This window comes from Streptomyces sp. NPDC057694 (assembly GCF_042799415.1).
Classification (GTDB): domain Bacteria; phylum Actinomycetota; class Actinomycetes; order Streptomycetales; family Streptomycetaceae; genus Streptomyces.
Genome location: NZ_JBHVIX010000001.1, coordinates 781,674 through 838,072, shown reverse-complemented (window position 1 = coordinate 838,072; position 56,399 = coordinate 781,674). Strand labels below are relative to the sequence as shown.

General features: G+C 71.6%; 52 protein-coding genes (2 of these 52 cut by a window edge). 28 read left to right on the top strand and 24 right to left on the bottom strand.

Features of this window, described 5'->3' with window-relative positions; genetic code table 11:
• The 3 genes from ACFVDP_RS03915 to ACFVDP_RS03905 all read right to left on the bottom strand — a co-directional run.
• A protein-coding gene (locus tag ACFVDP_RS03915; protein ID WP_383482731.1) for a chitinase crosses the window boundary here: on the bottom strand, nt 1-667 show its 5' portion. Its footprint begins 83 nt before the window's first position; the window shows 667 of its 750 coding nt (coding positions 1-667); it begins with the start codon at nt 665-667; its stop codon lies beyond the left edge, outside the window.
• 168 nt (nt 668-835) lie between these two features.
• Entirely contained in the window at nt 836-1,354 is a 519-nt protein-coding gene (locus ACFVDP_RS03910; protein ID WP_383482728.1) for a lytic polysaccharide monooxygenase auxiliary activity family 9 protein, read from the bottom strand.
• Between the two features lie 326 nt (nt 1,355-1,680).
• Nucleotides 1,681-2,109: a response regulator gene (locus ACFVDP_RS03905; RefSeq protein WP_383482725.1), complete on the bottom strand. Its 429-nt coding sequence runs from the start codon at nt 2,107-2,109 to the stop codon at nt 1,681-1,683.
• Nucleotides 2,110-2,219: 110 nt separating this feature from the next.
• Here ACFVDP_RS03905 and ACFVDP_RS03900 point away from each other — a divergent pair, with 110 nt between their 5' ends.
• The 9 genes from ACFVDP_RS03900 to ACFVDP_RS03860 all read left to right on the top strand — a co-directional run bounded on the left by ACFVDP_RS03900 (nt 2,220) and on the right by ACFVDP_RS03860 (nt 12,095).
• Entirely contained in the window at nt 2,220-2,453 is a 234-nt protein-coding gene (locus tag ACFVDP_RS03900) for a hypothetical protein (RefSeq protein ID WP_383482722.1), read from the top strand.
• Nucleotides 2,454-2,588: 135 nt separating this feature from the next.
• On the top strand, nt 2,589-4,166 hold the full coding sequence (locus ACFVDP_RS03895) for an ATP-binding protein (RefSeq protein ID WP_383482719.1): 1,578 nt from the start codon (nt 2,589-2,591) through the stop codon (nt 4,164-4,166).
• Nucleotides 4,163-5,374 (top strand): PP2C family protein-serine/threonine phosphatase, encoded by a 1,212-nt coding sequence (locus tag ACFVDP_RS03890; RefSeq protein WP_383482716.1) that lies wholly within the window; start codon nt 4,163-4,165, stop codon nt 5,372-5,374. Before ACFVDP_RS03895 ends, ACFVDP_RS03890 begins: the two co-directional genes overlap by 4 nt.
• A 154-nt stretch (nt 5,375-5,528) precedes the next feature.
• A complete protein-coding gene (locus ACFVDP_RS03885; protein WP_383482713.1) occupies nt 5,529-7,712 on the top strand; it encodes a PI-PLC domain-containing protein in 2,184 nt (727 codons plus the stop codon).
• A 112-nt stretch (nt 7,713-7,824) separates the two neighbouring features.
• Nucleotides 7,825-8,415, top strand: coding sequence for a hypothetical protein (locus ACFVDP_RS03880; protein WP_383482710.1), 591 nt, complete (start codon nt 7,825-7,827; stop codon nt 8,413-8,415).
• Nucleotides 8,416-8,485: 70 nt separating this feature from the next.
• Nucleotides 8,486-9,340 (top strand): PP2C family protein-serine/threonine phosphatase, encoded by an 855-nt coding sequence (locus ACFVDP_RS03875; RefSeq protein WP_383482707.1) that lies wholly within the window; start codon nt 8,486-8,488, stop codon nt 9,338-9,340.
• Nucleotides 9,341-9,421: 81 nt separating this feature from the next.
• On the top strand, nt 9,422-10,378 hold the full coding sequence (locus ACFVDP_RS03870; RefSeq protein WP_383482705.1) for an MASE1 domain-containing protein: 957 nt from the start codon (nt 9,422-9,424) through the stop codon (nt 10,376-10,378).
• 35 nt (nt 10,379-10,413) lie between these two features.
• A complete protein-coding gene (locus ACFVDP_RS03865) occupies nt 10,414-10,632 on the top strand; it encodes a hypothetical protein (protein ID WP_383482702.1) in 219 nt (72 codons plus the stop codon).
• Nucleotides 10,633-10,784: 152 nt separating this feature from the next.
• Complete coding sequence (locus tag ACFVDP_RS03860) at nt 10,785-12,095, top strand: glycoside hydrolase family 18 protein (RefSeq protein ID WP_383484314.1); 1,311 nt, start codon at nt 10,785-10,787, stop codon at nt 12,093-12,095.
• Between the two features lie 55 nt (nt 12,096-12,150).
• Here ACFVDP_RS03860 and ACFVDP_RS03855 read toward each other — a convergent pair whose 3' ends face one another.
• The gene (locus ACFVDP_RS03855) at nt 12,151-14,226 is read right to left on the bottom strand and encodes an ATP-binding protein (protein ID WP_383482699.1); all 2,076 of its coding nucleotides are present in this window, start codon (nt 14,224-14,226) and stop codon (nt 12,151-12,153) included.
• 160 nt (nt 14,227-14,386) lie between these two features.
• Between ACFVDP_RS03855 and ACFVDP_RS03850 the strand changes: the two genes are divergently transcribed.
• Nucleotides 14,387-14,743, top strand: a complete 357-nt coding sequence (locus ACFVDP_RS03850; protein ID WP_383482697.1) for an ANTAR domain-containing protein — start codon at nt 14,387-14,389, stop codon at nt 14,741-14,743.
• A 7-nt stretch (nt 14,744-14,750) separates the two neighbouring features.
• On the opposite strand, the gene ACFVDP_RS03845 is transcribed toward ACFVDP_RS03850, so the two are convergent.
• Together ACFVDP_RS03845 and ACFVDP_RS03840 are read right to left on the bottom strand one after the other, a co-directional pair.
• Nucleotides 14,751-15,140 (bottom strand): VOC family protein, encoded by a 390-nt coding sequence (locus tag ACFVDP_RS03845; RefSeq protein WP_383482695.1) that lies wholly within the window; start codon nt 15,138-15,140, stop codon nt 14,751-14,753.
• A gap of 34 nt (nt 15,141-15,174) precedes the next feature.
• On the bottom strand, nt 15,175-16,470 hold the full coding sequence (locus ACFVDP_RS03840) for a sulfite oxidase (protein ID WP_383484311.1): 1,296 nt from the start codon (nt 16,468-16,470) through the stop codon (nt 15,175-15,177).
• 141 nt (nt 16,471-16,611) lie between these two features.
• Between ACFVDP_RS03840 and ACFVDP_RS03835 the strand changes: the two genes are divergently transcribed.
• The 6 genes from ACFVDP_RS03835 to ACFVDP_RS03810 all read left to right on the top strand — a co-directional run bounded on the left by ACFVDP_RS03835 (nt 16,612) and on the right by ACFVDP_RS03810 (nt 22,840).
• The gene (locus ACFVDP_RS03835; RefSeq protein ID WP_383482692.1) at nt 16,612-17,337 is read left to right on the top strand and encodes a GNAT family N-acetyltransferase; all 726 of its coding nucleotides are present in this window, start codon (nt 16,612-16,614) and stop codon (nt 17,335-17,337) included.
• Between the two features lie 47 nt (nt 17,338-17,384).
• Nucleotides 17,385-17,531: a putative leader peptide gene (locus ACFVDP_RS03830; protein WP_383482689.1), complete on the top strand. Its 147-nt coding sequence runs from the start codon at nt 17,385-17,387 to the stop codon at nt 17,529-17,531.
• Between the two features lie 123 nt (nt 17,532-17,654).
• Nucleotides 17,655-18,872, top strand: a complete 1,218-nt coding sequence (locus ACFVDP_RS03825) for an LLM class flavin-dependent oxidoreductase (RefSeq protein ID WP_383482687.1) — start codon at nt 17,655-17,657, stop codon at nt 18,870-18,872.
• A 19-nt stretch (nt 18,873-18,891) separates the two neighbouring features.
• On the top strand, nt 18,892-20,298 hold the full coding sequence (locus tag ACFVDP_RS03820; protein ID WP_383482684.1) for an NtaA/DmoA family FMN-dependent monooxygenase: 1,407 nt from the start codon (nt 18,892-18,894) through the stop codon (nt 20,296-20,298).
• Nucleotides 20,291-21,418: an LLM class flavin-dependent oxidoreductase gene (locus ACFVDP_RS03815; protein ID WP_383482682.1), complete on the top strand. Its 1,128-nt coding sequence runs from the start codon at nt 20,291-20,293 to the stop codon at nt 21,416-21,418. Before ACFVDP_RS03820 ends, ACFVDP_RS03815 begins: the two co-directional genes overlap by 8 nt.
• 564 nt (nt 21,419-21,982) lie before the next feature.
• Nucleotides 21,983-22,840, top strand: a complete 858-nt coding sequence (locus ACFVDP_RS03810) for a glutathione S-transferase C-terminal domain-containing protein (RefSeq protein ID WP_383482679.1) — start codon at nt 21,983-21,985, stop codon at nt 22,838-22,840.
• Here ACFVDP_RS03810 and ACFVDP_RS03805 read toward each other — a convergent pair.
• From ACFVDP_RS03805 to ACFVDP_RS03790, 4 genes are read right to left on the bottom strand one after another with little or no spacing between them, the layout of a single operon-like run.
• Nucleotides 22,837-25,191 (bottom strand): TIM-barrel domain-containing protein, encoded by a 2,355-nt coding sequence (locus ACFVDP_RS03805; protein ID WP_383482677.1) that lies wholly within the window; start codon nt 25,189-25,191, stop codon nt 22,837-22,839. The genes ACFVDP_RS03810 and ACFVDP_RS03805 overlap by 4 nt on opposite strands.
• Nucleotides 25,188-26,090, bottom strand: coding sequence for a carbohydrate ABC transporter permease (locus tag ACFVDP_RS03800; RefSeq protein ID WP_383482674.1), 903 nt, complete (start codon nt 26,088-26,090; stop codon nt 25,188-25,190). Before ACFVDP_RS03800 ends, ACFVDP_RS03805 begins: the two co-directional genes overlap by 4 nt.
• A complete protein-coding gene (locus ACFVDP_RS03795; protein WP_383482671.1) occupies nt 26,087-27,007 on the bottom strand; it encodes a carbohydrate ABC transporter permease in 921 nt (306 codons plus the stop codon). The genes ACFVDP_RS03800 and ACFVDP_RS03795 overlap by 4 nt, the downstream gene beginning before the upstream one ends.
• A gap of 37 nt (nt 27,008-27,044) precedes the next feature.
• The gene (locus ACFVDP_RS03790) at nt 27,045-28,355 is read right to left on the bottom strand and encodes an ABC transporter substrate-binding protein (protein WP_383482668.1); all 1,311 of its coding nucleotides are present in this window, start codon (nt 28,353-28,355) and stop codon (nt 27,045-27,047) included.
• Between the two features lie 223 nt (nt 28,356-28,578).
• On the opposite strand from ACFVDP_RS03790, the gene ACFVDP_RS03785 reads away from it, so the two are divergent.
• On the top strand, nt 28,579-29,595 hold the full coding sequence (locus tag ACFVDP_RS03785) for a LacI family DNA-binding transcriptional regulator (RefSeq protein WP_383482665.1): 1,017 nt from the start codon (nt 28,579-28,581) through the stop codon (nt 29,593-29,595).
• Between the two features lie 130 nt (nt 29,596-29,725).
• The gene (locus ACFVDP_RS03780) at nt 29,726-31,558 is read left to right on the top strand and encodes a glycoside hydrolase family 2 protein (protein WP_383482662.1); all 1,833 of its coding nucleotides are present in this window, start codon (nt 29,726-29,728) and stop codon (nt 31,556-31,558) included.
• 90 nt (nt 31,559-31,648) lie between these two features.
• On the opposite strand, the gene ACFVDP_RS03775 is transcribed toward ACFVDP_RS03780, so the two are convergent.
• The 4 genes from ACFVDP_RS03775 to ACFVDP_RS03760 are packed head-to-tail and all read right to left on the bottom strand — an operon-like array spanning nt 31,649 to nt 37,960.
• Nucleotides 31,649-34,711, bottom strand: coding sequence for an alpha-mannosidase (locus tag ACFVDP_RS03775; RefSeq protein ID WP_383482659.1), 3,063 nt, complete (start codon nt 34,709-34,711; stop codon nt 31,649-31,651).
• 50 nt (nt 34,712-34,761) lie between these two features.
• On the bottom strand, nt 34,762-35,670 hold the full coding sequence (locus ACFVDP_RS03770) for a carbohydrate ABC transporter permease (protein WP_383482656.1): 909 nt from the start codon (nt 35,668-35,670) through the stop codon (nt 34,762-34,764).
• Nucleotides 35,670-36,587: a carbohydrate ABC transporter permease gene (locus ACFVDP_RS03765; RefSeq protein ID WP_383482653.1), complete on the bottom strand. Its 918-nt coding sequence runs from the start codon at nt 36,585-36,587 to the stop codon at nt 35,670-35,672. Before ACFVDP_RS03765 ends, ACFVDP_RS03770 begins: the two co-directional genes overlap by 1 nt.
• On the bottom strand, nt 36,587-37,960 hold the full coding sequence (locus tag ACFVDP_RS03760) for an extracellular solute-binding protein (RefSeq protein WP_383482650.1): 1,374 nt from the start codon (nt 37,958-37,960) through the stop codon (nt 36,587-36,589). The genes ACFVDP_RS03765 and ACFVDP_RS03760 overlap by 1 nt, the downstream gene beginning before the upstream one ends.
• A gap of 285 nt (nt 37,961-38,245) precedes the next feature.
• On the opposite strand from ACFVDP_RS03760, the gene ACFVDP_RS03755 reads away from it, so the two are divergent.
• On the top strand, nt 38,246-39,484 hold the full coding sequence (locus tag ACFVDP_RS03755; protein ID WP_383482648.1) for an ROK family protein: 1,239 nt from the start codon (nt 38,246-38,248) through the stop codon (nt 39,482-39,484).
• An 11-nt stretch (nt 39,485-39,495) separates the two neighbouring features.
• Here the strand turns inward: ACFVDP_RS03755 and ACFVDP_RS03750 are convergent, their stop codons facing one another.
• A complete protein-coding gene (locus ACFVDP_RS03750) occupies nt 39,496-40,380 on the bottom strand; it encodes a LysR family transcriptional regulator (RefSeq protein WP_383482645.1) in 885 nt (294 codons plus the stop codon).
• Nucleotides 40,381-40,496: 116 nt separating this feature from the next.
• Here ACFVDP_RS03750 and ACFVDP_RS03745 point away from each other — a divergent pair, with 116 nt between their 5' ends.
• Nucleotides 40,497-40,859, top strand: coding sequence for a DoxX family protein (locus tag ACFVDP_RS03745; RefSeq protein WP_383482642.1), 363 nt, complete (start codon nt 40,497-40,499; stop codon nt 40,857-40,859).
• Between the two features lie 30 nt (nt 40,860-40,889).
• On the opposite strand, the gene ACFVDP_RS03740 is transcribed toward ACFVDP_RS03745, so the two are convergent.
• From ACFVDP_RS03740 to ACFVDP_RS03715, 6 genes are all read right to left on the bottom strand, one after another.
• Nucleotides 40,890-42,212 (bottom strand): MFS transporter, encoded by a 1,323-nt coding sequence (locus ACFVDP_RS03740; protein WP_383482639.1) that lies wholly within the window; start codon nt 42,210-42,212, stop codon nt 40,890-40,892.
• Complete coding sequence (locus ACFVDP_RS03735; protein ID WP_383482635.1) at nt 42,209-42,919, bottom strand: ArsR/SmtB family transcription factor; 711 nt, start codon at nt 42,917-42,919, stop codon at nt 42,209-42,211. Before ACFVDP_RS03735 ends, ACFVDP_RS03740 begins: the two co-directional genes overlap by 4 nt.
• 67 nt (nt 42,920-42,986) lie before the next feature.
• A complete protein-coding gene (locus ACFVDP_RS03730; protein WP_383482633.1) occupies nt 42,987-43,814 on the bottom strand; it encodes a siderophore-interacting protein in 828 nt (275 codons plus the stop codon).
• 59 nt (nt 43,815-43,873) lie between these two features.
• Nucleotides 43,874-44,656, bottom strand: coding sequence for an IclR family transcriptional regulator (locus ACFVDP_RS03725; protein ID WP_383482630.1), 783 nt, complete (start codon nt 44,654-44,656; stop codon nt 43,874-43,876).
• A gap of 41 nt (nt 44,657-44,697) precedes the next feature.
• Nucleotides 44,698-45,633, bottom strand: coding sequence for a dihydrodipicolinate synthase family protein (locus ACFVDP_RS03720; protein ID WP_383482627.1), 936 nt, complete (start codon nt 45,631-45,633; stop codon nt 44,698-44,700).
• Nucleotides 45,634-45,636: 3 nt separating this feature from the next.
• On the bottom strand, nt 45,637-46,806 hold the full coding sequence (locus ACFVDP_RS03715; protein WP_383482625.1) for a mandelate racemase/muconate lactonizing enzyme family protein: 1,170 nt from the start codon (nt 46,804-46,806) through the stop codon (nt 45,637-45,639).
• Between the two features lie 215 nt (nt 46,807-47,021).
• Here ACFVDP_RS03715 and ACFVDP_RS03710 point away from each other — a divergent pair, with 215 nt between their 5' ends.
• Nucleotides 47,022-48,353, top strand: a complete 1,332-nt coding sequence (locus ACFVDP_RS03710) for an MFS transporter (RefSeq protein ID WP_383482623.1) — start codon at nt 47,022-47,024, stop codon at nt 48,351-48,353.
• 22 nt (nt 48,354-48,375) lie between these two features.
• Here the strand turns inward: ACFVDP_RS03710 and ACFVDP_RS03705 are convergent, their stop codons facing one another.
• The gene (locus ACFVDP_RS03705; RefSeq protein ID WP_383482621.1) at nt 48,376-49,284 is read right to left on the bottom strand and encodes a LysR family transcriptional regulator; all 909 of its coding nucleotides are present in this window, start codon (nt 49,282-49,284) and stop codon (nt 48,376-48,378) included.
• Nucleotides 49,285-49,388: 104 nt separating this feature from the next.
• On the opposite strand from ACFVDP_RS03705, the gene ACFVDP_RS03700 reads away from it, so the two are divergent.
• Nucleotides 49,389-50,138: an SDR family oxidoreductase gene (locus ACFVDP_RS03700; protein ID WP_383482618.1), complete on the top strand. Its 750-nt coding sequence runs from the start codon at nt 49,389-49,391 to the stop codon at nt 50,136-50,138.
• Between the two features lie 95 nt (nt 50,139-50,233).
• Here the strand turns inward: ACFVDP_RS03700 and ACFVDP_RS03695 are convergent, their stop codons facing one another.
• Nucleotides 50,234-50,917: a helix-turn-helix domain-containing protein gene (locus ACFVDP_RS03695; RefSeq protein ID WP_383482615.1), complete on the bottom strand. Its 684-nt coding sequence runs from the start codon at nt 50,915-50,917 to the stop codon at nt 50,234-50,236.
• Between the two features lie 213 nt (nt 50,918-51,130).
• Here ACFVDP_RS03695 and ACFVDP_RS03690 point away from each other — a divergent pair, with 213 nt between their 5' ends.
• The gene (locus tag ACFVDP_RS03690; protein WP_383482612.1) at nt 51,131-51,586 is read left to right on the top strand and encodes a DUF5707 domain-containing protein; all 456 of its coding nucleotides are present in this window, start codon (nt 51,131-51,133) and stop codon (nt 51,584-51,586) included.
• Between the two features lie 20 nt (nt 51,587-51,606).
• On the opposite strand, the gene ACFVDP_RS03685 is transcribed toward ACFVDP_RS03690, so the two are convergent.
• Nucleotides 51,607-52,491 (bottom strand): LysR family transcriptional regulator, encoded by an 885-nt coding sequence (locus ACFVDP_RS03685; RefSeq protein ID WP_383482610.1) that lies wholly within the window; start codon nt 52,489-52,491, stop codon nt 51,607-51,609.
• A 94-nt stretch (nt 52,492-52,585) separates the two neighbouring features.
• Between ACFVDP_RS03685 and ACFVDP_RS03680 the strand changes: the two genes are divergently transcribed.
• The 5 genes from ACFVDP_RS03680 to ACFVDP_RS03660 all read left to right on the top strand — a co-directional run.
• Nucleotides 52,586-53,791, top strand: a complete 1,206-nt coding sequence (locus ACFVDP_RS03680) for a thiolase family protein (protein ID WP_383482607.1) — start codon at nt 52,586-52,588, stop codon at nt 53,789-53,791.
• The gene (locus tag ACFVDP_RS03675; RefSeq protein ID WP_383482605.1) at nt 53,788-54,459 is read left to right on the top strand and encodes a 3-oxoacid CoA-transferase subunit A; all 672 of its coding nucleotides are present in this window, start codon (nt 53,788-53,790) and stop codon (nt 54,457-54,459) included. Before ACFVDP_RS03680 ends, ACFVDP_RS03675 begins: the two co-directional genes overlap by 4 nt.
• Entirely contained in the window at nt 54,456-55,142 is a 687-nt protein-coding gene (locus ACFVDP_RS03670) for a 3-oxoacid CoA-transferase subunit B (protein WP_383482603.1), read from the top strand. Before ACFVDP_RS03675 ends, ACFVDP_RS03670 begins: the two co-directional genes overlap by 4 nt.
• 150 nt (nt 55,143-55,292) lie before the next feature.
• Nucleotides 55,293-56,333 (top strand): iron-siderophore ABC transporter substrate-binding protein, encoded by a 1,041-nt coding sequence (locus ACFVDP_RS03665; protein ID WP_383482601.1) that lies wholly within the window; start codon nt 55,293-55,295, stop codon nt 56,331-56,333.
• A gap of 25 nt (nt 56,334-56,358) precedes the next feature.
• On the top strand, nt 56,359-56,399 hold the 5' end (the start) of the coding sequence (locus ACFVDP_RS03660) for a FecCD family ABC transporter permease (protein WP_383484308.1). It continues 997 nt past the right edge of the window; 41 of the gene's 1,038 nt are visible here — the first part of the coding sequence; the start codon lies at nt 56,359-56,361; its stop codon lies beyond the right edge, outside the window.

Sequence of the window (56,399 nt, the reverse complement as noted above, 5' to 3'; positions counted from 1 at the left end):
CGGGGTTGCCGCCGTCGCACTCGATGCTGCCGTTGATGCTGCGGATGGTCTCGCCGAATCCCGCGCCGTTCACGATGGCGTTGTGCGGGGTCATCGTCCCCGGGCCGGTCTGCGTGTTCCAGTACCAGAGTCCGGTCTTCCAGGCGACGGCCGCGTCGTTCTGGACCAGGTCGGGGTTGTTCAGCAGATCGATGCCGAGGGCGTCGCCCGCCGCCTTGTAGTTGAAGTTCCAGCTGAGCTGGATCGGACCCCGGCCGTAGTACTTGTCGGTGCCCGCCGGGCAGCCGTAGGACTGCGAAGTGTCGCAGTAGTGCGGGTAGTTGGCGGTGTTCTGCTCGACGACGTAGACCAGCCCGCCGGTCTCGTGGCTGACATTGGCGAGGAAGGCGGCGGCCTCCTGCTTGCGGACCGTGTCGCTGCCGGTCCCGCTGAACCCGGGGTACGCGTCGAGCGCGGCGGTCAGTCCGGAGTACGTGTAGAAGGAGTTGCGGCCCGGGAACATCTGGTCGAACTGGGCCTCGCTGACGACGAACTCCGCCTGTGTGGAGACCTCTTGGGCGGGCTTGCCGGCCGGCTTCTCGGCGAAGGCCGGGGCGGTCAGGGTCAGCGCGGTGAGGGTCGCGGCCGAACCGGCCGCGGTCAGCAGGGCGAGGATGCGATGGCGCATGCGTGCGCTCCTAAAGACGAGAGGTGTGGGGGGTGTGCCGCGCTGCGCCGCTCGCGGGGCAGCGCGGCAGGGGACGTGCGAAGCCGTGGTGCCGGGGGCCGTGACGTGCCGGTCGGGGCCACGCCGTGGGGGAAGGGCCCGCGGCACCACGGAGGCGGGGGAGAGGTGTCAGCCGCCGACGTTCACGTCGATGCAGGAGTAGAACGCGTTGGTGGTGTCGGCGATGTTCCAGACGGCCAGCACCTTCTGATGCCCCGTCAGCGAACCGAAGTCGACCTGGTGGGTGACGGTCGCGCCGGGCTTGGCACCGTTGTCATTGAACTCGGCGATCTCCTGGCCGCCGACGAAGTACTGCCAGGTGCTCGTGGCGTGCTGAGCGGTGAGCTTCCACTCGAACGTCGCGCTGCTCTGCACCGGGGTGGCGACCCAGCCCTTGGAGTCGTCGTCGAGCTCCGCGAAGCGGCTGTTGCCGCCGCTGCAGCTGGTCAGGCCCTTGGGCCCCTCCACGCTCTGCGGCTCGTAGGTGATGTCACCGCAGGACACCGTGCCGGCCGCGCACTGCGCCTGGCGACTGGGCGGCGAGTTGATGTAGCCGTGGGCGCTCGCCGAACCGGCGGGAAGGCTGATGGCCAGGACCGGGGCGAGAGCCGCGCCGATGAGGGCGGCCGTCTTCTTTCGGGCGTGCATGCCTACTCCTTCACTTCAGGTCTCCCGGGGCGTGCGTGATGTGGGGACGCACGTCCGGGACGGCCTCTCGAGGGTGGGGCCAAGAGGCGCGAAGGGACAGGGGAATCAACCCTGTGGGGCAGGGTCGACTCCCGTAAGCGGAACGGCCGTTGACGCTTGGCCTAGACCATACAAGTGGCTGTGTTCCTGTCAAGGTCGAGTCGGCCCCGAGGGCGCCCGTGGGCCCTCGACGCACAGTGCCCCCACGCGCCGGAGGGCGCCGTGGGGGCACTGAAGGAAAGGCGATGTGAGCTGGGAGAACCGGGTGGGGCCGGCGGGCGGGGTGCTCAGGTCCGCGGGAGCTTGGCGGCCGTGTCCAGGTAGAACGCGTCGATGCTGCGGACGGCTGCCTCGAAATCCTCCAGATTGACCGGCTTTGTAACGTACGCGTTGGCGTGCTGGTGGTAGGCGTCGCTGACGTCGTCGGGGGCGGCGGACGTGGTCAGCACGACCACCGGGACGGCGCGCAGAGCGGCATCGTCCTTGAGGATCCGCAGCAGCTCCCGCCCGTTCATGCGCGGCATGTTCAGGTCAAGCACGATCAGGTCGGGGAGCGACGTCTCCGGGTCGCGCAGATACTCCAGTGCTTCGATCCCGTCGGCGACCTGGGTGAGATTGCGGGTGCTGTGCTGGGCGAGAGCGTCCTGGATCAGCAGGGCGTCGGCCAGATCGTCCTCGACGAGCAGCACGTCGTAGGAACGAGGAGTCGCGATCATGGTGTGGTACTCCGGGGGACGAGTGGGGGGCACGGGCGGGCGTCATGGGTGATGAGCCCGGGCCAGCGGCGGCGCGCCCCCTGACGGCTGAGGTGTGTCGCTTCGCCGATTTGAGGGTAACCGGCGCCTGCGGCGGCGGCGTCGCGGGCCGCCTCGCCCTCCAGCTCGCTGACGGCGTGCTGGAGATGCGTCAGGACGCGGAGCCGCCGCAGCGCACTGTGGGGGGCTTCGTCGTGGGGGTCGCGATCGGGGGGATATCCGACTTGTGGAACGAGGTCGGCGACGAGGTCCTGGACGGCCTGGACGGCCAGTTCCTCGAAGGTTCGGCTTCCAGGGAGAAGTGACGGATCATTTCCTGGCATGCCCGAACCGTACCCTCAGGGAATACCGACGACAACAAGTGTTGTCGAGTGCCGTATCGTATCGACGCCGAGACTGTCGGCGGCAGGCCTGGTGAGGTTCGAAGGAGCGCACGGAGCATGGACGTTGGCAGAGGCCCGCGCGACCCGGTGGGCATAGCCCGTTGGACGACCCGGCGCTGGATGTCGCTGGGGGTCGCCACCAGCGCTGTCCTGCTGCTGGCCCTCGGGTCGCTGGGCGCCTGGTCGCTGGGCACCACCTCCCGCCTGACCGACGAAGTGGTCCTCTACCGCTCCCCGGCGCTGATCAACGCGGTACGCCTGGAGGCGGCCCTGGTGAACCAGGAGACCGGTGTCCGGGGGTACGGGCTCACCGGCCGCCGCGACTTCCTCACGCCGTACACGCAGGGCAGAACGGACGAGAAGACCGCGCTGAAGACGCTGGACCGGCTCGTCTCCGGGTCGAGCGAGGCCGAGGACGACCTGCAAGCCGTCCGCTCCGACGTCGAGACCTGGCAGCGGCAGGTGGCACGGCCGGTCGCCGCCGCGTCGAGCGGTGACGCGGTCCGGACCGCCTCCGCCCGGGCCGGGGACGGCAAGCGGCTCTTCGACTCCGTCCGCGACTCGCTGTCCCGGCAGCAGGACCACCTGCGGGCCGCCCGGGTGCGCGCGGGCGACGACCTCGACGCGGCGCAGCGCCTGCGCAACTGGGTGTTCGCCGCCATCGCCGTGGTCATCGCCCTGCTGATGTGCGCCATCGTCTACGGGCTGCGGCGCGGGGTGACCGGCCCGCTTGCCCGCCTCGGCGCCGCCGCCCGGGAGGTGGGCCGCGGCCAGTTCCACCGGAAGGTCCCCGCGACCGGCCCGGCCGATGTGCAGCAGCTGGCCCAGGACGTCGAGTCGATGCGCGAGCGCCTGGTGGCCGAACTGGCACGCAGTGAAGAAGCGCGCACCCTCCTCGACCAGCAGGCCGAGGACCTCAAGCGCTCGAACGCGGAGCTTGAGCAGTTCGCGTACGTCGCCTCGCACGACCTCCAGGAACCGCTGCGGAAGATCTCCAGCTTCACGCAGCTGCTCCAGCGGCGCTACGGCGACAAGCTGGACGAGCGGGCGGACCAGTACATCGCCTTCGCCGTCGACGGCGCCAACCGCATGCAGGTCCTCATCAACGACCTGCTGATGTTCTCCCGGGTGGGACGCGTCCACGACGAGCGCCCCGTGGCGCTGGAGGACACCCTGAACAGCACGGTCGACGCGCTCAGCGTGGCCGTGGAGGAGTCGGGCGCGCGCATCGAGCACGACGAACTGCCCACCGTGCACGGCGACGCCGGGCAGCTGGGCCTGCTGTGGCAGAACCTGCTGTCCAACGCCATCAAGTTCCGCGCCCCCGACCGCCCCCCGCACATCCGCGTGAGCGTGCGCGAGGAGGCGGACATGTGGCGCTTCACCGTGCGGGACAACGGCATCGGCATCGCCCCCGAGTTCCGCGACAAGGTCTTCGTGATCTTCCAGCGGCTGCACACCCGTGAGGCCTATCCGGGCACCGGCATCGGCCTCGCGATGTGCAAGAAGACCGTCGAGTTCCACGGAGGCACCATCACCGTCGACCCGGTCGACGGCGACGGCACCTCGATCAGCTTCACGCTCCCCCTCCAACCGTCCGCCGAGGCGGCCGACAGTGAAGGATCGCTGCGATGACAGCGCTCGATGGGACGTCCGCACCCTGCCGGATCCTGTTGGTGGAGGACGACGCCGGAGACGCCCTCCTGGTCGAGGAACTGCTGCTCGACACCGACCTCGACCACGTCCTCGTCCACTGCCGCACCCTGGGTGAGGCCCGCGAGGCGCTGGCCGCCCGGCGCAGCGACTGCGTCCTGCTCGACCTGCATCTGCCCGATGCCTCCGGGGTCGGCGCCGTCGCCGACCTGCTCGACGTGGCCGGGGACGCGGCCGTCATCGTGCTGACCGGCCTCGCCGAGTCCCAGGCCGGTGTCGAGGCGCTCGCCGCCGGCGCCCAGGACTACCTGGTCAAGGGCAAGGTGGAAGCCGACCTGCTGCAGCGGGCCGTGCGCTACGCCCTGCACCGCAAGCAGGCCGAGAGGGCCAACGCCAATCTGCAGGCGGGCAAGCTGCGCGCCGAGGAGAACGCCCGCCTGGAGCGCGGCCTGCTGCCGGAGCCCATGCTGTCGTCCGGTGACGTCGTCGCCACCAGCCGCTATTTCCCCGGCCGCCAGCAGGCACTGCTCGGCGGCGACTTCCTCGACGTGGTCGAGACCGCCGACGGGCAGGTGCACGCCGTCATAGGCGACGTCAGCGGACACGGCCCGGACGCCGCCGCCCTCGGCGTGTGCCTGCGGATCGCCTGGCGCTCGCTGACGCTGGGCGGCCACCGCGGCGGAGCGCTCCTCGCCCTCCTGGAGCAGATGCACATCGCCGAGCGCAGCAGCAGTGACCTGTTCACGACCTGCACCCTGGTGACCGTGGACCGGACCGCGGGCACCGCGGCCCTGCACCTGGCCGGTCACCACGCGCCGCTGCTGACCTCGCACGGACGCTCCCGGGAACTCGGCATCGAGCACGGAGTGGCCCTGGGGCTGGCCCCGGGCCTGAACAAGTGGCCGGTCACGACCGTGCGGCTGCCGCCCTCCGGCTCGCTGCTGCTCTACACGGACGGTCTGGTCGAGGGGCACGTGGACGAGAGCGCCGAACGGCTCGGCGTCGACCGGCTGCTCGCCATCATCGACGCGTGCGCCGACTCCGACACGGGCGCGCACCTGGACCGCATCCTCGACGAGGTCCGGGTCCGCAACGCGGGCCGGCACACGGACGACCTCGCGGTCCTGCGGCTCGACTGGGCCGGGCTGCCCGCCCTGCCGCCCCAGCGCCCCCGCGCCGGAGTGCGCTGACCCGGCCTCCTTCCGCTCCTCGGCTCCTTCGCTCCTCCGTCCGGAAACCGCCCGCCCGGGACGCGGGCCGGGCCCGCAGGCCGCATCATCGGGGGAGCGGGGACGACGAGCCTCCGCATGCCACCGCGTGCTCCGGGCGGAGGGAGTGAGCCCCATGGAGAAGGCCGCGACCCTGGGGACCGTGCCGAGCCGTGCGCTGCGCGTGGCCGCCTTCGTGGGGGCCGTGCTCGCCACCGTCTGCGTCATCCTGGCGGCCGCCCTGCGGGGCACCGTGCTCGCCCCGGACTTCTACGCCTCGGCCCTCGACCGGGAGCACGCCTACGACCGGCTCTACGACCAGGTCCTCGTCGATCCGCGGACGGCACCGGCGACCCGGCAACTGCTCGCCCAGCTGCCGGTCCCCGAGGCGCAGGTGACGTCCAACATCAAACTGGTGCTGCCGCCCGACACGGTCCGCGCGCTGGTCCGCCAGCAGATCGACGCCACGGTCGGCTACCTCAACGGCAGCCGGTCCACCCTGGACCTCACCGTCGACCTGCGGCCGGTCCTGACGAACCTCGACGACCTCGCCCAGGTCTACCTGGGCGACCTCGTCGCCGGCGTGCAGAACCGGTCGGAACCGGACTTCCAGCGGTTCTCCGCCGACCTCTCGGACGCGCTGCGCGAACTCGCGGCGGGCCGCGCGCCCCAAGGCGTGCCCCGGCTGTCGCTGACCGAGAGCCAGACGACGGCGGCGACCACCGCGCTCCTGGCCGCCGCCCCCGCGGACCAGCGGCAGGCCCTGCGGCCCGAGGTGGAGACCGCGCTCGCCGACGGGGACGTGGCCACCGCGCTGGCGGCCGTCGCCGCGTCCGCGCACACCGACCGCGCCGGTGCCGCCGTCCGGCAACTCCAGGAGACCCTGGACGGGGGCACCTGGGACCCCGCCACGGTGCTCGCCGCGTCCGGCAACGATCTGCGGGCCGTCCACGACATCCGCCCCTACACATCCGTGGGCCTCGGTCTGGTGGAGGCGGTGGCTGCGGTGGTGCTCGCGCTGTGCCTGCTCGCCCTGTGGTTCACCGGCCCACCCCGCCCGGGCCGCCGGCTCATGGGCCTGGCCGGGCCGCTGCTCGGGGGCGCCGCCCTGGTCGCCGTGGCCGTCGGCGTCTGGGAACTCCTCGGCGACGGACGGCTCGTCAGCCCGTCCGCCACCTGGCCGCCGTCCCTGAACCACCTGATCGACGACGTGCAGGACCGCGCCCACGGCATGCTGCTGCGCACCGTCCTGCTGACGGCTCTGGTCGCCGTGGTCGCCGCCGCGCTGCTCGTCGTCGCCGGACGCCTGCTCGACCGGCGGCAGGCGCACGCCGCCGCGTCCTGGCGGGCTCCCGCGATCGGGCTCGGCGCGGCCGGTCTCGCCGTGGCGGGCATCGTCGTGACCCCGCTGCTCACCGCCGCGTCCGCGCCGCGCCTGTGCCAGGGCAGTGCCGCGCTGTGCGACCGCCCCTACGACGAAGTGGCCGAGCTGACGGCCCACAACGCGATGGCGACGACCGTCGACCGCTTCATCGGGCCGCTCCAGGACCCGGACATCACCACTCAGCTGAACGACGGCGTACGGGCCCTGCAGCTCGACACCTACCGGTGGGAACGCCCCGAGGAGATCACCGCGCGCCTCGACGAGTCCGACTTCACGGCCGAGCAGAAGCAGCTCGTCCAGCGGGCCGTCAACACGGTCAACCCGCCCCGCGACGGACTCTGGCTGTGCCACGCCGTGTGCCGGGCGGGCGCGGTCGCACTCGTCCCGGAACTGCGGGAGATCGGCGCCTGGATGCGGCAGCACCCCACGGAGGTGATCACCTTCATCGTGCAGGACGAGATCAGCGCGAGCGACACCGAGCAGGCGTTCCACGAGGCGGGCCTCGACCCGCTGCTCCACACGCCCGACGCCGACCCCGACCGGCCCTGGCCGACCCTCGGCCAGATGATCGACAGCGGGCGCCGGCTCGTCGTGTTCGCCGAGGACGCCGACGGACCGGCCCCCTGGTACCGCAACTTCTACCGGTACGGCATGGAGACCCCGTTCGCGTTCCGCTCCCCGGAGCAGATGAACTGCTCCCCGCACCGCGGCGGCACCGGCAAGCGCCTGTTCCTGCTGAACCACTTCATCACCGACAACGGCGGCAGCCGCCTGGACGCGGGCACGGTCAACGCCCGCCGGTTCGTCCTGGACCGGGTCCGTCGATGCGAGCGAGAGCGCGGCCACCCGGTCAATTTCGTCGCCGTCGACTACGCCACGATCGGCGACGCCGCCGGCGCCGTCCGCACACTCAACGAGGAACGCTCCACGGACTGAACCGGTCCGTCCCCGGACGGCCCGCCTCCGCATCCCGTGGCCCCGGCACCGCGTACGCGCTGGTGGCGGGGGCACTCGGGCGGGGCCCGGCAGCCGAACCGAGGAGAAGCCCGTGGAACGCGTTCAGGTCTTTCTTGCCAGACATCTCTGGGCACAGCTCGTGCTGGCGGTGCTCGCGGGCGCCGTGCTCGTCCAACTGCTCTACCCGCAGGGCTCGTTCGCCGACGTCCTGGCCCGCACCGCCGTCACCTCCGTGGGAGCCGTCTGCGTCGCGCTGGTCGTCCGGCGCAAGGAGCGGCGGACCGCCGGCAGCACGGACGGCCTGGTCTCCCTCGACCGGCGGCTGCGCACCGGCGACGCCCCTGCCGACCCCGCCGAACGGCAGGCCATGCGGCAGCTGGTCGACCAGCGCCTGCACCGCACCCGCCACCGCAAGGCCGCGCTCGCCCTCCTCGCGGTCATGTTCGTGGGAATCACCGTCCTCACCGCTTTCACGGCGGGCTCCCGCCAGACCGTCGGGTTCGCGGTCCTGACCGTGGTGTTCCTCTCCTGGATGGCGTACGCGGGCGGCCTCAACGACCGCCGGCTGCACGCCATGGACGCGGCGCTGGGCGACACGCCCTCCGGCCTCGGCTCCCCGGCGACGGGCAGCACCCCGCCGGCGCACGAAGCCGTCCCGGGCCCGCCGCACCGCATGCCCTGACGCGCCCGGGTGCGGCACGCGCCGACTGCGGGCACTCTGGAGGGCCAACCAGGCAACCGGAGAGCGAGCCATGTTCCGCAGCAGGTCGGTCGACGACGGCGAGGAGCTGCTCGACAGGCTCGGGACGATGACCGCGCGGGCCCGCGAGCTGGCGGCGACCCAGCGCTCCCGCGTCGAACTCGCCGTGGAGCTGCAGCGCGGCATGCTGCCCAGCGACCTGCCGCACCCGCCCGGCATCCAGGTCGCCGTGGGATACACCCCGGCCACCCACGGGCTCAACGTCGGCGGCGACTGGTACGACGCCTTCACCCTCGCGGACGGCAGCATCGGCATGTCCATCGGCGACGTGCAGGGCCACAACATCAAGGCGGCCGCCTTCATGGGCCAGGTCCGCGTGGCCCTGCGGGCGCTCGCCTCGGTCACGGCGGACCCCGGCGAACTCCTCGCCCGCACGAACGACCTGCTCGTCTCCCTCGACGCCGACCTCTTCGCCACCTGCACCTTCATGCGCCTCGATCCCCGCACCGGAGTCCTGGACTGCGCGCGGGCCGGGCACACCCCGCACATCTGGGCGACCGCCGACGGCCGCTCCGGAATCGACGACCGGGAGGGCGGACCGCCGCTCGGTGTGCTCCAGGGCGCCGCGTTCCCCGTCGCACGGCACCGGCTCACCGAGGGCGGCGTCTTCGTGCTCCTCACGGACGGGGTGGTGGAGGGCCCGTCGCTGAGCCTCGACGAGGGCCTGCGGCAGGCCACCCGGCTGGCGGAGGTCGCCGTCGTCGCGGGCATGAGCATCGACGCCCTCGCCCGGGCCGTCATGAAACTCGCCGACTCGGTGGGACACGAGGACGACGCCGCCGTGCTCGTGGTCGGCTACGACGGCGGCGCACGGTGGCGGCGGCCCGCGGACCCGGCGGTCGCCTGATCGGCCGCGGCGCCGGTGGCCGAGGAGGCCGCGCCGGTGTCTCATGGCTTTGTGGTGGACAGTCGATGGTTACGACGGCCCGTGCGGGCCGCCCTCACGACGCTGGCCGTCGCCGCCGTCTACTACCTGTCGGGGCGGCTCGGCCTGCTGGGCCGGCTCAGGATCGAGGGCATCGTGGTCACCCCCGTCTGGCCGCCCACCGGCGTCGCCGTCGCCGCCCTGCTGGTCTTCGGCCTCCAGGTGTGGCCCGGCATCGCGCTCGGCTCCCTCCTGGTCATCGCCTCCCTCACCACCCCGCAGGCCAGCACCCTCGTCAACGTCGCGGGCAACACCGTCGCGCCGCTCTGCGCCGTCCTCCTGCTGCGCCGGGTCGGCTTCCGGCCCGACATCTCCCGCCTGAGAGACGGACTGGCCCTGGTCGTCGCCGGACTCTGCGCCATGGTCATCAGCTCGACGGCGGGCGTCGGCGTGCAGGTGCTGATGGGAGAGCTGGGCACCGAGGACTTCTGGACCGTGTGGCTGGCCTGGTGGGTGGGCGACACGATGGGCGTCCTGCTCGTCACCCCGCTGCTCCTGCTGTTCCTCGGCCCGAAGGAGCGGTTCCGGGTCCGCCGGTGGAAGGAGGCGCTGTGCCTGGCCCTCGCCGCCGTCGTCCTCGTCCCCCTGGCCGCCCTCAGCACGGTCAGCCTGCTCTTTCTCGTCTTTCCCCTGCTGGTCTGGGCCGCGCTGCGGTTCGAGCTGATCGGCAGCATGTCCTGCGCGCTGTTCGCGTCGGTCCTGGCCACCTTCGAGGCGAACACGGGAGGCGGCGCGTTCGTCCGGCAGACCGGCCTCGAGGTCATGGCGAAGCTCGGGTCCTTCAACGGCGCCGTCGCGCTCACCGCCCTGCTGCTGTCCTCCCTGGTCACCGAACAGCGCACCACGCGTCACTCGATCCAGCGTGCCTGCGACGAACTCGCCGAGGTCCTGGACCACCTCGGGGCCGGGGACAACCTGCCGGGAACGCCGGGGAACGCGCCGACGCCACCTCCGGAGTGAAGGCCGAGCGGCCCGCCGTGGTGCACAATGCGGCGATGGACGCCGCCAAGATGGAACTCGCCCTCCTGAGGTACCAGGACGCTGTCGCCGCGCTGGACGCGGCCCGGACGGATCTGGAGGCCGAGGCCGCCGCCGCCCTGCGCGCCGAGGACGCCACGCCCGAGGACTGGCTGCGGGTGTCGGAGCTGACCGGCTGGAGCGAACCGGAGCTGCGCCGCCTGGTCGCGGCCGCGGACTCCCTCGACCTGCGGTAGCCGCGCGCGGCGCGGGCCGGGCTTTCCGAACCCTTGACCGTGATGGTCCAGACCAATAGTTTCTCGTGCAGGTAAGTCCACTGTTCCGTACGGCACGTGTACCACGCCTCACAGGAATGAGCTCTGTCATGCGCCTACGCCTGCGTTCACGCCTGCGCCGAAGACTTCTGTCCCGCGCGGCCGTCGCCGTCACCTCGCTCTCCCTCCTCGGCGCGTTCGCGCCGGCCGCGGCCGCCCACGGCGCCCACCACGACACCGCGCGCCGCGTCGGCTACTTCACCCAATGGGGCGTCTACGGGCGTGACTTCCAGGTCCAGGACCTGGACCGCAGCGGCGCCGCCGCCCGGCTCACCCACATCAACTACGCGTTCGGCAACATCGGCACCGACGGGAAGTGCCTCATGGGCAACGTCCCCGGCGAGTCCGACCCCTGGGCCGACTACCAGCGCCCGCTGGACGCCGAGAACTCGGTGGACGGTGTCGCCGACACCGACACCCAGCCCCTCGCGGGCAACTTCAACCAGCTGCGGGAGCTGAAGGCCGCCCACCCCGGCCTCAAGGTGATGATCTCGCTCGGTGGCTGGTCCTGGTCCACGAACTTCTCGGACTCGGTCCGAACGCCCGCCGCCCGCAAGGCACTTGTGGCCTCCTGCGTCGACCTCTACCTCAAGGGCAATCTGCCGCAGGACGGCGCCCGCGGCGGCGCCGGCGCCGCGGCCGGTGTCTTCGACGGCGTCGACCTGGACTGGGAGTGGCCCGGCTCCGAGGGCGACACCGACACCGTGTACCGCCCGGAGGACAAGCGGAATTTCACCGCGCTCGTCGCGGAGTTCCGCCGCCAGCTCGACGCCTACGGCCGCACCCGGCACAAGAACTACGAGCTGTCCGCGTTCGTCCCGACGGCACCCGCCAAGATCGACGCCGGGTTCGAGGTCCGCAAGATCATGAAGGACTTCGACTTCGTCAATCTCCAGGGCTACGACTTCCACGTCAGCGGCGAGAAGACGACGGCCCAGCAGTCCGCCCTGTACGCCCGCAATGACTTCAGCGTCGACGGCACGGTCGACTCCTGGCTGCGGCGCGGCGCCCCGGCCCGCAAGCTCGTCGTCGGCATGCCGTTCTACGGGCAGGGCTGGACCGGCGTCACCGGCGGCGGCGACGGCATGGGGCAGCCGGCCACGGCTCCCGCCCCGGCGAAGTGGGCCGACGGCTACGCGGACTACAAGGAGCTGAAGGCGCTGGCGGACTCGGGCACGTACCGCCTGCACCGTGATCCGCGCGGCGGCGACGCCTGGCTCTTCGACGGCACGACCCTGTGGACGTACGACGACCCGCAGGTGCTCGCGCAGAAGTCCCGCTACGTCAAGGCCAAGGGGCTCGGCGGCGCGATGTTCTGGTCCCTGGACGGAGACACCCCCGACGGGGAGCTCGTACGGACCGTCGACCGCGCCCTCGGGCGCTGAACCACCCGCCCGGGGCGGTCCCTTCGCGGGCCGCCCCGGGTGCCCGACCGCCGGGTCAGCGGGTCCGCTGCTGCCCCAGCACCGTGTGCAGCAGCGAGTCCGGGGCCATCGACTGCGCCCTGCGCACCTGATCCTCGTACTCCGCACTGCCCAGGAGCGCCCTGGTCCTGGCACGCGTCAGCGCGCACATCGGGAGCACCTCGGGGGTGCCGCGGCGGAGCAGGCCGACGGCGCTCCAGAACCGGTCGCTCGCCGCGATCGCGACGACCGCCCGGCCGGGATCCTCCTGCGCGCACCAGCTCGTCGCGAGCAGATCGAGCCCCATGGCGATGCCGAACTGGTCACCGATGCGCTGCTTCGCGTCGAGCATGTCGCGGGCATGGTCGGCCGCGGCCCGGTGCCGCTCCTCGATCAGGGCGATCAGGGCGAGCTGGTAGTCCAGGTACGAGCGCGTCCAGTACTCCCGCAGCTCCACACAGATCTCGCGCTGCGCCTCGGCCTCCCGACGCGCCTGGTCGAGACGTCCGGCGCCGGTGAGGGCGAAGATCCGCACGAGCCGGCACAGCATCAGGCCGAACGTGGGCGTCGGCCGGGGCGCGTCCGCACCGGAGGCCGCCGCGGGGGCGGCGTCACGCGGCGGCGGGACCGCCGCCCGCAGCGCCTCGTCGGCCCGGCTCAGCGCCGTGATCGGTTCGCCGTCGAGCAGCGCGGCCAGGCCTTCGAGGTAGACGGCCTGCCGTACTCCCTCGGTGTCCCCCGCGGCGAAGGCCTCCCGCAGGCTCGCCTCCGCGTGCATGCGGCCCGCCGCATGGTCGCTCTGCAGGATCCGGGCAAGACCCAGGGTCCACAGGACCCGGACCCGCCGCGGATCGTCCCGCGGAGCCACTTCGAGAGCGAGCCCCGCGTAGTAGGCCACCTCGTGCAGATGGCCCGAACAGACCCAGAAGAAGGCCGTGTTGCCGATGAGTTCGAGTGCGGAGGCATCCTCCGCGTCGATCAGATGGCGGGTCGCGAGACACACGTCGTGGTAGAGGTCCCGCATCCGGGCGTACCAGTGCTGCTGCTCGGCGGTCAGCCACCCGTCCTTCGCCTGCCGGCTCGTCACCAGCATCGCGGCGGCGTGCCGCGCGGCGACGGCCGCTTCCTCGCCGAGCTCGCGCAGCCACATGCGGCCGTAGGCGCGCACCGAATCCAGCATCCGGTACCTGCCGTCGTGCAGGACCACCACGGACTTGCGCACCAGGCCGGTCAGCGCCTCGCGCAGGGTGTCCGCCGTCAGCGGCCCGCCGAGACACACCAGCGCCGCGAGGTCGGCGTCGAAGGAGCCGGGGAACACGGCGAGGCGTGCCCACAGCAGGCGCTCCGCCGGGCGGCACAGCTCGTGGCTCCACCCCACCGCCGTACGCAACGCGCCGTGCCGCGACGGGTTCGGCCCCTGCTCCTGCCGGTCCAGCGCCTCCGGCCGCTCCTCGGTCAGCTCGCACGCCTCCTGGAGCGTTCGGTGCCGCAGCAGCCCGGCCGCCAGTTCGAGGGCGAGCGGCACCCCTTCCAGGTGGGTGCTCAGCCGCGCCGCCAGCAGCCGTTCCGTGGTGTCGCGCAGGGGGCGGCCCGCCGCCGTGGCCCGTGCCTCGAAGAGGGCGACACCCTCGGTCGCGGCGTCCAGGGGCCCGATGTCGAGCACCGTCTCGTTCGTCATGCCCAGCGCTTCCCTGCTGGTGATCAGCACCGTCAGCTTGGGACATACCGTCAGAAGGTCCGCCACGAGCGACCTGGCCGCCGTCACCAGGTGCTCACAGGAGTCGAGGACGAGCAGCACGCGCCGGTTGCCGATCCAGTCGCACAGCGCCTCGACCAGCGTGCGTGCGGTGTGGTCCGAGAGGTGGAGGGCCTCCGCGATCGAGGCGGGGAGCAGGGCGTCGTTCTGGACCGGCCACAGATCGGCCCAGCACACCGCGTCGAAACCGGCCCAGTCGCCCCCGCGGACACCGCGGAGCGCCAACCGGGACTTCCCTATGCCCGCCCCACCGGTCACGGTCACGAGCCCCGGCTCGCGCAGCAGTTCCCGCACCTCGGCCAGCTCCGCGGCCCGGCCCACACAGGGTGTGGTCTCACTCGGCAGGTTGATCAGCACAGCAGGATTCTCCCCACAGGACGGTCTGCATGTCCTCCACTCTTCGGATCGTGAGGGCCGCACGGTGGCACCTGCCGGTCCCGGCGTGGTCGCAGGTTGCATCGGGTGGACGGGGGCAGGCGGGAGAGAGGCACAGCACCACGCACCACTGGAGGACTCCTTGGACGTCACCGCCACCTCGCAGTACGGCACCGACGAGGCCGCGCATGCCGCGGCCCAGGTCGCCGCGCTGGAAGCGCACGTGGCCCGGTTGAAGGCGGCGGTCCACGCGCGCGCCGATCTCGACCAGGCCACCGGCGTCGTCGCCGCCGTGGGCCGGATCTCGCCGGCCGACAGCTGGAACGCGCTGCACGAGGTGTCCCTGCGCACGGCCACCGACGTACGCACGGTGGCCCGGGAGGTGATCGTCTGGGCCCGCACCGGACAGCAGGACCCGGTGATCCACGGCGAGCTGGTACGCCAACTCGCCCTGCGCGCGGGGGCGCCGAAGCCCGCCCCCGCCCCGGCGGCCGCCTGAGCCGCCGTCAGCCGAGGTAGTCGGTGCGCCCCTCGTCGTCGATCTCGAAGGGGCCCTCGGGAATGATGCAGAACTCATTGCCCTCGGGGTCCGCCATCACCAGGAAACCGCCGTCCGCGTACCCGTCGAGCCTGTGCCCGCCGAGCGCCTCGACCCGGCGGCCCTCGGCGGCGGGGTCGGGGGAGGTGATGTCGATGTGCATCCGGTTCTTGCCGGGCGTGGGCGCGTCGGTTCGCTGGAAACCCAGCGCCAGGTCGTTGTCCCGCCGCAGCCACACATAGGGGCCCCCGCGCCCCACGACCGGTCTGCCGAGGAGTTCGGACCAGAACGCCGCGAGCCGTTCCGGGTCTTCGGCGTCGACGACGAGGGCGTTGATCCGTGCGGAGGAGTCCACCATGCGCCGATCCTCGCAGAAACAGGTGGTCAGGTGGTCAGGTGACCGTGACCGGGTGCCGTACCACCGCGTCGAACAGATAGCCCTGGGTGTTGTACGCGGTCGTCGCCGGCTGCGTACGGCCCGTCGTGTCGGTGGCCCTGGCCAGGAGCGTCGTCGGGCCGGTGGCCGTGGGGCGCCAGGGCACGGACCAGCGCACCCAGTCGGCGCGGCGCGCGGTGTCGTGGAGACGGGCGCGCCGCCAGGTGCGACCCGCGTCCGTGCTGACGTCGACGCGGGCGACGGTGCCCGAGCCGGACCACGAACGGCCGGTCAGCCGATGCCCGGTGTGTGCCGCCAGATCGGCGTTCCAGGGGAGTTCGAAGGCGGACTTGAGGGTCTGGCGGGACAGCGGATCGCTGCCCTGCGGCGGGTACGCGTCGCCGAACAGGCGGTAGAAATCGGTGTTCCAGGGCGAGAAGAGCGGCTCGGCCGCGACCTCGATGTCGCCGATCCATTTGATCGACGCGATGCCGATCCAGGACGGGACGATCAGCCGCACGGGAGCGCCGTGGTCGGCCGGCAGGGGCTCACCGTTCATCTCGTAGGCGAGAAGCACGTCGTCCAGGGCCTTCGCGACGGGCAGCGGGCGGCGTACCCGCCCCAGGTTCGCGCCGTCGGCGGTGACGTAGTCGGCGTCGAGGCCGCGCGGCAGCACGTCGACCGCGGCGCGCCGCAGGCCCGCGAGGCGCAGCACGTCGGCGAGCCGGGCGCCGCGCCAGCGGGCGGAGCCGATCGCGCCGAGCGTCCAGGCCGTGCCGCTGACGCTCTGCCCCTGCTGGCTGGTGAAGAAGCTCCGGCCGTTGCCCGCGCACTCGACGAAGGAGGAGCGCGACGTGGCCGGCAGGGACTTGAGGTCGTCGAGGGTGAAGTCCCTTCCCTCCCCGGTGAGTCCGTCGCCCCACACCTTCAACGACCAGGTGTGGGAGTCCAGTCGAGGTGTCGAGGTGTGGTTGCGGACGAAGAAGCGGGAGGCGGGCGTGTGATGTCCGGTGTCCGCGAGCGCGGCGAAGTTCGCCTCCGCGTTCGTGCCGCGCACCGTGAACCACTCCTCGGGGAGCGGCTTGACGATCCCCGGCGCGGACGCGGCGGGGGCCGCGGCCCGGGCAGACGCGGCGAACGCCGTGGGCAGCCCGGTCACCAGGCCCGTCGCCGCGAGCATCCGCAGCAGGTCGCGGCGGTCCACGCCGTCGGCGCGGGCCCGGCCGGCCAGCCACTGGCGCAGCCGGCGCCGGTCGTAGGCCGCCTCGTCGGTCGTCGTGTCCACCGTCTCGGATACGTCCGTCGGGATCATCACGCGGCGAGTGTAGGAAGCGCTCCACCGCGCCGCCCAGGGCAACTCCGGTATCGCAACACGGCGTTCACGCGACGTGCCCGGCGGGATTTCATGCAGCCGCAATGATTCACCCCTCAAGTGGCTGTTACACATGGTGGGGTGATCCCCACAGCGCCGGCCGACCCGAGCACCCACCCGCTGGACAACGCGGTCTGGGCCGCACTCGCCGGCCCGCACGCCCATCTCGCGCAGCGCGTGGGCCGGGCCGCCCGCTATCCGGCCGACGTCTACGCGTACGGCGCCGTCGCCGATCCGGCGGACCCCGCAGTCTGGGCGGACCTGTACACACTCGTGGGCCCGGGGAACACCGTGCGGATCAAGGGTGTGGAGAGCGTGCCGCCCGGCTGGGAGGTCGTCGGCGGCGGCCGGGGTGTGCAGCTCGTCGACACCGCGCTGCGCGCCGAACCCGCCCCGGAAGCAGTGCGGCTCGGCCCCGACGACGTGCCGGAGATGCTCGACCTGGTCGCCCGCACCCGCCCGGGCCCGTTCCTGCCGCGCACCGTCGAACTCGGCACCTACCTCGGCATCCGGCACCGGGGACAGCTCGTCGCCATGGCCGGGGAACGCCTGAAGCCGCCCGGCTGGACGGAGATCAGCGCCGTCTGCACCGACCCGGAACACCGCGGCAGGGGGCTGGCCACCCGGCTGGTCCGCGCGGTCGCCGCCGGCATCCGCGAACGCGGCGACACCCCGCTGCTGCACGCCTCCGCGACCAACACCCAGGCCATCCGGCTGTACGAGGCGATCGGCTTCACCCTGCGCCGACGCACCCGGATCCTCCAACTGCGCACGCCAGGAACAGACCGCGCGACGGAGACGTTGTGACGCACGACGGAACGCGCACCACGGCGCGGCGGACGGAGGCGCGGCACATGCGACAACCGCACCCGCCACGCCCGCACACCCCGCGCCCGCGGGCCCTGAGCCCCCGGGTCCTGCGCCCGCGCCGCGTCGTCCGCCTCCACACCCGGCCGCACATCGATCTGCGACGTGTCGCCGGCGCGCTCTGTCGCCCCTGACCTTCCCCCTGCCCCTGCCCCGAGCTGCGAACACGCCCCAGGACTCCCGGCGGGGATCCCGTTCCGCCGCCCCGTACGAGGGTGCGGCGCACTCGTCACGGCCCTCCAGGAAGGCACCCACTCGTGTCCTCAACACCCGCTTCTCCCTTGCACCTCGCCGTCGCCCTGGACGGCACCGGCTGGCACCCCGCCTCCTGGCGCGAGCCGGTGGCCCGCCCCCGGGACCTGCTCACCGCCGCCTACTGGACCGACCTGATCCAGGAGGCCGAGCGGGGCCTGCTCGACTTCGTCACCATCGAGGACGGACTCGGCCCGCAGTCCTCCCGCTTCCCTGACCCCGACGACCGCACCGACCAGGTCCGCGGCCGCCTCGACGCCGTCCTCATCGCCTCCCGGGTCGCCCCGCTCACCCGGCACATAGGCCTCGTACCGACGGTGATCGCCACCCACACCGAGCCGTTCCACATCTCCAAGGCGATCGCCACCCTCGACTACGTCAGCACCGGCCGCGCCGGACTGCGCGTCCAGGTCTCCGCCCGGCCCAACGAGGCCGAGCACTTCGGCCGCCGTACCGTCCCGCGCATCGAACTGCACGACCTTCCGCACGCCCAGGACGCGGTGACCGACTTCTTCGACGAGGCCGCCGACTACGTGGAGGTCGTGCGCGGGCTCTGGGACAGCTGGGAGGACGGCGCCGAGATCCGGGACGCCGCCACTGGCCGGTTCATCGACCGCGACAAGCTGCACTACATCGACTTCGAGGGCCGCCACTTCAGCGTCAAGGGCCCCTCCATCACACCCCGGCCGCCCCAGGGGCAGCCGCTCGTCACCGCGCTCGCCCACGACACCGTTCCCTACCGGCTCGTGGCCCGCGCCGCCGACGTCGGATACATCACCCCGCACGACACCGACGAGGCCCGCGCGATCGTCGCCCGGATCCGCGCCGAGCAGGAGACGGCGGGGCGCGCCGACGAACCCCTGCACGTCTTCGGCGACCTCGTGGTCCTCCTCGACGACGAGCCGGGCGCGGCGCGGGCCCGCAGGGAACGCCTCGACGCGCTCGCGGGCGAGCCGTACACCAGCGACGCGCTGATCTTCGCCGGAACGCCTGCCGAACTCGCCGATCTGCTCCAGGAGTTGGCGGCGGGCGGACTCACCGGCTTCCGGCTGCGGCCCGCCGTCGCCGGACACGACCTCCCGCAGATCACCCGCAGGCTCGTGCCCGAACTCCAGCGTCGCGGCGCGTTCCGCACCGCCTACGAGGCCGACACCCTGCGCGGCCTGCTGGGCCTGAGCCGGCCCGCCGACCGCTACGCCCCGCACGCCGCCGCCACCGTCTGAGCCGGAGGGATCCCCGACCATGAACAAGCCGCTGAAGCAGATCCACCTGGCCGCCCATTTCCCCGGCGTCAACAACACCACCGTGTGGAGCGACCCCAGGTCCGGCAGCCACATCGAGTTCAGCTCCTTCGCCCACTTCGCGCGGACCGCCGAACGCGCCAAGTTCGACTTCCTGTTCCTCGCCGAAGGACTCCGGCTCAGGGAACAGGGCGGGCAGATCTACGACCTGGACGTCGTCGGCCGCCCCGACACCTTCACCGTCCTCGCCGCGCTCGCCGCCGTGACCGAACACCTCGGTCTCACCGGCACCATCAACTCCACCTTCAACGAGCCCTACGAGGTCGCCCGCCAGTTCGCCAGCCTGGACCACCTCTCCGGCGGCCGCTCCGCCTGGAACGTCGTCACCTCCTGGGACGCCTTCACCGGCGAGAACTTCCGGCGCGGCGGCTTCCTGCCGAAGGAGGAGCGCTACTCCCGTGCCAAGGAGTTCCTGGCCACCACGCACGAGCTCCTCGACTCCTGGCACGGCGACGAGATCCTCGCCGACCAGGAGACCGGCGCGTTCCTGCGCGACGCCAAGGCCGGCTCCTTCGTCCACACCGGGCAGCACTTCGACATCCACGGCCGGTTCAACGTCCCGCGCTCCCCGCAGGGCCGCCCCGTCATCTTCCAGGCGGGCGACTCCGAGGAGGGCCGCGAGTTCGCCGCGTCCGACGCCGACGCCATCTTCAGCCGGTACGCCACGCTGGAGGCGGGCCAGGACTTCTACGCGGACGTCAAGAGCCGCCTCGCCAAGTACGGGCGCCGCCCCGACCAGCTGCTGATCCTCCCCGCCGCCACCTTCACCCTCGCCGACACGGACGCCGAGGCCGAGGAACTCGCCAAGGAAGTACGCCGCCAGCAGGTCAGCGGCGCCACCGCGCTCAAGCACCTGGAATTCGTCTGGAACCGGGACCTGTCCTCCTACGACCCGGACGGACCGCTCCCCGACATCGAGCCGGACGTCGGCGACCAGCACATCTCCAAGGGGCGGGCCCAGGTCCGCATGTACCGCGACCCGCTGGCCACCGCCCGCGAGTGGCGCGAACTCGCCGCCGCCCACAACTGGTCGATCCGCGATCTCGTCATCGAGACCGGCAACCGGCAGAACTTCATCGGCTCGGCCGCGACGATCGCGCGGACGATCAACGAGTTCGTGCAGGCCGACGCCAGCGACGGCTTCATCCTCGTGCCCCACATCACCCCCACCGGCCTCGACGACTTCGCCGACCAGGTCGTGCCGCTCCTCCAGGAACAGGGCGTCTTCCGCACGGAGTACGAGGGCCCGACCCTGCGCCACCACCTCGGCCTCGCCCACCCGGACGACGCCGACGGCGCACGGCCCGTCCCCCTCGCGGCTTCCGGTGAGGAGCCCGCCCGTGTCTGACATCCCCCTGGGCGTGCTCGACCTCGTACCGATAACGTCCGGGTCGACCGCCGCCGACGCCCTGCGCAACTCCATCGACCTGGCGCAGCGGGCCGAGCGCTTCGGGTACGCCCGGTACTGGTTCGCCGAGCACCACCTCAACCCCGGCGTCGCGGGCACCTCCCCGGCCGTCGTCCTCGCGCTGACCGCGGCGCACACCTCCACGATCCGGCTCGGCTCCGGCGCGGTGCAGCTCGGCCATCGCACCGCGCTGAGCACGGTCGAGGAGTTCGGTCTGCTCGACGCTTTGCACCCGGGCCGTCTCGACCTGGGGCTCGGCCGCTCGGGCGGCCGTCCGCCGGGCGGGCCGGCCGCGGCGCCCGCGACCGTCACTCCGGTGGTCGACGGCCGGGCCCCGAACGGGCTCCTGATCCCGCCCGCGTTCTCCTTCGAACGCCTTCTCGGCTCCCCGCGGATCGCCCTCCAGCGCAAGCTGCTCCTGCTGCCCGGCTCCCAAGGCCAGGACTACGCGGAGCAGCTCGACGACATCCTCGCGCTGCTGGCCGGCACCTACCGGTCCCCGGACGGCGTCGAGGCGCACGTGGTGCCGGGGGAGGGCGCCGACCTTCAGGTGTGGATCCTGGGCAGCAGCGGCGGCCGGAGCGCCGAGGCGGCGGGCGCGCGCGGACTGCGGTTCGCCGCGAACTACCACGTCAGCCCCGGCACGGTGCTGGAGGCCGTGGACGGCTACCGGTCCTTCTTCCAGCCCTCCGACGTCCTCGACAAGCCGTACGTGAGCGTGTCGGCCGACGTGGTCGTGGCGCAGGACGACGCGACGGCCCGCGAACTCGCCGGCGGCTACGCGGCCTGGGTCCGCAGCATCCGTACCGCCGAGGGAGCCATCGCCTACCCGACACCGGAGGAGGCCCGGTCCCTGGAGTGGACCGACGAGGACAGCGACCTGGTGAGGGACCGGGTCGACACGCGGTTCGTCGGCTCGCCGGGCCGGGTGGCCGACGGGCTGGCGCAGCTTCAGGAAGCCACCGGCGCCGACGAACTGCTGATCACGACCGTCACCCACGACCACGCGGCCCGGGTGCGGTCGTACGAACTGCTCGCTGAGGAGTGGCGCCGCAGGTGAGGAGCGGGCCCGTCGTGGCGCACGACGCGCCACGGCGGGCCCGCACCCCTTCTCACGTGGTGAGACGACAGGGCGAGCTGGACGCGGGCCCCTTGACGCAGGTCGATCGCGGACCGAGACTCCACTACGGGAATCCTAGTGAATTGGTAGGGAAGCATGGGTCGACCGGCGACGGATCTCGGTGCCGACGCTGTCCGCGTCGCCGTCCGGCAGCTGCCCCTGCTGACGTCCCGCCGTCACATCGACCTCGCACGAGTCTGCAGTGCGGCTAGGCCCTGTCTTCAAACTCCCCTCGTCGCCCGGAGGGCGGCCGCGCGGCGTCTGGTGCGTGCTCTCGGTGCGCCGGGGGCAAGGCCTCGTACTGGATGTACTCGGCCTTGCCCCCGGTGCGGCGAGAGTGCGTGCCGGGCGTCGCGCGGCAGAGGGGAGTTTGAAGACAGGGCCTAGGCCGCCGCACCCCGGAGGTCCCGCCCCCGCGCACGCCTGACCCGCACGCACCAACTGCCGTGTCCGGCCGCGCCGTCGCCGTCGTATGCCTGTGACCCAGCACTCTGAGGGAGACGTATGCCCGCCTCATCGTCCTCGACCGCCGCGCCGTCCTTCCGGAGCAGGATCGGCTGTGACGCGCGCAGCGGCTACTACGCCGTACCGCGCCGCTACCGGCTCCACCTCTCGCCGTCCTGTCCGAACTGTCTGCAGATCGCCGTCACCCACAGCCTCCTCGAACTCGACGACACCCTCCCGGTGACCCTGCTGTCCGCCGTGCCCGACGCCCCCGGCGGCGGCCACCTCGCGCTGCGCCCGCTCTACGAGGCGAGCGCGCACCAGCACCGCGGGCCGACCCTTGCGCCGGTCCTCAGTGACAGCTGGACCGGCACGATCGTCAGCACGCACACCCCCGACATCCTGCGGGACCTCGCCCGCCGGTTCGGCGACCAGGGCCCCGACCTCCACCCGCGGGGCGCCGAGCAGGAGATCGAAGCCGTCGGCCGGCTCTGCGAGCAGGACATCACCGCGGCCGCCCAGTGCGCCGGTGAGCCCGGCACCGACCCGGTGGCACGTGCCACCGCCCTGACCGCGCTCGCCGACGCCCTGGACGAGCTGGAAGCGCGGCTCGAAGCCCAGCGGTATCTGGTCGGCGACGACGTCACGCTCGCCGACGTCCAGTTGTGGGTCACCCTGGTGCAGCTGGACACGGTGCACCGCCACCACCTGGACGCCGCCGCCGTGCACCGCATCACCGACCACCCCCGGCTGTGGGCGTACGCACGGCGCCTGACGGCCCACCCCGCGTTCGGCCGGCACCTCGACCTCGACGGGATCGCCCGCAGGCACCACGCACACTGCCGGGGCGAGGAGGCCGCCGGAGCGGCCGTGCAGATCGTGGACTGGGCGGCGTACGTGCGGTCGGACACGCCCTAGTCCTGCCGGGCCGTCAGCTGCTCCACCACCGCGCCCAGCAGCTCCGGCGGTACGCGCAGTGCGTGCAGCGCCGAGATCCTCGACGTCAGCGGCCCGGCCGAGGTCACGATCCGCCACATCTCCAGCTTGGTGGGGTTGTCGAACTGGGCCGCGCCGAGGATCCGCCGTACGGCGTCGACCGTGCGGTCCGGGTGCGGGCCGGGCGTCAGCTCGACCCGCGCACCGGAGGCGGCGCCGGCCTCGACCGTGACGCTGAACCGGCCGGATTCACCGGTGACCGTCCCCGGTGCGCCGTCGACCAGGACCGGTCCCGTGGGCAGACCCGCCAGGAAAGTGGCCGTCCAGGTGCGGGTCGCGGGAACGATGCCCTCGGGTCCCTCGGCCGGGCCGATGCGCAGGACACCGGAGACGGCGTCCCATTCCAGGGACGTCGTGACCGTGCGCAGGTTCGTGCCGTCGCCCTGCCCGTCGTCCTCGATCAGGGTGAACGTCCCGCTCTCCGAGGGCGCGATGAGCAGTTCGAGGTGTGCGGGGTTGCGGGTCGCGTCCAGGTCGTCGGGCCCGGCGAGCGGGAGGATGCCGCCGCCGCGCAGCAGGGCAGGCACCTCGCCGAGGCCGCGGTGCAGCTCGATGTGCCGGTCGCCGTCGTACACGGTGCCGGTGAAGATGTCGGTCCAGGTGCCGGGCGGCAGCCAGGCCGGGGTGGCGGCGAGCAGGGTGACCGGATCGCGCGGAGTGGTGACGGGGGAGACCAGCAGCTCGCTGCCGAACGCGAACTGGTTGGGCACCTGGTACGCCTCGTCCCGCTCGGGCGACCCGTGATACATCGGGCGCACCAGGGGCGTCCCCGCGGCCGCGGCGTGATTCATGGTGTGCAGATAGGGCACGAGCCGGTGCCGGAACCGCAGGGCCTCGCCCATCGCCTGCCGGGGCTCCGGCGGGAACTGCCACGGCTCCTTGCGGATGAACGGATTGCTCGCCGAGTGCAGCCGCAGAACGGGGGAGAACACCCCCAACTGGAGCCAACGGGTGGCCAGTTCGTCGTCGCGGACGCCTCGCGTGTGGCCGCCGATGTCGTGACTCCACCAGCTGTAGCCGATGTTGGCCGCCGACGCGGTGAACTCGGGCTGGAAGGCCAGGGACGCCCAGGAGACGACCGAGTCGCCGGAGAAGCCGACGCCGTAACGCTGGCTGCCGGGACCGGCGTACCGGGAGAAGGCCATCGGGCGGCGGCCCTCGCGCCCGGAGTCGAGGAAGTGGAAGTGGTTCAGGAGCCAGAGCGGATCCACGCCCGGGATCCGGGACGTGCTGCCCTGCTGCCAGTCGATCCACCAGAAGTCGACGCCCTGGTCCTCCAGCGGATGGTGCAGGAGACGGAAGTACGCGTCGAGGAACGCCCGGTCGGTGAGGTCGAACGGGATGGTCGCGTCCGACGCCGGGTCGACCCCGACCGCGCGCGCCACCTCCGGATAGGCGTCCTCGAACGGGCGGACCCCGTCGGCCGGATGCAGGTTCAGGGTGGTGCGCAGGCCCCGGCGGTGCAGCTCCGCCAGGAACGCCTCCGGGTCGGGGATGAGGCGGCGCTCCCACGAGTAGCCCGTCCAGCCGGTCCCGTAGCGGGGCGGCACCGAGTCGACGCGGTGCCAGTCCATGTCGATCACGGCCACGGAGAACGGCAGCTTCTCCGCGTCGAACCGGTCGAACAGCTCCAGGTACGTGTCGGTGGTGTACGCGTGATAGCGGCTCCACCAGTTGCCCAGCGTCCAGCGCGGCAGCACCGGCGGAGGTCCGGACAGCGAGTACAGCGCCCCGACCGCGTCTCCGTAGTCGCGGCCGTAGGCGAACACGTACAGGTCGCGACGGCCGGGCGTGCGCGGAGCGACCCATCCCTCGTCGTCGAAGAGGAAGGACGCCGAGTCGTCGACGACGGCGATCCCGTCGCGGGCGGCGACACCGTCCTCCAGGGGGATGCGGCCGTCCGCGTCGTCGAGGGTGCGGGCCGTGCCGCCCAGGTTGTCGGAGCGCCGCTCGCCGAACCGCCAGCGCCCGCCGGCCGGCACCGTCACGACGAGCCCGCTCGCACTGAACTCGCTCCGGTCGTACAGGAGATGGAGCCGGTCGGTGGACACCTCCAGCACGTCGTCGCTCTCCCGGACGGTGAACCGGGGTGTGGGGTGCTCGCGGTGGAGCGCGAAACTCGACGCGCGGTCCTCGAAGTCGCCGTCCTCGGACCATTCGAGGCGCAGCAGCCCCTCGGTGAGCACGGTGACCCGCCAGTGGTCGCCGCGCAGGACCGACGCGTCCCGGGCGCGGGGGCGGGCCGGGATCCTGCTGAGTGGTGCCTGTGTCATTGCTTGACTGCCCCTTGGGTCACACCGCTGATCACCCAGCGCTGGGAGAACAGGTAGACGAGTACGGTCGGTGCCATCGCCATCAGGTACGAGGCGAAGGCGATGTTGTAGTTGGTGTCGAACTTGCTCTGGAAGATGCTCTGGAGGACCGGCAGGGTCTGCTGCCCCGGATCCGAGGTGATCAGCGAGGGCAGCATGAAGTCGTTCCACGAGGCGAGGAACGCGAAGATGCCGACGGTCGCGTTCATCGGGCCGAGCAGCGGCACGATGATGCGCCGGAAGATCTGCCAGGTGGAGGCCCCGTCCATGCGCGCGCTCTCCTCCAGCTCCATCGGTATCGAGCGCAGGTACGCGGTGTAGAGCAGCACGCTGAACGACAGCTGGAAGACGATGTGCAGCAGGGCGACGCCCACCGGACTGTCGATGCTCAGCAGCGCGGTCATCTTGATCTGCGGCAGCGCCACCACCGGGAACGGCAGGAACATCGCGCCCAGCAGATAGAAGAACGACCAGCGGAAGACACGCCGGTCCCAGTTGCGGGCGATGGCGTACGCGGCGAGCGAGCTGAGCGCCAGCGTGCCGAGGACCGACGCCGCGGCCACCGCCACGGAGATCGTGAACGAGACGGGGAAGTCCGTGATGCGCCAGGCGTCGGCGAAGCTGCTCAGGTCGATCGGCCACGGCAGTGAGAAGGCATTGCCGTCGGCCGCCTGCGAGGAGGACTTCAGGGCCATCGCGACGGTGACGTACAGCGGGACGAGGACCGCGAGTGAGGCGACCACGAGCAGCGCGGTGACCGGCCGGTTGGGCGCGTCGCCGTTCCGGCGACGGCGGGTGGTCGGTGGCCGGCGCGGCGGGGCGCTCCGGGTGCGCTCGGACGGCGGGAGAGTGGTGGTCATGACAGCCGGAGCCCCCTTCCTCGGGTGGCCAGGAGTTGCAGCAGGGAGACGGCGACGGTGAGGACGAAGAAGACGGTGGCGTTGGCCATCTGGTAGGCGTAGTCGCCGCCCGTGTAGCCGAGGAAGATCGTTTTGGCGACGCTGTACGTCGCCGTGCCGGGCCCGCCGTCCGTGAGGCCCACGATGATGTCGTAGGCGTTCAGATAGCCCTTGACGCCGAGGATCGTGTTGATGACGAGGTATCCGGAGACCAGCGGCAGCGTGATGGACCGGAACCGGCGCCAGGCAGAGGCCCCGTCGATGGAGGCCGCCTCGTACAGTTCGCCGGGGATCGACAGCAGACCGGCGATGTAGATGAGCAGGGCGCCCGGGATCGTCTGCCACGCGGAGACGATCACGATGGCGATCCACGCGAGGTCGGGATTGCCCAGGATGCTCTCCTCCAGCGGTCCGAACCCGACCGAAGAGGCCAGTGAGGGCAGTGAGTTGGAGAAGAGGTAGTTGAAGACGTACGCGACGACGATCCCGGAGACCACCATCGGGATGACGAAGATGCTCCGCAGCGTCGTCAGGAACCGGATACGGCTGGTCAGACCGAGGGCGAGGCCCAGTGCGACGGCCTGCGCGAGGACCACGGTCACCAGCGCGAACCCGAGGGTGAACTTGTACGAGTCCCAGATGGACGGGTCGGAGAAGAGCGCCACGTAGTTCGTCAGGCCGGTGAACTTCCATGAACCGAAGCCGACGTAGTCGGTGAAGCTGTAGAAGACGCCGACGACGGCGGGCACCAGGACCAGACCGGTGAACAGCACCAGCGTGGGCAGCAGGAACCAGTAGTAGAGGGGTTCGACACGGCGGCGCCGCGCGGCGGACGGCGCCGCGGACGCGGCCGGTGGGACAGGGGGAGGCACAGCCATGAGGTCTCCTCGATGCGGTGCGCGCGGGTGAGTGGGCCTACGCCGAGGTACGGATCGCGATCCGCCGCCAGTCGGCGTCGAGTTGCCGGAGCATCGCGTCGAAGTCGCCGGTGGCGATCGCGCTCTGCAGGTAGTTGCCGAGCGGGATCGACGGCGGGACGAAGGTGCCCGCCCCGAGGTAGAAGGCGGCCGAGTCGACATAGGGCTGGAGGCCGGAAAGGCGGGGGTCCTTCGCCGCCGGGGCGTCCTTGGTGACGCCGTACGCGAGGTTGTCCCGGTTGTACGCGTCGATGATCTTCGGCTGCATCAGGAAGTCGACCAACTCCGCAGCCTGGTCCGGGTGGTCGGCGTCGGTCGGGATCCACAGGGACAGGTCGATGTTGACGCGCGCCTTGCGGTCGGCGGCCCGCTCCGTGACGGGCAGCGGGAACGTGCCGATGTCCAGACGCGGATCGACGGCCGCGATCTGGGTCAGCGCCCAGGGACCCTGCAGATACATGGCCGCCTGCCCCTTGCCGAAGGCGAGGTTGCCGTCCGGGTAGGAGCGGGTGGCGGCGTCCCGGTTGTAGAACTTGGTGAGCGTGCGGGCCCGGTCCATCGCCTCGGCGAAGTCCTGCTGGAACGAGACGGGCGAGTTCCGGCCGACGTCGGTGCCCTGCTCGGCCATCCGGCGGAAGAACGACGCGGTGTCGACGAGGCCGCCGGCGCAGTAGTCGAAGAGCCCCTGCCAGATCGTCCAGGTCTCCTTGCCGGTCGCGTAGATCGGGACGACCTTCGCGGCCCGCAACTCCTTGCAGACGTCCAGGAACTCGGACCAGGTCGTCGGCACCGGAAGCCGGTACTTGGCGAAGATCCGCTTGTTGTAGATGACCCCGGCAGCGGCCAGGGAGTACGGCAGGACGCTGGTGCGTCCCGGGTAGGTCGCGTACTGCTCGGCGAGCCGGGCCACGCTGGTGGTGATGCGGCGGGCCGCGGGCCGGTCCGACACGTCCGACAGGACGCCGCGTTCGATGTACCGGGCCAGTTCGAGGTTGTTGTTGAAGCAGCCCACGTCAGCGGGCTCGGCACGGACGAACTGCGGGGCGATGACGTTCGTCGTGTCGTGCACCACCCGGATGCCCGGTCGGCGCCGCTCGAACGTCCGCAGCACCTTGTCGAAGTAGCCGATGACCTCCTGTTTCTGCAGATAGAAGCGCATGGTCGAGCTCGACTTCCCGGCCGCTTCGCCGCCGCAGCCGCTGAGTCCCAGCGCACCGAGCGCGGCGCCGGCCCCGGCCGCCGCGACGAGGCCGCGCCGGCTCGGACCACGGGCACTGCGGACCACGGCCCGCTCCGATCCGATCGTCACCTCGTCGCCTCCTGAGGTTCGTGTCACGCGTCCCCAGGGGAGTGCGTGATCCAGTTACGAGCAGAGCGCGGCGAACTTACAGCGCTGTAAATTTCAGTGTCAACCACTTCGGCGGCCCTTCCACTGCCCCGGACCGGACCTCCGGCGCGGGAGGTAGGGTCGGCCCGCAGTCGGCGGAGCGTCCTGACGGGCGCGGCCCCCGAGTCACCCACCAGGAGGCGAAGTGCCCAACGTCCGCCTGAGCGACGTCGCCCGATACGCAGGCGTCTCGACGAAGACGGTCTCGAACGTCGTCAACGGCTATGTGCACGTGCGCGACAGCACGCGCACCCGTGTCCAGCAGGCCATCGACGAGCTGGGATACCGCCCCAACCTGCGCGGCCGCAACCTCGCGACCGGCCGCACCGGCATGATCGCGCTCGCCTTCCCCGACCTGCGGATCCCCTACTTCGCCGAGCTCGCCCACGTCCTGTCGCGGGCGGCCGCGGAGCGCGGCTACCGGCTGCTCCTGGAGGAGTCGGGCGGTGCGCCCGACGTCGAGCGGGCCCTGCTGTCCGCTCAGGAGGCGGGTGTCGTCGACGGCGTGCTCATGCAGCCCGCCTGGCTGAGCTCCACGGAGATCGCCCAGCACCGCAGAGGGGTTCCGGTCGTGCTCCTGGGGGAGAGCGCCGCACCCCTCGGCGTCGACCATGTACGGATCGACAACATCGCCGCGGCGGTGCAGGTCGTGGAGCATCTGGCCGCCCTGGGCCGCCGCCGCATCGCCTACCTGTGCGCCGAGTGGTCGACGCCGAGCGAGACGTCACGGCAGCGCCTGATCGGCTACCAGCAGGGCCTGGAGAGCTGCGGAATCCCGGTCGACAGGGGCCTGATCGTCTCCGGAGAGGTGGCGAACGCGCAGGCCGCCGCGGAAGCGCTCGGCGCCGCGCTCGACGACGGCATGGCGCCGGACGCCGTCTTCTGCCGCGACGACCTGGCCGCGCTGGGCGCGCTGCGCGCCCTCGCGGACCGGGGCCTGCGGGTGCCGCAGGACGTCGCCGTCACGGGCTGGGACGACAGCACCCTTGCCTCCGCGGTGCGCCCGGGCCTGACCTGCGTACGGGCCGACGAGGCCGAACTCGCACGGCGTGCGCTGGACTTGCTGATCGAGCGCATCGAGGGGTTCGACGGCCTCGGCCGGCACGAGATCGTCGCGCACTCGCTCGTCGTCCGGGAGAGCGCGCCACAGCCGACCGCCTGAGGGATGCCGCGGAGCGGGCACCAGGCGCTTCTCCCTTGCGCATTTACAGCGGTGTAAATCGATGCTGAGATGGTCGCCGAGGGCATGCGGCCGGCGTGGCCGCAGTTGTCGCGACGACTCAGGAGAGCGCATGGTGCAGTCGAGCCCGCAGGACCTTCCCCGCCCCGAGTACCCGCGCCCCGGATTCGTCCGCGCGGACTGGCTCAACCTCAACGGTTCGTGGCAGTTCGCCCGCGACCCCGGCGACAGCGGCCTCGAACGGGGCCTGGTCGAGGCGGAGTTGCCCGAGCGGATCACGGTCCCGTTCTGCCCCGAGTCGGAGCTCTCCGGCATCGGCGACACGGACTTCCTCGCCGCGGTCTGGTACCGGCGCACCGTACGCGTGCCCGCCGCATGGGCCGGACGCAGGCCCGTGCTCCACTTCGGCGCCGTGGACCACGACGCGACGGTGTGGGTCAACGGCACCGAAGTGGCCCGGCACAGCGGCGGGTTCACCTCCTTCAGCGCCGACTTGGGCGAGGTGGTGCGCCCCGGCGACGAGGCCACGATCGTCGTCCGGGCCCGGGACGACGCCACGGGTCCGCAGGCGCGCGGCAAGCAGTCGGACCGCTACGCCAACTACAGCTGCCTGTACACCCGGACGACGGGCATCTGGCAGACGGTGTGGCTGGAGCCGGTCGCCGACACCCACCTCGGTCGCCCCCGCATCACCCCCGACCTGGCCGCGGGCTGCTTCCACCTCGAACTCCCGCTGTCCGGCAGCCGCACCGGCCACCGCGTCCGCGCCCGCCTCACCGACGCGCAGGGCACCGTGACCGAGACCTCGGTCCCCGCCCATCTCGACCTCGCACCGCGCCTGGTGCTGCCCGTCCCGGCCGAGCGGGGCAGGAGCTGGTCGCCCGAGGACCCGCACCTGTACGAGATCCACCTCGACGTCGTGGACGCCTCCGGCACGGTGGTCGACTCGGCGGTGTGCACGGCGGGCCTCCGCTCGGTCACCGTCGACGGCAAGCGGGTGCTGCTCAACGGCGAGCCGGTCTTCCAGCGCCTCGTCCTGGACCAGGGCTGGTACCCGGACGGACTGATGACGGCGCCCGACGACGCGGCCCTCGTCCGCGACATCGAACTCTCCCTCGCCGCCGGCTTCAACGGCGCCCGGCTGCACCAGAAGGTCTTCGAGGAGCGCTTCCTGCACCACGCCGACCGCCTCGGCTACCTGGTGTGGGGCGAGTTCGGCGACTGGGGCGCGGGCACGGGCCCCGTGAGCACCGACAACCAGCAGCCCACCAGCGGCTTCGTCGCGCAGTGGCTGGAGGCCGTCGAGCGTGACTACAACCACCCGTCGATCATCGGCTGGTGCCCCCTCAACGAGACCCGCCAGCGCCTCTCCGACCGGCAGAGCGTCCTCGACGACGTCACCCGCGCGATGTTCCTCGCCACCAAGGCCGCCGACACCACCCGCCCGGTCCTCGACGCCTCCGGCTACGCGCACCGCGTCCCCGAGACGGACATCTACGACTCGCACTGCTACGAACAGAACCCGGAGATCTTCGCGAAGCTGATGAGCGGCCTCGCCGAGGACAAGCCCTTCGTCAACCCGCAGGACGAGGCCCCGGACGCCACCTGGTCCGTCCCCTATCGCGGACAGCCCTACTTCTGCAGCGAGTTCGGCGGCATCTGGTGGAACCCCGACGAGGCGGAGGCCGCGGGCGAGGACCGTGACGTGTCGTGGGGCTACGGCCAACGCCCGCGCGACGAGGAGCAGTTCCAGCACCGCTTCGCCGGCCTGACCGGCGTACTCCTCGACGATCCCGACATGTTCGGCTACTGCTACACGCAGCTCACCGACGTGTTCCAGGAGCAGAACGGCATCTACCGCTTCGACCGCTCCGAGAAGCTCGACGTGTCCCGCGTCCGCGCGGCGCAGCTGCGGCCCGCCGCGATCGAGGCCGACGGGAGCTGACCCCGACCCCGACCCCGGGGGGGGGGGGGGAAAAAGAGGGCGGGGGGGGCGCCCCCCCGCCCCCCCCCCCCCCCCCCCCCCACGCCCGTCTCAGCCCCGCTCGGGAGTCAGCCGTACCGTCAGGATCTGGAACGGACGCAGCCGCAGCCGCACCCCGTCGTCCGTGACCTCGCAGGCCGGTTCGTCGGCCGCGCGGGGCCGCTCCAGGAGGTCGGTCGCGGTGGCCGACGTGATCCGGAAGCCGGGCGTGAGCAGCGCTGTCGCGCGGCCGCCGTGGGCCTCGTAGAGGCGGACCACCACGTCGCCCGTGCGGTCGTCGGCCAGCTTGACCGTCTCGACCACGACCGCCGGACTGTCGACGGACACCAGCGGCGCCACCTCGGCGGAACCCGGCACCGTGCGCTCCGGCAGGTTCAGGTGGTACCCCTCGCGGATCGCGTCCTCGACATCCGCGCCGATCACCAGGGCGTAGCGCAGACGATGCGTGCCCTGGTCGGTGTCCGGGTCGGGGAAGCGCGGCGCCCGGGCCAGGGAGAGACGGAGCGTGGTGGTCGTCCCGCCGTCCTCGCGCACCGCACGTGTCACGTCGTGACCGTACGTCGAGTCGTTGACCACGGCCGCCCCCCAGCCGCGCTCCCCGACGTGCAGGAAGCGGTGCGCGCACACCTCGAACTTCGCCGCGTCCCAACTGGTGTTGGTGTGCGTCGGCCGCTCGACGTGCCCGAACGGGACCTGCGCCGTCGAGTGCGCCGCCCGCACGTCCAGCGGGAACGACGCCTTCAGCATCTTCTCCGTCTCGTGCCAGTCCAGGACCGCCTCGACGTCGAGGCGGCGGGCGCCCGGCGCGAGGGACAGCGTCTGCTCGACACGGGACGCGCCGAAGGCACGTACGACCTTCACCGCGCCGTCCACCACGGTCACCGACTCCACGTCCGTCAGATCGGTGACGGTGTTGCGGTAGAACGCGTCGACGTCCCAGGCGTCCCACTGGTTGGGGAAGTCCTGGTGCAGCTGGAGCAGGTTCGCGACGCCGCCCGGCGGCAGCGCCTCGCGGCCCGCGTCGATGTCGTACGCCGACGTCACCAGGCCCCGCTCGTCGACGACGATCCGGACCAGCCCGTTGTCGAGGACGTGGCGGCCGCCGTCCGCCACCGGGGCGACCGTGGCCGGCTCACGCCGGGTGCGCACGGCGCCGCCCAGGGCCGCGGCGCCACCCCGGGGGTGCGGTGCCGCGTTGAAGACGACCTCCGAGCCGTCGGCACCGGCCGGACCGGCCAGCGCCGTCTGCGCCGAGGCGATCAACTCACCCAGCTCGGAGGCGACCTGACGATACGTCTCCTCGGCCTCCCGGTGCACCCAGGCGATCGACGTACCCGGCAGGATGTCGTGGAACTGGTGCAGCAGCACCGTCTTCCACAGCCGGTCCAGCGCCTCGTACGGATACTCCGCGCCCGTGCGCAGCGCGGCCGTCGCCGCCCACAACTCCGCCTCGCGCAGCAGGTGTTCGCTGCGCCGGTTGCCCTGCTTCGTCGCGATCTGACTGGTGAGCGTGCCGCGGTGGAACTCCAGGTACAGCTCGCCCACCCACACCGGCGCGTCCGGGTACTCCTCCAGCGCCTTGGCGAAGAAGTCGCCGGGCTTCTCGATCGAGACGCGCGCCGAACCCTCCAGATCGGCCATGCGCTCCGCGCGCGCCAGCATCTCGCGGGTGGGGCCGCCACCGCCGTCGCCGTAGCCGAACGGGGCAAGCGAGCGGTTCGCCGCACCCTTGTCCTGGAAGTTGCGGACGCTGTGCGCGACCTCGGCGCCGGACAGATCGCTGTTGTACGTGTCGACCGGCGGGAAGTGACTGAAGATCCGGGTGCCGTCGATGCCCTCCCACCAGAACGTGTGGTGGGGGAACTTGTTCGTGGTGTTCCACGAGATCTTCTGCGTCAGGAACCAGCGCACCCCCGCCAGCTTCATCAGCTGCGGCATCGCCGCGTTGTAGCCGAACGTGTCCGGCAGCCACATGTCCTCGGTCTCGACACCGAACTCTTCGAGATAGAACCGCTTGCCGTGGATGAACTGGCGGGCCAGCGCCTCCCCGCCGGTGATGTTGGTGTCCGGCTCCACCCACAGGCTGCCCGTGGGCACGAACTGTCCGGTCTTCGCCTTCTCCTGGGCGCGCTCGTACACCTCGGGGCGGTGCTCCTTGAGCCAGGCCAGCTGCTGCGCCTGGGACATCACGAAGCGGAACTCGGGGTGCTCGTCCATGAGTTGCGTGACGTTGGAGACCGTACGGGCCACCTTGCGCACCGTCTCGCGCAGCGGCCACAGCCACGCCGTGTCGATGTGGGCGTGGCCGATCGCGGAGATCCGGTGCTCGCCGGCGGCGGCGGGGGAGGCCAGGACGGGAGCGAGGATCTCGCGGGCCGCGACGGCGGTCCCGCTGATGTCCTGGAGGTCCACGGCGTCCAGGGCGCTCGACAGCGACCGCAGGATCTGCCAGCGGCGCGACGACTGCTCGGGCAGCTCGCGCATGAGCTGGTCGAGCACCTCCATGTCGTGGACCAGCTCGTAGACGTCCGCGTCGAACAGGGCGAGGTCGAGCCGCCGCAGCCGGTAGATCGGCTCGCCGCCCGGTGCGCCCGGCGCGTCCAGCCACGGCGCGCGACCGCCCAGCGGAGTGATCGCGAAGCTGTGGTCCGCGGGTCCGGAGTGCATCACGACCGGGTTCGCCGCGGCCTCGACGTAACAGGTGAACTCCTCGCCACCTGCCGCCTGTTCGGCGACCGGCAGCCACGCGTTGCGTGGATTGAGCGCCTTCACCGCCGTGCCGTCGGGCCGGTACACCAGGCCCTCCGCGGAGAAGCCCGGCTCGGAGGGGTCGAAGCCGAGATCGACGACGGCCTCGACCCGGCGGCCCGCCCACTCCTCGGGGACGCGGCCGCTGAGCCGGAACCAGCTCGTGGTCCAGGCGGGACCCCAGTGCGCGCCCGCCGCGGTGGGCCGGTAGTCGGCGGCCAGACCCTCGGCCACCGGAACGGGCTCGCCCGGCACCTGCCAGATCCCGACGTCGAGCGGGACGGACACGGCGTGGACGGCGGGCCGGATGCGTTCGTCGAGTACGCGCCGCAGGCGCCGCTCGACGATGTCGCGGTCGGAATGCACAGATATCCCTTCCAATGATGTACGTGAACAAGAGCGCTGGTAAGCCGAGTTCAGCCCTTCAGGGCGCCGCCGAGCGCGAATCCGCCGCCCAGCTTGCGGGTCAGCAGGAGGTAGAGCATCACGACGGGCAGCGTGTAGACGAGGGAGAACGCGGCCAGTTGCCCGTACTGCGTATCGTCGTGCGCGCTGAGGAAGGTGAACACGCTCACCGACGCCGGCAGCTTCTCCGGCGACAGCAGCAGCACGAACGGGACAAAGAAGTTGCCCCACATGCTGATGAACGTGAACACGGTGACGACGGTGACACCCGGCCACATCAGCGGCAGCACCACCCGCGTCAGCGACTGCATGGCGTTCGCCCCGTCGATCCGGGCCGCCTCCTCCAGGACGATGGGCACACCGTCCATGAAGTTCTTCATCAGCCAGATTCCGATGGGCAGCGCGGACGCCGCCAGGAACAGCGTGGTCGCGACCATCGAGTCGATCAGCTCGACCTGGACGAACATGCTGTACACGGGGATCATCACCGCGGTGATGGGCAGCCCGGTGGTGAACAGGACCGTGTAGAGGAACGGGCGGCGCAGCCGGGAGCGGTAGCGCGACAGCGGATAGGCCGCCAGGATCGAGACGACCACGCACAGCAGCGTCGCGCCGCCGCACAGCAGCAGTCCGTTGAGCAGGGGCCGGAACGTCGTCTCGGTGTTGAGGATCGCGTGGAAGTTGTCCAGCGTCGGCGGCGACGGCAGGTGCAGCTCGAAGCTGGCCGTGGAGCTGACGGACGCGAACACCATCCAGACCAGCGGCAGCACGAACAGCAGGCTGATCACCAGCAGCACCAGATTGACCGCGACGCGCGCGGGCCGGACCCGGCGGCGCGCGGTACGTACGGCGGGAACGGTCCGGGCGGCGGCGCCGGATCGGCCCGCCGGGGCCGCCGGTCGCAGATCGGTGGCTGTCATCAGTCCTCCTCCACCTTGAGCAGCTTGAGGTACACGACGGAGAACAGGGCGCCCACGACCAGCAGGACGAGCGCGATCGCCGTGCCGTAGCCGATGAGGCTGTTCTGGAACGCTTGCTGGTACATGAAGACCGGCAGGGTCTGGCTCTTGTTGCCGGGGCCGCCGCGCGTCATGGCGTAGATCAGGCCGAAGACGGAGAGCGTCTGCAGAGTGATCAGCATCAGGTTGGTCATGATGGTGCGGCGGATGACCGGCAGCGTGACGTGCCACAGCCGGTGCCACACGCCCGCGCCGTCCATCTCGGCGGCCTCCACCAGTTCGCGCGGCACCTCGTTGAGGGCGGCGGAGTAGACCATCATCGAGAAGGCGGTGCCGCGCCATACGTTGGCCAGGCACACCGCGAGGATCGGCAAGGTGTACAGCCAGTTCTGCCGCGGCAGGCCGAGCAGGCCTAGTACGTCGTTGAGCGAGCCCTGCTGGTAGAAGAACGCGTACATCAGATATCCGGCGACGACCTCGGGCAGCACCCAGGCGGCGATCACCACGCCGTTGACGAGCGAGCGCACCGGACGGGTCGCCTTCTCGGCCATGACCGCCAGGCTCAGCCCGAGCGTGTTCTGCCCGATGACGGCGGAGCCCACGACGAACACCAGAGTCAGCCAGAGGGCGTTGAGGAAGTCCGGGTCGCCGAACGCGCGCGTGAAGTTGTCCAGGCCCACGAAGTGCGTCTCGGCCGCGCCGGTCAACTGGGCGTCGGTGAAGGCGTCGTAGACGCAGTACAGGATCGGCCCGGCCAGGAACACGGCCAGCAGGACGAGGGACGGCAGCAGCGGCAGGCCGCGCAGCAGCGACTGGCCCGCCGCGCGGCCGCCGCCCGGGCGCCGCGCGGGTGCGGCCGACGGGGCTGCGGACCCCATCAGTTGCCCTTGGCGGTGCTGTCGGAGCCGACGGCCGTGGCCAGCTCCTCGTCATAGGTCTTGGCGGCGTCGTCCACCGAACTCTGGCCGGTGGTCACGGACTCCATGGCCTTGGTGATGGCGTTCGAGACCTGCGGGTACTTCGGCAGCGCCGGCCGGAAGTGGGTGTACTTGACCAGACCGGTGAAGAACTCGTTGGTCGGTGTGGCACCGAGGTACTTCGGGTCGGCGGCCACGTCCGTGCGGACGGCCGTCGTCGACTCGATGATGTTCCACGCGGTGGAGTTGGCCCTGCTCTTGATCGCCTTCGTGAACTGCCAGGCGAGATCGGGGTTCTTCGCCTTGGCCGGAATGGACCAGGCCCAGCCGCCGGACATGCTGACCTTGCCGGGCGCCTGACCGTTCTGCGTCGGCATCGCGGCCGAGGCCATCGTCTTGGTCCACTCGGGCCACGGGCGCGGGCCGGTCTTCAGCCAGCTGTTCGCCATCCACGAGCCGTCGATGTTCATGGCGAGCTTGTTCTCGGGGACCAGCTTCGTGCCGACCTCGGTGCCCGCATTGGCGCCCAGCGCCGTGGACTTGGACAGGCCCAGGTTCTCGCCGTAGACGGTGTGGACGAAATTCAGCGCGTCCTTGAACCCCTGCGAGCCGGTGATCCACTTCTTGGTCTTGGCGTTGTACAGGGAGTCGCCCGCGCCCTCGGTCCCGTACAGCAGCATCTCGAAGCCCTGCATCACGGACTGCTCGCCACCGGCCTGGCCCGTGTAGAGGTTCATCGGCGTCACGCCCGGCAGCTTCTTCTTGATCGTCCGGGCGACGTCGAGGATGTCCTCCCACGTCTTGGGCTGCCAAGGGATCTTGATCCCGGCCTTCTTGAGCAGTTTCTGGTTGTACCAGATGCCCCGGGTGTCGGTGTCGTCCGGGACGGCGTACGTCTTGCCGTCGGTGGGGGAGGAGACGGCTGACTTCGCGGCCTTGGCGAACTTGCCCCAGTCCGCCCACTGGTCCACGTACTCGTCGAGCGGCTTGAGGTAGCCGCTGGCTATGTCGGAGTTGATCAGCGCGGTGTCCTCGTAGACCAGGTCGGGGGCGGTCGAGGGCGAGCGCATCATCAGCTGGATCTTCGTGTAGTAGTCGTTCTCCGACGCCGTGACCGGCACGATCTCGATCTTCTTGCCCGGGTGGGCCTTCTCGAAGGACGCCTTCATCGAGCCGAGGAACTTCTGCTGCTTCTTGTCGTTCTGGTCCAGGTGCTGCCAGTACACGACCTTGATCGAATTGCCGCCGCCTGCGGCGCCCGAGCCGCCGCAGCCCGCGGCGGACAACGTTGTCGCGACGGTGATCGCGAGGGCGGCGAGAAGTTTCTTGCGCATCAGAATCCTCCGGGATGTGCGGCTCATACGCCTGGCTGGGGCGCGCGACTGCGAGTGGTACGAGGGCGTAACTGCGGGAGGTACGGGGCGTACGGGAGGGGAGACACAGCAGGTGCTGGTGGGGTGCGTGGTGCGTCTGGCGCCTTACCTAAATCCAATGGATGGACTAAGTCAACGGCTGCTGCATAATCTCGGTGATCTAGTTCCGTCGGCGGTACGCGAGTTGGTGACCACGGGTCGCGCAGACGCGCACGACGGACCCGCACGAGGGAGGAGCGCCCCATCATGCGAAGCGGTACCAACCTGCCCCGGGTCGGTGGTTACAACCAGGCCGTCGTCCTGGACGCCATCCGCACCAGGGGGCCCGTGAGCCGCGTCGAGTTGGGGCCGCTCACCGGGCTCACCAATCAGACGGTGTCCAACGTCGTGCGGCGGCTGCTCGACGAGGGCCTCATCGCGGAGTCGGGGCACGCCCCCTCCAGCGGCGGCAAACGCCGCACCCTGCTGACGCCGCGCGCCGACGGTGCCTACGCGCTCGGGGTGCACCTCGATCCGGACGCCGCCGTGATCGCGCTCGTCGACCTCTCCGGATCGGTGCTGCTCAGCCGCCGGTTCGCACTGCCGCGCCCGAGCGTCCCCGAGGAGGTCGTCGACAAGGTGGCGCGCGCCGCGCTGCGACTGCCCGACCGCGCCGGGATCGACCGCACACGGCTGCTCGGCCTCGGCATCGCCGCGCCCGGACCGATCGACGGCGAGACGGGCACGGTGGTGGAGCCGCCGAACTTCGACGGCTGGAGACGAGTGCCGCTGCTCGACATGTTCGCGAAGGCGACCGGCATGGCGGTCGCGATGGACAACGATGCGACGGCGGCGGCGATCGGTGAGCGCTGGATCGGCGGCAAGGAGCGCGCGGACGGCTTCCTCTTCGTGTACATGGGCGCGGGCATCGGCGCCGGCATCATGCTCAACAACCAGGTCCTGCGCGGCGATTCGGGCAACGCCGGCGAGATCGGCCACGCCCAGATCGAGGCCGGCGGCCGCCCCTGTGATTGCGGGAGCAACGGCTGCCTCGGCCCGAACTGCAACCCCGCCGCCCTGGTCGACGACCTGTTCGTACGACACGGGAGAGCCGCCGCGCGGCGCATCGGGCTCAGCGGTGAGCCGGACGCGGTGCGCGCCGACTGGAAGCTGCTGCGGCGTGCCGTGCGCGCCGGGGACCCGGCGGCCTGCGAGGTGGTGCGCCTGGCCGGGCGCCGGATGGGTCAGGCGGTGCGCGGAGCCGTCGCACTGCTCGACGTGAGCCGGGTCGTCCTGGGCGGCGAGGCCCTGGCCGGCGTCGAGAAGGTCCTGGGGGAGGAGATCGACACCGCGGTCAACTCCACCTCGGTGACCCGCGCGCTGGGCCGGGTCACGGTCGAACCCAGCCTGATCGGCGAGACGGCCGGGGCGGTGGGCGCCGCGTCACTGGTGCTGCACGGGCGCTACGCGCCGGGGTGGCGGATGCTGACGGAGGTGTCGGAGTAGGGGCCGGACGCTCAGCCGGCTGTGCCGGTGTGCGGGCGGGACGCGGGGTCCTGGTGGACGGCGACCGCGATCGCGGCGAACGATCGGATCAGCGGGTCGGTGTCACCCGCGGTCCAGGCCACCACCGCACGGCTCGGCTCCATGTCGACGAGCGGCACCACGGCGAGCCCCTCTCCCGGATCGTGGGAGAGGAGCGTCAGGCCGACCGTGCCGTTCCACAGGACGGCCTGACGGCACTCCTGGACCGCGCGCACCACAGGGCCTTTGCGGGGTGCGCCGCCGTTCCAGTACGACTGCCAGAGCGGATCGGTGCCCTCGGGAAAGGTGAACCAGCTGCGGCCGGCCAGGTCCGCCAGGCGCAGAGCGGCCCGGCCGGCCAGCGGATCGTCGGCCCGCAGCAGCGCCCCCACCGGGTCGGCGCGCAACGCGCGTACGGCCAGGCCGGTTTCGTCGAACGGGGCGCGGGTGAGGGCGACGTCGACAAGCCCGGCGTGCAGTCCGCAGGTCGGATCGGCCAGACCGGTCTCGCGGATCCGGACCTCGACGTTCGGGTGCCGTCGCCGGTAGTCGTCCGCCAGCCTCCGCACGTCGGGGTCGGCGCTGTCGCCCAGCAGCCCGACGGTCAGGGACGCGCTGCCGGTCGCCGCCGCCACCCGTACGCGGACCCGGTCGGCCCGGTCGAGGAGGGCGCGCGCCTCCTGGAGCAGGACCGTCCCGGCCGGAGTGAGGCGGACCCCGGCGGACGAGCGGTTAAAGAGAACGGCGCCGAGATCCGTCTCCAACTGTCGGACGGCCCGGCTCAGCGGCGGCTGGCTCATGTGCAGCCGCGCGGCGGCCCGCCCGAAGTGCAATTCCTCGGCGACCGCCACGAAATAGCGCAGGGTCCGTAGCTCCATGCTGCGACGATACCCATCCGGTATCGACCGTGCGGAACGAGTCTTGGACAAGGCGGCGCGCGAGCCGTGGAATCGAGACATGCGGTACTCCACCGCCAGGCCACGAAAGGACATCCGTGCACCTCGCATATTGGCTCGTCGCCGGACTGCTGGCGCTCTTCTACCTCTACGGCGGCGGGGTGAAGCTGGTCCGGAGCCGGGACAGCCTCCGGCCGATGATGGCCTGGGTGGACAGCATGCCGATGCGCGCCGTCAGGGGCATCGGGCTGATCGAGGTCCTCGGGGCGATCGGCCTCCTGCTGCCCCCGCTGACCGGCATCGCGTCGTGGCTGGCCCTCGCCGCTGCCGTCGGCTTCGTGATCCTGCAGTTCGCGGCGACGGGCGTGCACCTCCGGATGGGGGACCGCCGGATCGCCCTCAACCTCACGCTCATCGCCCTCGCGGGCGTCACGGTGTGGCTGGCGACCACGTGGCTCTGAGCGCGCGGACGGTTGACTAGGACGGCGCTCCTAGGATGTGGGCCTCAGTACGCGCCGCCCCCGCGTGCGATCCATCGCGCGCCATTCCGGTCGTAGTCCCGCCAGATTCGTGGTCAGGAAGTACGCGGTGCCGCAGGCGAACAGCACCGGCGCGAGTCCGACGGCGGTGACGGCCGCCCCGGCGAGCAGGCCGCCGAGCGGGATTCCGGCCCAAGCCAGTGAGTCGCCGAGCGCGTTGACGCGGCCGAGCATGGGGCGCGGTACCCGTTCGAAGAGGACGGCACCCAGCACCGGGTTGATGAAACCGGCCCCGAACCCACTGACGGCGAAGACGGCCAGCACGGCGCCCATCGGGGCGTCGATGGCGAGGACGAGGAAGCGCGGCGCCCCGGCCAGCAGGAAGCCGGCGAAGAACACGGCCCTGCGCGGCAGTCGGTGCGCGGCCGCCGCGGCGATGAGGCTCCCGGCCACCGCCGCCGCTCCCATCGAGGTGCCCACCAGGCCGATCGCCGCCGGCCCGCGGCCGGACTCGCCGGCCCAGACGGGGATGAGCACTGTGGACATGGCCGCGTCCAGCAGGTTGGTGATCCCCACTGTGACGATGACGGCGAGCAGCAGCGGCTCGCGGCGCAGGAAGGTGAAGCCCTCGCCGAAGCGGCGCCAGTAGCCCGGTTCCGTTCTGTCGCCGTCGCCCTTGATGTCGCTGTCGCCGTCCGAGGAGGTTTCTTCGGCGCTGTGTCCCATTCCGCGGGGCAGCGCGAGGCCGACGATCACTGAGCCGAGAGCGAAGCAGCCCGCGTTCACGACCAGCCCCGTCAAGGGGCCGAGCAGCGCCACGAGGGAGCCGCCCGCCGCGGGGCCGACGGTGGAGGCGAGCCGCTCGATCACGCCGGACAGACCGGTGGCCCGCTCCAGCGGCACCTCGCTGCGCTCGGCGGCCTCCGGAACCATGACTTCCTTGGCCAGATCGCCCGGACCACGGGCGGCGCCGATCACCGCGACCAGGGCCAGCAGCAGCGGAAAGGACAGAAGGTGCAGTGCGTGGAGGAGCGGAACGGCAGCGGCGGCGGCCGCGCTGACCAGATCCGTGGTCCAGGAGACGGCCCGCGGGCCGACGCGGTCCACCAGCGGTCCGGTGAACGCCTTGACCAGCACGTACGGCGTCATCTCGACGAAGGCGACCAGGCCGGTCCGGGTGGCGCTGCCGGTCGTGACGAGCACGAACCAGGGCAGTGCCACCGCCGAGATCCGCGTGCCGGTCAGCGACACGGCCATGGCCGCCAGTACCCCGCCCAGCGGCCGTAAGGACCGTGCGTCGGCCGTGCGTCCGGCCCCCGGGACGCTCTTCCTCATATCCGCTCCGGCCCTGACGTCCGCTCGGGACCGGCCTCGGCCGGTGCCGTCGCGGGCGTGTCCGGCACGGGCGTGTCCGGCTCGGGCGTGTCCGGCTCGGGAGCGTCCGGCTCGGGCAGGAGATAGGTGATGAGACCGACCCGTTCGGCACCTTCGGGGGCCGTCGCCGCCGCCTGCGGCGTGTCCCGCCGGTAGCGCGCGATGACGTCGCTCAACTCCCGGTACAGCGTGGCGGTTTCGCCGGGCGTGAGCCGAAGTGCCCAGTCGCTCATGTCGAATGAGTCCCGCCACGCGCGCGGCATCGTCCGCAGTTCGTCCAGCGTCTGCCGGGTGCGCAGGGTGTAGAGCGCGGCGACGGACTGCTGGTAGGCCAGCGCCGCCTCGGGCTCGCGCTCGGCCAGGTCCCGGTCGTCGAACCAGATCGTGCGGTGCACCGAACGCCACCAGCGTTCCCGTGCGTTCCCGCGCTCCGTGTCCTCCTCGACGAAGCCCGCCGCGCCGAGCCGGCGCAGGTGATAGCTGGCCGTACCGGAATTCACGCCCAGCCGCTCCGCGAGGCGGGTGGCCGTCGACGGGCCGTACCTGCGCAGCAGGCCGACCAATCGCACGCGCACCGGATGCGCGAGAGCGCGCAGCCCCTTGGCGTCCAGGTAGACCGAGTCATCGGCGACGCGGGGACGGTCCGGCCTCTCCTGCGCATCAGTCATGGGGCACACGGTAGACCGCAAAGAGTTCTTCGCAAAGTTCTCTTTGCGAAGAACTCTTTGCCCTGCGTCAGCTCGCCTTCTGCAGGCGATCCGCGCTGTGCTTCCAGAAGCCGGAGAAGGTGATCCGGTTCTTCGGCAGGCCCGCCCGGTGCAGATGGCGGCGCCCCTCCGTGGCGAGTGTCGACTCGCCGATGACGAACGCGTAGCCCGTCTCGGGCACCTTGTCGTGGCGCCGTAGTTCTTCCAGTGCGGCCGCGCCGGGTACGGCGGCGGTGTCGTCGCGGACCACCCAGGTCACGGACACACCGTCCGGCGCCTCGAGTTCACGTCGGTCGCCGTGGGCCGGGATCTCCTGGATGACGCGGCCGACGGTGCCCCGGGGGAGTGAGCGCAGGACGCCGCCCATGGCCGGCAGGCCGCTCTCGTCGGCCACCACCAGCACCTCGGAGGCGTCGTCGGGACAGTCGAACAGCAGGCCCTGGTCGAGCAGGGCGACCGGGTCGCCCGCGCCGGTGGCGCAGGCCCAGATCGCCGCCGCGCCCTCGGGCTCACCCGTCGGACCGCAGTGCACCACGAAGTCGATGTCCAGCTCCGCCGCCTCCGGACGGAAGTCCGCCACGGTGTAGTTGGCGCAGTGCGGGCGCACCTCGTCGGGGAGGGCGAGATACGGCTCCCACCATTTGGCGCCCGACAGGTGCGGCAGCGTGAACCGCTCCTGGTGCGGCAGTTTGAAGAAGAGCCGGAACCAATGGTCGTAGCCGCGCCACGGGAACGTGGCGAACGCGTCACCCGCCACCGTCACACGCTGGATCGACGGGGAGAAACGCACACTGCGCACCACTTCACCGCGGAAGAGGCCGGGGTGCTTCGGGACAAGTCTGGGGTTCTTCGACACGTGGTTAGCTTAGCCTAAGCTAACCACGTGTCCCCTTGTGGCGACCGGGTTGTCCGCCTTCAGTGCAGATAGCCCAGGCTCGTCGAGACCTGGTCGGCCTGCTCGATGACGAGGCTGCCGAGGTCTTCCGCGCGGTGCCCGAGATCCATCGCGGACAGGGAGCCCGACACCGAGAGCGCGGCGACGATCTCCCCGGAGCGGTCCCGCACCGGCACGGCCAGGCAGGCCCGCCCCAGGGCGAGTTCCTCGACCTCGGTGGCGTAGCCGAGGCGGCGCACCTCGTCGAGTGAGGCGACGAGAGCGTCCAGATCGGTGACGGTGCGCTTCGTGTACGCCGGATACGAGCGTCCCAGCAGCGCCGCGACCTCGTCGTCCTTCATGCCGCTGAGCAGGGCCTTGCCCATCGCCGTGGCGTGCAGCGGTGCGAGCCGGCCGATCAGCGTGAACGAGCGCGGAGCGCGGGGCCCCTCGAAGTGGCACAGGTAGAACATCTGGTCGCCCTGCCGCTCCGAGACGTTCGCCCCCAGCCCGGTCTCGTGCGCCAGGTTCTGGGCGATCTGGCGGGATGCCCGGTGGACGGGCGACTGGTTGAGCGCGACACCGGCCAGGCCGACCAGACGGGGGCCGAGCCGGTGCAGTCCGGTGCGCTCGTCGCGGGCCAGGTAGCCGAGCGACTCCAGTGCCCCCACCAGCCGCGAGACCGTCGACTGGCCGAGCCCGGTGAGGTCGACCAGTTCGGCGATCCGGCGCTCGGGCTGCTCGTCGGTGAAGAAGGTGAGCAGGGAGAGCGCCCGCTCCACGGTCTGCGTTCCGGGGCCGGCGCTTCGAGATGAGGCATCCATATAATGCATCCTATATCCCACGGGGTGGCAGGGGGCGGGCTCTAGCGCCGGGGCAGGGCCAGTTCGTCGAGGATCTCGTCGAGTGCCGCCCGGGTGACCGCGTCCAGGGGTGCGGCCGGCAGACGTACCGCCGCCGAGGCGATGATGCCGCGCCGGACCAGGACCTCCTTGTGCACCGCCCACGCCTGCCCCTGGCGGACGCCGATGTGGATGAGCGGCTGGAGCGCGCGGTACAGCGCCCGGCCCTGAGCCCGCTCTCCCTTGTCGAGCGCGTCGAGCACGTCCCGGAGCACGTCGGAGAACTCGCAGGCCGGCATGGTGCCGACCGAGCCATTGGCGTGTTCGTCGAGGAGGAACTGGGCGTTCTGGCCACCCAGCACGGCGAAGTCCTCGCCGGTGGCCGCGACCACGGCCGCGATCTTGGCCGGCGGCGCCGGCACCTCGACCTTCACGGAGGTGATGCGCGGCTCGGCGGCCAGGGCCACGATCTGCTCGACGGACAGCGCCACACCGGTCACCCCGGGCGCGTCCTGGAGCATCACCGAAGCGTCCGTCGCCGCGGCGACCTCGGCGAAGAACTCCAGGACCTGCGGCGGCGACGGCTTGGTCAGGAACGGCGGCAGCACCATCAGGTGATCGGCGCCGCCGTCGACCGCGCGGCGGGCCAGCTCGCGGGCCGTCACCGTGCTGGTGCCGTTGACCCCGGCCACCAGGGGCAGCCCGGGCCCGGCCACCTCCCGTACGGTGCGCAGGATCACGTCCCGCTCGTGCCCGGTGAGCGCGAACCCCTCGCTGGCCATGCCGAACACGGCGAGCCCGTCGACACCGCTCGCCAGCTGGAACTCGACCAGCGTGCGCAGCGAGGGGACGTCCAGCTCCCCGGAGCCGGTGAAGGGTGTGGCGAGGATCGGTATGAGGCCGTGGGGGAGCGCGGCGGCCGGGGCCGCGGTGACGGTGGGTGTGCTCGGGGTGCTCAAGGTTCAGCGCTCCTGGGAGAGTTCGCGGACGGTGTCGGCGTCGACCTCGATGCCGAGGCCGGGCCCCTCGGGCAGGCGGTAGCCGGCCGGGGTGACGTCGATGGGGGTGCGCAGGATGCTCTGGGCGACGGGCAGCGAGTCGGCCTGGAACTCGAAGAACGGGCAGTCCTGCGTGGCGGCGCTGAGGTGGATGCCCGCGGCCAGGGCGACGCCGAGGCCCACGGAGTGGTGGCAGGCGACGGGCACGTGCGCGGCCGAGGCCAGTTCGGCGATGGTGGTGGCCTCGGTGATGCCGGTGCGGGCGACGTCCGGCTGGGCCAGGCGCAGGGCGCGGCGGCCGATCCAGTCCGCGAACTCGTAGCGGTTGCGCATCGCCTCGCCGACCGCGATCGGGGTGGTGACGCGGGCGGCGAGCTCGCGGTGTCCCTCGATGTCCTCGGGGGCCAGTGGCGCCTCGTAGAACAGGGCTCCGCGGCGGTCGAGTTCGGCGCCGAGCGTCAGCGCCTCGCCGATGCGGTAGGCCCAGTGCGCGTCGACGGCGATGCGCAGGCCGGGGGCGGCCGCGGCGACGGCGTCGTAGGTGGCCAGGTCGGCCTCGATGCCCTTGCCCAGGGCCAGCTTGACCATGGTGGCGCCCCGCTCGGCGTAGGAGACCGCGAGCCGGGCCCGCAGTTCGTCCGTCGGCTCGGGCAGGCCGGAGACGTACGCCGGTACGTGGTCGCGGTGGGCGCCGCCGAGCAGTTCGGCGACGGACAGCCCGGTCAGCCGGCCGTGCAGATCCCACAGGGCGATGTCGACGGCCGCCATCGCATCGGCCTGATGCCCCGTCAAATGACCGCGCTCGCGCATGAGTTCACGCATGCGGTGCCACAGGGGCCGTACGCGGGTGGGGTCCTGGCCGACGAGCTGGTCGGCCAGGAGGCGGTCCACGACGGCCGCCGGGATCTCGGGCCCCACCGGGGCCAGCGCCTCACCCCAGCCGGTGCAGCCGTCGTCGGTGCCGATCTCCACGAGCAACGTCTCGAAGCGCCCCGAGTACAGACTGCGCCACGGCTCGCGCACGACATACCCGCGCTCCGGCGTCAGCTCGTCGCCGTCCTCCAGCCGCCCCAGGTAGGCCCGGGTGCCGTCCAGTTTGAGCACGTGACTGCGTACGTGCGTGATGCGAGCCATGCAGAGCCCCTTCGAGCCGTAGTCTTGATGTTGCAATCCACAGTTTGCATAGGACTTGTAAATAGAGCAAGCATCATTAATATCGTGGCTATGCGCCATCAACATGCCGGCCATCCCGCCGTGGCAGCGCATACCGGCAGCCCGCGCCCGAGCCGTACGGATTCCCGCCGGTCGCCGTCACCGCTCCCGTTCCGCACTCCCCATGCGAGGCCCTGATGCAAGAGCAGACCACCGCGCCCGCCGGCCAGGAGGCCGCAGCCCCGCTCGCCACGCCCTCGCGCCGCGTGCTGATCGCCGGAAGCATCGGCAACTTCGTCGAGTGGTTCGACATCGGCATCTACGGCACGCTGTCGTCCGTCATCGCGGGCAGCTTCTTCGCCGACGGCGACCGCACCTCCGCGCTGCTGTCGACGTTCGCGATCTTCGCCGTGGGCTTCGCGATCCGGCCGATCGGCGCCCTCTACTTCGGGCCGCTCGCGGACCGGGTCGGCCGCAACCGCGTCCTCGCCGTCACGGTCCTCATCACGTCGCTGTCGACCTTCGCGATCGGCGTCCTGCCCACCTACGCCACGGTCGGGGCGCTCGCACCCGTCCTGCTCGTCCTCGTCCGCCTGGTGCAGGGCTTCGCCGCCGGCGGCGAGACCTCCAGCGCGGTGAGCCTGCTGTTCGAGTACGCGCCGCGCAACCGCCGCGGCTACTACACGAGTTACGGAGCCGCCCTCGGCTTCGTCGCGTTCGTCGTCGGCGCGGGCGTCGCCCTCGTCCTGTCCGTGGCGTTCGGCGACGACCGGATGGCGGAGTACGCCTGGCGCATCCCCTTCCTGCTCGCCCTGCCGCTCGGCATCGCGGGCCTCTACCTGCGGCTCAAGCTCGACGACACCCCCGAGTTCGTCCGCATGGAGAAGTCCGGCGAGATCCCGAGGACACCGCTGCGCGAGACCCTGCGCACCAGCGGACGCCCCATGCTGATCCTGGCCGGGGTCATCGTTCTCAAGGGCGTGGCGCACTGGACCCTGCAGACGTTCATGGTCAGCTACCTCACCGACACGATGCACTTCAGCCAGACCGCGTCGTTCGCCGCCTCGACCGTCTGCATGGGCGCCGTCGCCGTCCTCATCCCCTGCGCCGGCCTGCTCTCCGACCGTGTGGGACGCAAGCCCCTTCTCGTCGGCGGGGCCCTCGGACTGATCGTGCTCGCCTGGCCGTGCCTGCTCCTGATGTCCTACGACAACGCCCTGCTCGCCGTCGTCGCGATGGTGATCCTGGGCCTGCCCATCGCCGCGTACGACGGCGCCGCCAACGCCAGCATGGCCGAGCTTTTCCCGGCCCGGATCCGCACCGGCGCCATCGCCATCCCGTACAACATCTCGGTCGCCCTCTTCGGCGGCACCGCCCCCTACATCGCCACCTGGCTGGTCACCTCGACGGGCAACGACCTCTCCCCGTCCTGGTATTTGATGGCCGCCGGGCTGCTGACCCTGGTCACGGTGGTGTTCGGAGTGCGGGAGACGGCGGGGCCGAGGGCCGAGAAGATCGTCGTCGGCTGAGCGGTCGGCTCCGGCGGCACGCTCACGCCGCCGGCCCGGCGAGCACGCCCCGCACCGTGTCGCGCAGCCAGCGCTGCGCCGGGTCGTCGTCGAGGCGCGGGTGCCATGCCATGTGGTAGCGCAGCGGGGTGATCTCACGGGGTGCGTGCACGATGCGCAGGGCGGGATCCGACGCGTACTCGACGGCGATGCGGTGGGGGAGGGTCGCGATCAGCGACGTGCCCGCGACCGCCCCGGCCGCCACGGAGTGGTACGGCACGGACAGGCCGGCCCGGCGCGGCCGGTCGAGCCGCTCCAGCGGATCGTCGATCGCGCTCTGCCGGCCGCCGACGGTGCCGACGACGATGTGCGCCGAGTCGAGATAGGCGTCCAGGGACGGCTGTTCCCCGCCCGCCAGCGGGTGGTCCCGCGCCATCACGCACCGGAACGGATCGTCGAAGAGATGCTCGGTGCGCAGGCCGGAGGAGGTGCTCCCTGCGGCGTGGAACAACAGGTCCACCCGGCCGTGGTCGATGTCCTCGACGATGCCGTCGTGCCACCTGCCGAATTCCAGGGTCGAGCGCGGCGACTCATTGAAGACGCGCCGGAAGAGGGCCGGGACGAAGGCCGAGGCGTAGTCGGTCCCCGCGATCCGGAACGCCTCGGCCGCCGAGGCCGGTTCGAAGGTCTCCGGCGCGAACAGCGTCTCGAGGCGGGGCACGACCGCGCCGAGCCGCTGCTGGACGCGCTCGGCGCGCGGGGTGAGCCGGTACCCGCCCGGCGCGCGCACCAGCAGTTCGTCGCCGAACGTGTCCCGCAGTCGCTGTAGCGCCCGGCTCATCGCGGGCTGACTCATCCCGGCCAGCTCGGCGGCGCGTGAGACGTGCCGCTCCGTCAGCAGCGCGGCCAACGGACTGATCAGGTTCAGATCCACCCGCTCCATATGCACCATGCGCATACTCTAGATATCAATGATTCATTAGACAAATAGTCCCCTCGGGGGGAGGGTGAGACCAGCGTGTGAAACCACCGCGAAGACACCGCAGGGAGAAGAAGATGACGGACGCAGATCGCGACGGACGCAGGGTCGCCGTGGTGACGGGCGGATCGGGCGGCATCGGCGGCGCGGTCGCCCGTCGGCTCGCCGACGCGGGCGCCGCGGTCGTCGTCCACTACGCGGGGTCCGAGGCGCGGGCCGCCGAGGTGGTGAAGTCGATCACCGAGGCCGGAGGGACGGCGTACGCCGCGCCGGGCGATGTCGCCGAACCGGCGGAGATGACGCGGCTGTTCGACGCCGCCGAGGAGCGCTTCGGCGGGGTGGACGTCGTGGTCAACACCGCGGGGATCATGCAGCTGGCGCCGGTCGCCGAGATGGACCTGGACACCTTCGACCGGATGCACCGGGTCAACGTCCGCGGCACGTTCGTCGTCTCGCAGCTCGCCGCTCGCAGGCTGCGTCCGGGCGGTGCGCTGATCAACTTCTCGACCTCGGTCACCCGGTTGCAGCAGCCGACCTACGGGGCGTACGCGGCGACCAAGGGCGCGGTCGAGGCGATGACCCTGATCCTCGCCCGCGAACTGCGCGGCCGGGACGTCACGGTCAACGCCGTCGCTCCCGGGCCGACCGCGACCCCGCTCTTCCTGGAGGGCAAGAGCCCCGAGCTGATCGAGCGGATCGCCGGCGCCTCCGCGCTGGGGCGGCTCGGCACTCCGGAGGACATCGCGAACGCGGTCGCCTTCCTGGCCGGCCCCGACGGCCGCTGGATCAACGGCCAGGTGCTCTTCGCCAACGGCGGCGCCGCCTAATCCCGCCTGCACGTACGCCCGCCCGCGCAGCGCCCGCCCCTCGACGGCCCTCGCGGCCGGGACCGAACGGGTGACCAGGTGTGCCGGCCGGCGGTTCAGTCGGTTCCGCGACGGATGCGGCGCCCGCTGATGCGGCGCGGCGTGACGAGCAGCCACTGGGTGCGTTCGCCTCCGGCCCACGGCTCCGAGTGGGCCTGTTCGGCCAGCGCGGCGGCGGTGTCCGGATCGGTGATCGCGCAGGCGACACCGACGACGAGCACGCTCCAGCCCTCGCTCAGCGCGTCGTCCACCCGGTCCACCTCGAAGGCGATCTCCTGGCCTGAGGCGCCCGACAGCGACGAGCCCGGCCGCGTACGGAAGGCGACGGAACCGTCGGACGTCATCGTGTAGTTGACGGGCAGCACCACGGGCCCGTGCGGCAGCTGCACCGCGACCCGGCCGACGCCGTGCGTCGACAGCAGCGCGCGGCACTCCTGCTCCGACAGCTCCAGGAACTCGGGGGAGCGCGCCGCGTCGGCGGTGCCGGGCGGACGCGTGTACGTTCCGCCGCGCAGGGCGTCGACATCCGTGTCCAGGGCGGCGGCCAGGCGCAGGGCGAAGCCGGAGCCGGGGTGGGCGGCCTGCTCCTCCACGTACCGGACGTACGCCTCCGACGCGCCGGTCCGGTCCGCGAGGTCCTGAGCGGTCAGGCCGAGTTCCTGGCGGCGGGCCGCCACCCGGCGCCCGAAGTCGCTGTGCTGGACCGCTGCCGCATCCGTGGGCTCCGGCGCCTCGGGCATCCTCGTCTCCTTAACCGTCGGTCATGTCCCTCGGATCGTCCGGCAGCCCGAAACCGCTCGCAACCCCGGACCGGTCCGATCACCCAGAGGGCATTGAGTGCGCGTACTCAGGTGGGAGACGGCTGCCCGTTGCGAGGATCGGCGCGGAGGCGCGGCCGAGAGGGCCGGGTCCCTCAGGCCGAGCACCTTCGAGTCGATTACGGAGTGCATGTCATGTCCCGTCGTATCGTCCTGTCCGCCGTCGCCGGTGCCGCCGTCCTCGCGGGAGCCGGGGCCTTCGCCCTCGCCTACGCCGGGGACGGTGCGCCCGCCCTGGCGCACAGCACCGCCCGCTACGCCGCCCCGCAGGGCGCGCGGGACGGCTCCTTCCGCTTCTCCACCGAGGTCACGGCACCCTCCGGGCTCAAGAGCCTCAAGGTGCTGGCCTGGCCGGAGAAGTCCGAACTCGCCACGAAGCAGCCGACGGCCAAGGAGATGTCCCGGGCGGAGTCGGCCCGCTGTGAGTCCACCGGTGGTGCGGACGGCACACGGTGCGCGTACACCGTCGCGGTGACCGCCGCCGACGCCGCCTCGTTCCCGCGCGGTTCCTGGCACGTCGCCGTTCTCGCCACCGACGAGGACGGCGCCACCACTCTGGACACCGAGGCCGTGGACTTCACCGTCGGCTGACCGGGCCGGGGGCCTGTGGTTCACCCGGCCACGCACTGCTCGATCACCGAGGCGACCTGCTCCGCCGCGGGAGAGTTCCGCTGGGCCCGGCGGGCGAGGAGCAGGTCGACCGACTCGGAGCCCGTCAGCGGCACGTACGTCACGCCGTCGAGGCTGAGGCTGCGTACCGACTGCGGGACGAGAGCGACGCCGTGTCCTGCGGCGACGAACACGACCAGGGTGGCCGTCTCGCCGACCTCGGTCAGCGAGACGGGACGGAAGCCCGCACGCTCGCACGCCGACAGCACCAGGTCGTACATCGAGGACCGGGACCGCGAGGGGTGGACGACGAACGGCTCGTCGGCCAGCGCACTCAGCGGGATCCGCCGCCGGCCGGCCAGTGGATGATGTGCGGGCAGCACCGCCACGAGCGGCTCGGATCGCAGCGAGGTGACGCGCAGGTCGTCGCCGGCGACCCGGCCGCGCAGGACGGCGAGGTCGTACGTTCCCGAGGCCAGCCCCTCGACGAGTTCCGGGGTGAGCACTTCGCCGCGCAGGTCCATGGTGATCCCGGGCAGCTGCGCGCGGACGGTACGGGCCACCCGCGGCAGCACGTCGTACGTCGCCGTACCGATGAAGCCGACGGACACCCGCCCGGCGTGCCCGGTGGCCAGCTCGTGCATGTGGACCCGCGCCCGCTCCTCCTCCGCGACGAGCGCGCGGGCGTAACCCGTGAGCTGACGGCCGGCCTCGGTCGGTTCGACACGGCGCGTCGACCGGTTGAACAACGGAACGCCCAGGTCCCGCTCCAACTGCTTGATCTGCTGGGACAGGGCGGGCTGCGCCACATGCAGACGGGCCGCCGCGCGCCCGAAGTGGCACTCCTCGGCGAGAACGAGAAAGTACCGGAGCTGACGGAGTTCCATGCCTCCCACCCTATCTACTCCTATAAAGAGTGCTTATCAATCGATGCGTACTAGGTCTTGGACGTGATGAACCAGATGCTCCTAGCGTGAGGGTGTGACCCACAGCTATCTGTACGCAGCAGCCCGCACGCCCTTCGGGCGGTTCTCCGGGGCCCTCGCGAACGTCCGGCCGGACGACCTCGCGGCGCTCGCCGTCACCGGGACCCTGGCCAGGACCCCCGCGCTCGACCCGGCCGAGATCGGCGACGTCGTCTGGGGCAACGCCAACGGCGCGGGGGAGGACAACCGCAACGTCGGCAGGATGGCCGTCCTGCTCGCGGGCCTGCCCACCTCGGTGCCCGCCACGACCGTGAACCGACTGTGCGGCTCGTCCCTGGACGCCGCCATCATGGCCTCCCGCGCCATCGAGACCGGCGACACGGACATCGTGCTCACCGGCGGCGTCGAGTCGATGAGCCGGGCGCCCTGGGTTCTGCCCAAACCCTCACGCGCGTTCCCTGCCGGGGACATGACCGCGGTGTCGACCACGCTCGGCTGGCGCCTGGTCAACGAACGCATGCCCGAGGAGTGGACCGTCTCCCTGGGCGAGGCGAACGAGCAGCTCGCGGACCGCTTCTCCGTCGCCCGCGACCGTCAGGACGCCTTCGCCGCCCGCTCCCACCAGCTCGCCGACGCCGCGTGGGACGAGGGCTTCTACGACGACCTGGTCGTCCCCGTCACCGTGGACGCCAAGGGCACCACGCTCGACCGGGACGAGGGCATCCGCCCCGGCTCCACCGCCGAGAAGCTGGCCGGACTCAAGCCCGTGTTCCGGCCCGACGGCGTCATCACGGCCGGGAACGCCTCCCCGCTGAGCGACGGCGCCTCGGCGGTCCTGCTGGGATCGGAGGCCGCCGCAGCTCGGATCGGCTGCGACCCGCTCGCCCGCATCGCCGGCCGGGGGGTGTCCGCACTCGACCCGCAACTGTTCGGCTACGCCCCCGTGGAGGCGGCGAACCGGGCGTTGAAGGCCGCGGGGATCTCCTGGCCGGACGTCGGCGCCGTCGAGCTCAACGAGGCGTTCGCCGTACAGTCCCTCGCCTGCGTCGACGCCTGGGGCGTGGACCCGGACATCGTCAACACCAAGGGTGGCGCGATCGCGCTCGGCCACCCGCTCGGCGCGTCCGGCGGCCGCCTGCTGGCCACCCTCGCCCATCGGCTCCGCGTCTCCGGCGAGCGCTGGGGCGTCGCCGCCATCTGCATCGGCGTCGGCCAGGCCCTCGCCGTCGTCCTGGAGAACGTCACGGAGGCCACCCGATGACCACCCGACTGTGTGCCACCCCGGACGACGCGGTCGCCGGGATCGAGGACGGCTCCACCGTGCTCGTCGGCGGATTCGGCATGGCCGGCATGCCGGTCGACCTCATCGACGCGCTCATCCGCCAGGGCGCCGGCGACCTCACCGTCGTCTCCAACAACGCCGGCAACGGCGACACCGGACTCGCCGCGCTCCTCGCCAAGGGGCGGGTCCGCAAGGTGATCTGCTCGTTCCCGCGCCAGGCGGACTCCTGGGTCTTCGACGACCTGTACCGCACCGGCAGGATCGAACTGGAGGTTGTCCCACAGGGCAATCTCGCGGAGCGCATGCGGGCGGCGGGAGCCGGCATCGGCGCCTTCTTCTGCCCCACGGGCGTGGGCACCCTGCTTGCCGAGGGCAAGGAGACCCGCGAGATCGACGGGCGTACGTACGTCCTCGAATACCCGATCAAGGGCGACGTCGCACTGATCGGCGCCCACCGCGCCGACCGCATGGGCAACCTGGTCTACCGCAAGACCGCCCGCAACTTCGGCCCGGTCATGGCCACCGCGGCGACCACGGTGATCGCGCAGGTGCGCGAGGTCGTCGAAACCGGCACGCTCGACCCGGAGACCGTCGTGACGCCGAGCATTTACGTGGACCGAGTGGTGCAGGAGGCGGCACGCCGATGACCCCGAACGACGCAACGACAACTCTGCCGACGGACCGTCAGGAACCGCTGGGCAAACACGACATCGCCGCGCTGATCGCACGCGACATCCCCCAGGGCGCATTCGTCAACCTGGGCATCGGCCAGCCGACCCTCGTCGCCGACCACCTGCCCGCCGACTCCGGAGTGGTCCTCCACACCGAGAACGGCATGCTCAACATGGGCCCCGCCGCACGCGAGGGCGAGGTGGACCCCGACCTGACGAACGCGGGCAAGGTGCCCGTCACGGAACTGCCCGGAGCCGCGTACTTCCACCACGCCGACTCCTTCGCCATGATGCGCGGCGGCCACCTCGACATCTGCGTCCTCGGCGCGTTCCAGGTCTCCTCGGCGGGCGATCTCGCCAACTGGCACACGGGCGCACCCGACGCGATCCCCGCCGTCGGCGGCGCCATGGACCTGGCGATCGGCGCCAAGAAGGTCTTCGTGATGATGACCCTCTTCGCCAAGAACGGCGCCCCCAAGCTGGTGCCCGAATGCGGCTACCCGCTCACCGGTCTCGGCTGCGTCGACCGTGTCTACACCGACCTCGCGGTGTTCGACCTCTCCGCGCAGGGCGTCCACGTCACGCAGACCTTCGGCATCACGCCCGACGAACTCACCGCGCGTCTGGAGGTGCCGCTGACCTTCGCGCAGGGGTGCTGACCCGACCGGGTCGGGGACGGGCGGCGGCCCGTACATAGACTTCGCAAAGACTTAGGCTAGGGTTACCTAAGTTGGCTGCGGCGGGGTCGAGTTGTCCATCCGTCGGGCCGCCGTCGCGTACCCTCCCGCACCCCAAGTGAAGGACTCTCCATGCCTGTTGTGCGCCGCTCCACAGCGCGACGCCTGTTCGCCGTTTCCGCCGCCACGTCCCTGGTGCTGCTGGCCGGCGCATGCGGCAACGACGACCAACAGGACGACTCCGCGGGCAGAACGAGCGGTGGCGCCTTCCCCGTCTCCATCAAGAGCGCCCTCGGGACCGCGACCATCAAGAGCGAGCCCCAGCGGGTCGTCACCCTCGGGCAGGGCTCGGCGGAGACGGCCATCGCGCTCGGCCACACCCCGGTGGGCATCGAGGAGTACGCCTGGGGCAGCGACAAGTCCGGCTACCTGCCGTGGATCCACGAGGCCGTGAAGAAGAAGGGCGACGACCTGCCCCAGCAGTTCAAGGGCGGCGAGCAGCTCGACATCGAGGCCATCACGGAGCTGCGCCCCGACGTCATCCTCGCCCCGTGGTCCGGGATCACGGCCAAGCAGTACGACCTGCTGAAGGACATCGCGCCCACGGTCGCGTACCCGGACAAGGCCTGGAGCACCGACTGGGACCAGCAGATCGATCTGGTCTCCAAGGCGCTCGGCGAGCCCGACCAGGCCGACAGGCTGACCGGCGACATCAAGCAGCAGCTCGCGGACGCGGCGAAGACCCGCCCCGACTACGCCAAGTACCGGTTCTCGTACATCTACAACACCGGACCGGGAACGCTCGGCGTGTTCTCGCCGACCGAGCAGCGCGTGGAGATGGTCTCGTCCCTCGGCCTGAAGGTCGACCCGATCGTGAAGACGTTCAAGGAGACCGAGGGCACGGACTCCTCCCTCATCGGTCTGGAGAACGCGGACAAGCTCAACAAGAGCGACCTGCTGTTCACCTTCTACACCGACGACAAGAACCGCCGTGAGATCGAGAAGCAGCCGCTGTACGCGGCGATGCCCGCCGTGAAGAGCGGCGCCCTCGTGCACAGCGCGGACAACTCCTTCGTCACGGCCTCCTCGATGCTCAACCCCCTGACGGTGCCGTGGAGCATCGAGCGGTACCTGCCGCTCATCGACAAGGCCGTCGAGAAGGCGGGCAAGTAGCGTTCCCGTGGCTGACATCGAGCAGATGGACCGCCCGCTGACCGACACGGGGAAGCGGTCGACGGG

Excerpts from the sequence above, each read along its gene's own strand:
- ACFVDP_RS03705 (WP_383482621.1), bottom strand. The coding sequence starts at position 49,284 with ATGGTGCATATGGAGCGGGTGGATCTGAACCTGATCAGTCCGTTGGCC.
- ACFVDP_RS03725 (WP_383482630.1), bottom strand. The coding sequence starts at position 44,656 with ATGGATGCCTCATCTCGAAGCGCCGGCCCCGGAACGCAGACCGTGGAG.
- ACFVDP_RS03780 (WP_383482662.1), top strand. The coding sequence starts at position 29,726 with ATGGTGCAGTCGAGCCCGCAGGACCTTCCCCGCCCCGAGTACCCGCGC.
- ACFVDP_RS03820 (WP_383482684.1), top strand. The coding sequence starts at position 18,892 with ATGAACAAGCCGCTGAAGCAGATCCACCTGGCCGCCCATTTCCCCGGC.
- ACFVDP_RS03770 (WP_383482656.1), bottom strand. The coding sequence starts at position 35,670 with ATGACAGCCACCGATCTGCGACCGGCGGCCCCGGCGGGCCGATCCGGC.
- ACFVDP_RS03890 (WP_383482716.1), top strand. The coding sequence starts at position 4,163 with ATGACAGCGCTCGATGGGACGTCCGCACCCTGCCGGATCCTGTTGGTG.
- ACFVDP_RS03735 (WP_383482635.1), bottom strand. The coding sequence starts at position 42,919 with ATGACTGATGCGCAGGAGAGGCCGGACCGTCCCCGCGTCGCCGATGAC.
- ACFVDP_RS03800 (WP_383482674.1), bottom strand. The coding sequence starts at position 26,090 with ATGACCACCACTCTCCCGCCGTCCGAGCGCACCCGGAGCGCCCCGCCG.
- ACFVDP_RS03685 (WP_383482610.1), bottom strand. The coding sequence starts at position 52,491 with ATGGAACTCCGTCAGCTCCGGTACTTTCTCGTTCTCGCCGAGGAGTGC.
- ACFVDP_RS03755 (WP_383482648.1), top strand. The coding sequence starts at position 38,246 with ATGCGAAGCGGTACCAACCTGCCCCGGGTCGGTGGTTACAACCAGGCC.
- ACFVDP_RS03895 (WP_383482719.1), top strand. The coding sequence starts at position 2,589 with ATGGACGTTGGCAGAGGCCCGCGCGACCCGGTGGGCATAGCCCGTTGG.
- ACFVDP_RS03750 (WP_383482645.1), bottom strand. The coding sequence starts at position 40,380 with ATGGAGCTACGGACCCTGCGCTATTTCGTGGCGGTCGCCGAGGAATTG.
- ACFVDP_RS03845 (WP_383482695.1), bottom strand. The coding sequence starts at position 15,140 with ATGGTGGACTCCTCCGCACGGATCAACGCCCTCGTCGTCGACGCCGAA.
- ACFVDP_RS03675 (WP_383482605.1), top strand. The coding sequence starts at position 53,788 with ATGACCACCCGACTGTGTGCCACCCCGGACGACGCGGTCGCCGGGATC.
- ACFVDP_RS03760 (WP_383482650.1), bottom strand. The coding sequence starts at position 37,960 with ATGCGCAAGAAACTTCTCGCCGCCCTCGCGATCACCGTCGCGACAACG.
- ACFVDP_RS03715 (WP_383482625.1), bottom strand. The coding sequence starts at position 46,806 with ATGGCTCGCATCACGCACGTACGCAGTCACGTGCTCAAACTGGACGGC.
- ACFVDP_RS03875 (WP_383482707.1), top strand. The coding sequence starts at position 8,486 with ATGTTCCGCAGCAGGTCGGTCGACGACGGCGAGGAGCTGCTCGACAGG.
- ACFVDP_RS03665 (WP_383482601.1), top strand. The coding sequence starts at position 55,293 with ATGCCTGTTGTGCGCCGCTCCACAGCGCGACGCCTGTTCGCCGTTTCC.
- ACFVDP_RS03865 (WP_383482702.1), top strand. The coding sequence starts at position 10,414 with ATGGACGCCGCCAAGATGGAACTCGCCCTCCTGAGGTACCAGGACGCT.
- ACFVDP_RS03710 (WP_383482623.1), top strand. The coding sequence starts at position 47,022 with ATGCAAGAGCAGACCACCGCGCCCGCCGGCCAGGAGGCCGCAGCCCCG.
- ACFVDP_RS03840 (WP_383484311.1), bottom strand. The coding sequence starts at position 16,470 with ATGATCCCGACGGACGTATCCGAGACGGTGGACACGACGACCGACGAG.
- ACFVDP_RS03690 (WP_383482612.1), top strand. The coding sequence starts at position 51,131 with ATGTCCCGTCGTATCGTCCTGTCCGCCGTCGCCGGTGCCGCCGTCCTC.
- ACFVDP_RS03740 (WP_383482639.1), bottom strand. The coding sequence starts at position 42,212 with ATGAGGAAGAGCGTCCCGGGGGCCGGACGCACGGCCGACGCACGGTCC.
- ACFVDP_RS03695 (WP_383482615.1), bottom strand. The coding sequence starts at position 50,917 with ATGCCCGAGGCGCCGGAGCCCACGGATGCGGCAGCGGTCCAGCACAGC.
- ACFVDP_RS03670 (WP_383482603.1), top strand. The coding sequence starts at position 54,456 with ATGACCCCGAACGACGCAACGACAACTCTGCCGACGGACCGTCAGGAA.
- ACFVDP_RS03795 (WP_383482671.1), bottom strand. The coding sequence starts at position 27,007 with ATGGCTGTGCCTCCCCCTGTCCCACCGGCCGCGTCCGCGGCGCCGTCC.
- ACFVDP_RS03700 (WP_383482618.1), top strand. The coding sequence starts at position 49,389 with ATGACGGACGCAGATCGCGACGGACGCAGGGTCGCCGTGGTGACGGGC.
- ACFVDP_RS03885 (WP_383482713.1), top strand. The coding sequence starts at position 5,529 with ATGGAGAAGGCCGCGACCCTGGGGACCGTGCCGAGCCGTGCGCTGCGC.
- ACFVDP_RS03905 (WP_383482725.1), bottom strand. The coding sequence starts at position 2,109 with ATGATCGCGACTCCTCGTTCCTACGACGTGCTGCTCGTCGAGGACGAT.
- ACFVDP_RS03830 (WP_383482689.1), top strand. The coding sequence starts at position 17,385 with ATGCGACAACCGCACCCGCCACGCCCGCACACCCCGCGCCCGCGGGCC.
- ACFVDP_RS03810 (WP_383482679.1), top strand. The coding sequence starts at position 21,983 with ATGCCCGCCTCATCGTCCTCGACCGCCGCGCCGTCCTTCCGGAGCAGG.
- ACFVDP_RS03910 (WP_383482728.1), bottom strand. The coding sequence starts at position 1,354 with ATGCACGCCCGAAAGAAGACGGCCGCCCTCATCGGCGCGGCTCTCGCC.
- ACFVDP_RS03805 (WP_383482677.1), bottom strand. The coding sequence starts at position 25,191 with ATGACACAGGCACCACTCAGCAGGATCCCGGCCCGCCCCCGCGCCCGG.
- ACFVDP_RS03765 (WP_383482653.1), bottom strand. The coding sequence starts at position 36,587 with ATGGGGTCCGCAGCCCCGTCGGCCGCACCCGCGCGGCGCCCGGGCGGC.